Origin of the sequence: Streptomyces sp. NPDC048424 (genome assembly GCF_040651555.1) — a bacterium.
In the GTDB taxonomy this organism is placed as follows: Bacteria; Actinomycetota; Actinomycetes; order Streptomycetales; family Streptomycetaceae; genus Streptomyces.
Genome location: NZ_JBEZKE010000014.1, coordinates 55795 through 111464, shown reverse-complemented (window position 1 = coordinate 111464; position 55670 = coordinate 55795). Strand labels below are relative to the sequence as shown.

Annotated in this window: 50 protein-coding genes and 1 pseudogene (2 of these 51 only partly in view); 13 read left to right on the top strand and 38 right to left on the bottom strand. The window is 73.4% G+C overall.

Features of this window, described 5'->3' with window-relative positions; genetic code table 11:
* Positions 1-322, bottom strand: partial view of a LysR substrate-binding domain-containing protein gene (locus AB0D29_RS21285; protein WP_362856177.1) — the beginning only. The gene continues 590 nt to the left of window position 1, outside the view; only the first 322 of its 912 coding nucleotides appear in the window; it begins with the start codon at positions 320-322; the stop codon falls past the left edge of the window.
* A gap of 128 nt (positions 323-450) precedes the next feature.
* Between AB0D29_RS21285 and AB0D29_RS21280 the strand changes: the two genes are divergently transcribed.
* Positions 451-807, top strand: a complete 357-nt coding sequence (locus tag AB0D29_RS21280) for a carboxymuconolactone decarboxylase family protein (RefSeq protein ID WP_362856175.1) — start codon at positions 451-453, stop codon at positions 805-807.
* On the opposite strand, the gene AB0D29_RS21275 is transcribed toward AB0D29_RS21280, so the two are convergent.
* The gene (locus AB0D29_RS21275) at positions 804-2081 is read right to left on the bottom strand and encodes an amidohydrolase (protein ID WP_362856173.1); all 1278 of its coding nucleotides are present in this window, start codon (positions 2079-2081) and stop codon (positions 804-806) included. The genes AB0D29_RS21280 and AB0D29_RS21275 overlap by 4 nt on opposite strands.
* Positions 2082-2245: 164 nt before the next feature.
* Between AB0D29_RS21275 and AB0D29_RS21270 the strand changes: the two genes are divergently transcribed.
* Positions 2246-2419 carry a thiazolylpeptide-type bacteriocin gene (locus AB0D29_RS21270; protein ID WP_007268044.1) on the top strand — a complete coding sequence of 58 codons (174 nt, stop codon included), beginning with the start codon at positions 2246-2248 and terminating at the stop codon, positions 2417-2419.
* Positions 2420-2495: 76 nt separating this feature from the next.
* Here the strand turns inward: AB0D29_RS21270 and AB0D29_RS21265 are convergent, their stop codons facing one another.
* From AB0D29_RS21265 to AB0D29_RS21215, 11 genes are all read right to left on the bottom strand, one after another.
* Positions 2496-4433, bottom strand: coding sequence for a TOMM precursor leader peptide-binding protein (locus tag AB0D29_RS21265; protein WP_362856171.1), 1938 nt, complete (start codon positions 4431-4433; stop codon positions 2496-2498).
* Positions 4430-5185, bottom strand: coding sequence for an ABC transporter permease (locus AB0D29_RS21260; protein ID WP_362856169.1), 756 nt, complete (start codon positions 5183-5185; stop codon positions 4430-4432). The genes AB0D29_RS21265 and AB0D29_RS21260 overlap by 4 nt, the downstream gene beginning before the upstream one ends.
* Positions 5182-6165 carry an ABC transporter ATP-binding protein gene (locus AB0D29_RS21255; RefSeq protein ID WP_362856167.1) on the bottom strand — a complete coding sequence of 328 codons (984 nt, stop codon included), beginning with the start codon at positions 6163-6165 and terminating at the stop codon, positions 5182-5184. The genes AB0D29_RS21260 and AB0D29_RS21255 overlap by 4 nt, the downstream gene beginning before the upstream one ends.
* Positions 6166-6212: 47 nt before the next feature.
* A complete protein-coding gene (locus AB0D29_RS21250; protein WP_362856165.1) occupies positions 6213-7337 on the bottom strand; it encodes a peptidase M50 in 1125 nt (374 codons plus the stop codon).
* Positions 7334-8440 (bottom strand): lantibiotic dehydratase C-terminal domain-containing protein, encoded by a 1107-nt coding sequence (locus AB0D29_RS21245; RefSeq protein WP_362856350.1) that lies wholly within the window; start codon positions 8438-8440, stop codon positions 7334-7336. The genes AB0D29_RS21250 and AB0D29_RS21245 overlap by 4 nt, the downstream gene beginning before the upstream one ends.
* On the bottom strand, positions 8437-11226 hold the full coding sequence (locus tag AB0D29_RS21240; protein WP_362856163.1) for a lantibiotic dehydratase: 2790 nt from the start codon (positions 11224-11226) through the stop codon (positions 8437-8439). Before AB0D29_RS21240 ends, AB0D29_RS21245 begins: the two co-directional genes overlap by 4 nt.
* Positions 11227-11239: 13 nt before the next feature.
* Positions 11240-12811 carry a SagB family peptide dehydrogenase gene (locus AB0D29_RS21235; protein ID WP_362856161.1) on the bottom strand — a complete coding sequence of 524 codons (1572 nt, stop codon included), beginning with the start codon at positions 12809-12811 and terminating at the stop codon, positions 11240-11242.
* 44 nt (positions 12812-12855) lie between these two features.
* On the bottom strand, positions 12856-14799 hold the full coding sequence (locus AB0D29_RS21230) for a TOMM precursor leader peptide-binding protein (protein ID WP_362856159.1): 1944 nt from the start codon (positions 14797-14799) through the stop codon (positions 12856-12858).
* Complete coding sequence (locus AB0D29_RS21225) at positions 14789-17059, bottom strand: TOMM precursor leader peptide-binding protein (RefSeq protein ID WP_362856157.1); 2271 nt, start codon at positions 17057-17059, stop codon at positions 14789-14791. Before AB0D29_RS21225 ends, AB0D29_RS21230 begins: the two co-directional genes overlap by 11 nt.
* Positions 17060-17138: 79 nt before the next feature.
* Positions 17139-18971 (bottom strand): BTAD domain-containing putative transcriptional regulator, encoded by a 1833-nt coding sequence (locus tag AB0D29_RS21220; RefSeq protein ID WP_362856155.1) that lies wholly within the window; start codon positions 18969-18971, stop codon positions 17139-17141.
* Between the two features lie 380 nt (positions 18972-19351).
* On the bottom strand, positions 19352-21250 hold the full coding sequence (locus AB0D29_RS21215; protein ID WP_362856153.1) for a hypothetical protein: 1899 nt from the start codon (positions 21248-21250) through the stop codon (positions 19352-19354).
* Between the two features lie 171 nt (positions 21251-21421).
* Here AB0D29_RS21215 and AB0D29_RS21210 point away from each other — a divergent pair, with 171 nt between their 5' ends.
* Positions 21422-22129, top strand: coding sequence for an RICIN domain-containing protein (locus AB0D29_RS21210; RefSeq protein ID WP_362856151.1), 708 nt, complete (start codon positions 21422-21424; stop codon positions 22127-22129).
* 69 nt (positions 22130-22198) lie between these two features.
* Here the strand turns inward: AB0D29_RS21210 and AB0D29_RS21205 are convergent, their stop codons facing one another.
* Complete coding sequence (locus AB0D29_RS21205) at positions 22199-22603, bottom strand: hypothetical protein (RefSeq protein ID WP_362856149.1); 405 nt, start codon at positions 22601-22603, stop codon at positions 22199-22201.
* Between the two features lie 168 nt (positions 22604-22771).
* Between AB0D29_RS21205 and sigJ the strand changes: the two genes are divergently transcribed.
* Complete coding sequence (gene sigJ / locus AB0D29_RS21200) at positions 22772-23725, top strand: RNA polymerase sigma factor SigJ (protein ID WP_362856147.1); 954 nt, start codon at positions 22772-22774, stop codon at positions 23723-23725.
* Positions 23726-23736: 11 nt separating this feature from the next.
* Here the strand turns inward: sigJ and AB0D29_RS21195 are convergent, their stop codons facing one another.
* Entirely contained in the window at positions 23737-24150 is a 414-nt protein-coding gene (locus AB0D29_RS21195) for a hypothetical protein (RefSeq protein WP_362856145.1), read from the bottom strand.
* A 151-nt stretch (positions 24151-24301) separates the two neighbouring features.
* On the opposite strand from AB0D29_RS21195, the gene AB0D29_RS21190 reads away from it, so the two are divergent.
* A complete protein-coding gene (locus AB0D29_RS21190; protein ID WP_362856143.1) occupies positions 24302-24526 on the top strand; it encodes a three-helix bundle dimerization domain-containing protein in 225 nt (74 codons plus the stop codon).
* 55 nt (positions 24527-24581) lie between these two features.
* Here the strand turns inward: AB0D29_RS21190 and AB0D29_RS21185 are convergent.
* From AB0D29_RS21185 to AB0D29_RS21175, 3 genes and pseudogenes are all read right to left on the bottom strand, one after another.
* Positions 24582-24806, bottom strand: a pseudogene (locus AB0D29_RS21185) (alpha/beta hydrolase); the annotation flags it as partial.
* Positions 24807-24982: 176 nt separating this feature from the next.
* Positions 24983-25540 carry a hypothetical protein gene (locus tag AB0D29_RS21180; RefSeq protein ID WP_362856141.1) on the bottom strand — a complete coding sequence of 186 codons (558 nt, stop codon included), beginning with the start codon at positions 25538-25540 and terminating at the stop codon, positions 24983-24985.
* A gap of 1 nt (position 25541) precedes the next feature.
* On the bottom strand, positions 25542-26084 hold the full coding sequence (locus tag AB0D29_RS21175) for a hypothetical protein (RefSeq protein WP_362798466.1): 543 nt from the start codon (positions 26082-26084) through the stop codon (positions 25542-25544).
* Between the two features lie 144 nt (positions 26085-26228).
* Between AB0D29_RS21175 and AB0D29_RS21170 the strand changes: the two genes are divergently transcribed.
* Positions 26229-26765, top strand: coding sequence for a flavin reductase family protein (locus AB0D29_RS21170; protein WP_362856139.1), 537 nt, complete (start codon positions 26229-26231; stop codon positions 26763-26765).
* A gap of 34 nt (positions 26766-26799) precedes the next feature.
* Here AB0D29_RS21170 and AB0D29_RS21165 read toward each other — a convergent pair whose 3' ends face one another.
* From AB0D29_RS21165 to AB0D29_RS21150, 4 genes are read right to left on the bottom strand one after another with little or no spacing between them, the layout of a single operon-like run.
* On the bottom strand, positions 26800-27468 hold the full coding sequence (locus AB0D29_RS21165; protein WP_362856137.1) for an HAD family hydrolase: 669 nt from the start codon (positions 27466-27468) through the stop codon (positions 26800-26802).
* On the bottom strand, positions 27465-28529 hold the full coding sequence (locus AB0D29_RS21160) for an iron-containing redox enzyme family protein (protein WP_362856348.1): 1065 nt from the start codon (positions 28527-28529) through the stop codon (positions 27465-27467). Before AB0D29_RS21160 ends, AB0D29_RS21165 begins: the two co-directional genes overlap by 4 nt.
* 8 nt (positions 28530-28537) lie before the next feature.
* On the bottom strand, positions 28538-28804 hold the full coding sequence (locus AB0D29_RS21155) for a CDGSH iron-sulfur domain-containing protein (protein WP_362856135.1): 267 nt from the start codon (positions 28802-28804) through the stop codon (positions 28538-28540).
* The gene (locus tag AB0D29_RS21150) at positions 28788-29474 is read right to left on the bottom strand and encodes a HemK2/MTQ2 family protein methyltransferase (protein ID WP_362856133.1); all 687 of its coding nucleotides are present in this window, start codon (positions 29472-29474) and stop codon (positions 28788-28790) included. Before AB0D29_RS21150 ends, AB0D29_RS21155 begins: the two co-directional genes overlap by 17 nt.
* Before the next feature lie 331 nt (positions 29475-29805).
* Here AB0D29_RS21150 and AB0D29_RS21145 point away from each other — a divergent pair, with 331 nt between their 5' ends.
* The gene (locus AB0D29_RS21145) at positions 29806-30543 is read left to right on the top strand and encodes a VOC family protein (RefSeq protein ID WP_362856346.1); all 738 of its coding nucleotides are present in this window, start codon (positions 29806-29808) and stop codon (positions 30541-30543) included.
* Between the two features lie 165 nt (positions 30544-30708).
* Positions 30709-31233, top strand: coding sequence for a VOC family protein (locus AB0D29_RS21140; protein ID WP_362856131.1), 525 nt, complete (start codon positions 30709-30711; stop codon positions 31231-31233).
* A 21-nt stretch (positions 31234-31254) separates the two neighbouring features.
* Here the strand turns inward: AB0D29_RS21140 and AB0D29_RS21135 are convergent, their stop codons facing one another.
* Together AB0D29_RS21135 and AB0D29_RS21130 are read right to left on the bottom strand one after the other, a co-directional pair.
* Entirely contained in the window at positions 31255-31617 is a 363-nt protein-coding gene (locus AB0D29_RS21135; protein WP_362856129.1) for a transglycosylase family protein, read from the bottom strand.
* Positions 31618-31865: 248 nt separating this feature from the next.
* Entirely contained in the window at positions 31866-33455 is a 1590-nt protein-coding gene (locus AB0D29_RS21130; RefSeq protein WP_362856127.1) for an alpha/beta hydrolase, read from the bottom strand.
* Between the two features lie 370 nt (positions 33456-33825).
* On the opposite strand from AB0D29_RS21130, the gene AB0D29_RS21125 reads away from it, so the two are divergent.
* Together AB0D29_RS21125 and AB0D29_RS21120 are read left to right on the top strand one after the other, a co-directional pair.
* Entirely contained in the window at positions 33826-34740 is a 915-nt protein-coding gene (locus AB0D29_RS21125; RefSeq protein WP_362856125.1) for a methyltransferase domain-containing protein, read from the top strand.
* Positions 34737-35855 carry a hypothetical protein gene (locus AB0D29_RS21120; protein WP_362856123.1) on the top strand — a complete coding sequence of 373 codons (1119 nt, stop codon included), beginning with the start codon at positions 34737-34739 and terminating at the stop codon, positions 35853-35855. Before AB0D29_RS21125 ends, AB0D29_RS21120 begins: the two co-directional genes overlap by 4 nt.
* A gap of 54 nt (positions 35856-35909) precedes the next feature.
* Here the strand turns inward: AB0D29_RS21120 and AB0D29_RS21115 are convergent, their stop codons facing one another.
* Genes AB0D29_RS21115 through AB0D29_RS21095 form a run of 5 tightly spaced genes read right to left on the bottom strand, consistent with a single transcriptional unit; the run spans position 35910 to position 40150 of the window.
* Positions 35910-37307, bottom strand: a complete 1398-nt coding sequence (locus tag AB0D29_RS21115; RefSeq protein WP_362856121.1) for a cytochrome P450 — start codon at positions 37305-37307, stop codon at positions 35910-35912.
* Positions 37304-37924, bottom strand: a complete 621-nt coding sequence (locus AB0D29_RS21110) for an ATP/GTP-binding protein (RefSeq protein ID WP_362856119.1) — start codon at positions 37922-37924, stop codon at positions 37304-37306. The genes AB0D29_RS21115 and AB0D29_RS21110 overlap by 4 nt, the downstream gene beginning before the upstream one ends.
* Positions 37905-38264: a DUF742 domain-containing protein gene (locus AB0D29_RS21105; RefSeq protein ID WP_362856117.1), complete on the bottom strand. Its 360-nt coding sequence runs from the start codon at positions 38262-38264 to the stop codon at positions 37905-37907. Before AB0D29_RS21105 ends, AB0D29_RS21110 begins: the two co-directional genes overlap by 20 nt.
* The gene (locus AB0D29_RS21100; RefSeq protein WP_030713382.1) at positions 38261-38668 is read right to left on the bottom strand and encodes a roadblock/LC7 domain-containing protein; all 408 of its coding nucleotides are present in this window, start codon (positions 38666-38668) and stop codon (positions 38261-38263) included. Before AB0D29_RS21100 ends, AB0D29_RS21105 begins: the two co-directional genes overlap by 4 nt.
* A 6-nt stretch (positions 38669-38674) precedes the next feature.
* On the bottom strand, positions 38675-40150 hold the full coding sequence (locus tag AB0D29_RS21095) for an ATP-binding protein (protein ID WP_362856344.1): 1476 nt from the start codon (positions 40148-40150) through the stop codon (positions 38675-38677).
* 463 nt (positions 40151-40613) lie between these two features.
* On the opposite strand from AB0D29_RS21095, the gene AB0D29_RS21090 reads away from it, so the two are divergent.
* Positions 40614-40955, top strand: coding sequence for a hypothetical protein (locus tag AB0D29_RS21090; RefSeq protein WP_362856115.1), 342 nt, complete (start codon positions 40614-40616; stop codon positions 40953-40955).
* Between the two features lie 38 nt (positions 40956-40993).
* On the opposite strand, the gene AB0D29_RS21085 is transcribed toward AB0D29_RS21090, so the two are convergent.
* Both AB0D29_RS21085 and AB0D29_RS21080 read right to left on the bottom strand, forming a co-directional pair.
* A complete protein-coding gene (locus tag AB0D29_RS21085; RefSeq protein WP_362856342.1) occupies positions 40994-42118 on the bottom strand; it encodes a glycoside hydrolase family 64 protein in 1125 nt (374 codons plus the stop codon).
* A gap of 184 nt (positions 42119-42302) precedes the next feature.
* The gene (locus tag AB0D29_RS21080) at positions 42303-44540 is read right to left on the bottom strand and encodes a sulfatase-like hydrolase/transferase (protein ID WP_362856113.1); all 2238 of its coding nucleotides are present in this window, start codon (positions 44538-44540) and stop codon (positions 42303-42305) included.
* A gap of 57 nt (positions 44541-44597) precedes the next feature.
* Here AB0D29_RS21080 and AB0D29_RS21075 point away from each other — a divergent pair, with 57 nt between their 5' ends.
* A complete protein-coding gene (locus AB0D29_RS21075) occupies positions 44598-44900 on the top strand; it encodes a hypothetical protein (RefSeq protein ID WP_362856111.1) in 303 nt (100 codons plus the stop codon).
* A gap of 31 nt (positions 44901-44931) precedes the next feature.
* Here the strand turns inward: AB0D29_RS21075 and AB0D29_RS21070 are convergent, their stop codons facing one another.
* The 4 genes from AB0D29_RS21070 to AB0D29_RS21055 all read right to left on the bottom strand — a co-directional run bounded on the left by AB0D29_RS21070 (position 44932) and on the right by AB0D29_RS21055 (position 48575).
* The gene (locus tag AB0D29_RS21070; protein WP_362856109.1) at positions 44932-46068 is read right to left on the bottom strand and encodes an aryl-sulfate sulfotransferase; all 1137 of its coding nucleotides are present in this window, start codon (positions 46066-46068) and stop codon (positions 44932-44934) included.
* Positions 46069-46099: 31 nt separating this feature from the next.
* Complete coding sequence (locus AB0D29_RS21065) at positions 46100-47095, bottom strand: NrtA/SsuA/CpmA family ABC transporter substrate-binding protein (protein ID WP_362856107.1); 996 nt, start codon at positions 47093-47095, stop codon at positions 46100-46102.
* Between the two features lie 71 nt (positions 47096-47166).
* A complete protein-coding gene (locus AB0D29_RS21060; protein ID WP_362856105.1) occupies positions 47167-47883 on the bottom strand; it encodes an ABC transporter ATP-binding protein in 717 nt (238 codons plus the stop codon).
* On the bottom strand, positions 47880-48575 hold the full coding sequence (locus tag AB0D29_RS21055) for an ABC transporter permease subunit (RefSeq protein WP_362856103.1): 696 nt from the start codon (positions 48573-48575) through the stop codon (positions 47880-47882). The genes AB0D29_RS21060 and AB0D29_RS21055 overlap by 4 nt, the downstream gene beginning before the upstream one ends.
* 211 nt (positions 48576-48786) lie before the next feature.
* Here AB0D29_RS21055 and AB0D29_RS21050 point away from each other — a divergent pair, with 211 nt between their 5' ends.
* Positions 48787-49356: an XRE family transcriptional regulator gene (locus AB0D29_RS21050; RefSeq protein WP_362856101.1), complete on the top strand. Its 570-nt coding sequence runs from the start codon at positions 48787-48789 to the stop codon at positions 49354-49356.
* Positions 49357-49379: 23 nt separating this feature from the next.
* On the opposite strand, the gene AB0D29_RS21045 is transcribed toward AB0D29_RS21050, so the two are convergent.
* From AB0D29_RS21045 to AB0D29_RS21035, 3 genes are all read right to left on the bottom strand, one after another.
* On the bottom strand, positions 49380-50666 hold the full coding sequence (locus tag AB0D29_RS21045; RefSeq protein WP_362856099.1) for an extracellular solute-binding protein: 1287 nt from the start codon (positions 50664-50666) through the stop codon (positions 49380-49382).
* 279 nt (positions 50667-50945) lie between these two features.
* The gene (locus AB0D29_RS21040; RefSeq protein WP_362856097.1) at positions 50946-51983 is read right to left on the bottom strand and encodes an aldo/keto reductase; all 1038 of its coding nucleotides are present in this window, start codon (positions 51981-51983) and stop codon (positions 50946-50948) included.
* Positions 51980-55670 carry the 3' portion of an ABC transporter ATP-binding protein gene (locus AB0D29_RS21035; protein WP_362856095.1) on the bottom strand. The gene runs 212 nt beyond the window's last position, so 3691 of the gene's 3903 nt are visible here — the last part of the coding sequence; its start codon lies beyond the right edge, outside the window; it ends in the stop codon at positions 51980-51982. Before AB0D29_RS21035 ends, AB0D29_RS21040 begins: the two co-directional genes overlap by 4 nt.

Genomic DNA, 55670 nt, shown 5'->3' with positions numbered 1-55670 from the left:
GCGCCGGCGGTCCGGCCTCCAGGCCGGCGCCCGCGACCACCCCGAGTACGAGGACCCGTGCGGCCTCCGCGGCGCGGACCCGCTCGCGGGCGCGTTCGGCTCGCTCCAGCAGGTCCCGCGCCTCGGCGAGCAGCACCTCGCCGGCCGGGGTGAGCCGCGCCCCGGTGGGGATCCGGTCGAACAGCCGGCACCCGAGGTCGGCCTCCAGCTCCCGGATCCGTCTGCTGAGCGGCGGTTGGGCCAGGTGCAGGCGTGCGGCGGCCCGCCCGAAGTGGCCCTCCTCGGCCACCGCGACGAAACAGCGCAACGCTCGCAGGTCCATGACCGGCCACGATACCGATACCGAACCCGTGCGGCCGGAACAGGTCTTGGACGCGGCCCCGGCCTGCGCGGTGAGGTGGTGGCAGGCGCCGGGCGACGGGCCCGTCGCCCCGAACGTCAGGAGCCACCGTGTACGCACACCCCGACGACCTGCACCGCGCTCGATCGGTGGGCGCCAACGCCCCGGCGGAGTTCGCCGCGTGGCTCGCCTTCCAGCAGGCCGTGGACCGGGAGGACGGTGCGGTGCCGCGCCGCTACCGCGAGCTGATATCGGTGGCCGTCGCGCTCGTCACCCAGTGCTCGTACTGCCTGGACGTGCACACCGCCGCCGCCCGCCGGCACGGGGTCACCGCCGAGGAGCTCGCGGAGGCGGCGTTCGTGACGGCCTCCGTCCGCGCGGGCGGCACGCTCGCCCACGCCCTGCTCGCGGACCGCCTGTACGAGCAGCACGGGCACGGCCCGGGGCAGGGCCACGACCACGGCTAGGGCGAGCCGAGGCGGGCCAGCGCCGCGCTGGTGAGGGCGCGGACGCCGGCCGGCAGGGCGGTGCGGGCGTCGGGGGCGAAGTCCGGTGCGTGGTTGGCCGGCAGGGCGGCCAGTTTCTCGGCCGCCGTCGTGCCGGGGGCTCGGGACCAGGCGGCCGGCCCGACCGTGCCGAGCATCCAGTAGCCGAGCCGGATGCCCCGTTCTCCGTGCACGTCCAGGCCCGCGTCGCCGAACAGGGCGAAGTCCTCGGTCGCGAGCGAGGGCGGCCACATCGCCACCCGCTGCGGCCCGAACTCGGCCGCGTGTGCCTCCCGCAGGGCCGCCGTGGCCTCCGGATCGGGGTGGGTGACCGGGGAGGCGGAGGTCCGGACGATCTCGGGCTCCCGGGGGCAGGCCGCGGCGACGCACTCGGCGCGCACGATCCGTTCCACGGCCGCGGCGGCCCGGGACAGCGAGGCCTCGCCCACCGCCCTGACGGTGAGGGCCAGTTCGGCGCGGTCCGGGATGACGTTGGCCCGGTCTCCGGCCCGGAACGAGCCGACGGTCACCGCCACCTGCTCCGCCGGGGCGGCCTCCCGCGCCACCACCGTCTGGAGCCGGGTCACCACGTGGGCCGCCGCGACCACCGGGTCCACGGCGAGGTGCGGCGCGCCCGCGTGCCCGCCCCGGCCGTGCACGACCACCCGGAAGGTGACGCTGCCGGCCGTCATGGGCCCGTACCCGTGCGCGACCATCCCGGAAGGGAGCGGCGCGGCGTGCTGGGCCAGTACGTCGTCCGGGCGGCCGCACCGCCGGTACAGGCCGTCGGCCAGCATCGCCCGGGCCCCTTCGAGGGTCTCCTCGGCCGGCTGCCCGACCACGACGAGGGTGCCGCGCCAGGTCTGCGGCGCCTCGGCCAGCAGTGCGGCGGTGCCCGCCGCCGCGGCCAGGTGCAGATCGTGCCCGCAGGCGTGCGCCGCCTCGCCGTCGGCCGCGTACGGCAGCCCGCTCGTCTCCCGTACGGGCAGGGCGTCGAGTTCGGCCCGCAGCAGGACGGTGGGACCCTCGCCGTTGCGCAGCACCCCGGCGACGCCGTGTCCGCCGATGCCGCGCGTGGTCGCGCAGCCCGCCGACTCCAGCCGCCCGGCGAAGCGGTCCGCCGTGCGCCGCTCCGCTCCCGACAGCTCGGGGTCCCGGTGCAGTTCCAGGTAGAACGCCGTCAGGTCGCGCAGGTGCGCGTCCAGCCGGGCGAGCGGTGCGGGTGTGGGTACGGGAGCGGGGGCGTGGCCGGTCATGCCGACATGGTCGGTCAGTGCGGCGGGAGGCGGAACGGCAGGGCGCTGACACCTCGTGTCAGCAGAGTGTCAGCGGCACGACGGGTCCGGTGCAGGCGGCACCGGCTCTGATGGGGGCAGGCACGGCACAGCCCGGTGCCGGCCCCCACACCGAAGGAGTCATCATGGAGAAGTCGCCGCTCGCCTCGCTCGCGGACGAGATCCTGGAGCTGGAGTCGGAGACCTTCGAGATCTCCGACTACTCGGACGCCAGCGAGGTCGTGCTCGCCGGTTCCACGAGCTGCAGCTCCACCTCGACCTGTTCGTCGACCACCAGCACCACCTCCTGCTCCGCCTGACCCGTCGGGCCGCGGACACCCGGATGCCCCGGTCCTCGCCTGCGCGGGGGCCGGGGCATCCGCCCGTGTCCGGGAGCTACGGGAAGGGGTGCGGGAGCCTGCGGACTTCGGCCTCGGTGAGGTCGGCCGCCCGCAGCCCCGCGCGCCGCGGCGCGCTCCGCAGCCGCGGCAGGTGGGGGGCCCGCTGCCGGGACCAGCCGAAGTCGATGGGCAGCAGCCCGGGCACCACGGCGCAGACCGTGTGCAGCCCGATCCGGCGCTGTTCCGGCGTGGTCTGGTCGACGACGATCACGTCGTGGCCCGCGCGGACCAACTCGTCGACGACGCACAGCAGATCGTCCCGCAGGTCCCCGGTCCGCGGCCGCCCGTGCTCCGTCCAGGTCCGGTACGCGTCGTCCATCGCGCGCACGGCCGCCGGCTCCCGGTAGGGCCGTACGTGCTCCGCCATCGCGGGCAGCCCGTACAGCTGGGCGTGGTCCTTCAGGTGCCGGACCCGGCTGAAGTCCCCAGCCATTGCCTCCAGTTCGGCCCGGCGCTCCTCGACCTGGCGGGGCAGGTGCGGAATGTAGGTGAGCACCTCCGACAGCGCCGCCTCCACCGCCGTCGCCGGATCGAGCGAGGCGCCGGCGCCGAAGGAGAACAGCCCCGGGCCGCCGTCGCGCCGTACCGCGAGCCCGGTCACCACGGGGACGGCCAGATCGATGCGGTTGTCGAAGGCGTGCACGTCGTACCCCTGGAGCGCCGCGCGGTCGGCCATCGTGCGCACCGCCGTCCCCGGCACCGTCGCCAGGTCGATCTCGGTCAGCGGCAGTCCGGCGTACCAGGCGATCAGGAAGGCGTCCCGTTCGACGAGTTCGAGGAGCGCGCCCAGCAGCGCCTCCTCCGGGCAACTGCCGATGGCGCAGCCGTTGGAGCACTCGAAGACGAAGTTGTCGGCGGCGAGCCCCGCGCTGTAGTGCACCAGCCGGGCGGGGACCAGCACGGGACGGTCGTCGCGCAGCGAGTGCCCGTACACCCACGGGATCGGCCGCTGCGGGTCGAAGGGGGACACGAGCGGGTCGTCGCGGTAGGTCTCGGCGGCGTAGAGCCCGCATTCGGCCGGGTCGAGCGCCCGCTCGCCCAGCTCCGCGTAGGAGGCGGTGAGGAGGGTGTTCCCGGTGCGGCGGTGGGTGCCGGCGTACCGTTCGAGCCCCTCCAGGAAGGCGAGGTCACGGCTGGCGGCGAAGCTGTTGGCCTGCCCGCTCCAGGTGACGTCCGTCAGACCCGCGTACCCGCGCATGAAGACGCTCCCCGCGACGGGCGCGGTCGTCGGCGAGGTGACGTTGAGCCAGGTGCCGCCGCCGAGCACCCCCGTCACCGGATTGGCCAGCGCCGCGTACGGCATCGGGTAGGAGTACGCCGCCCGCAGCCGCTGCGCGCCGGGGCCGGGTTTGGGCCGGGACGCGGGCACGAAGGGCCGCGGTGCGTCGGTGCCCCGCGGGCCGCAGTCCGGGCAGAGCGGGTCGGCGGCCAGCGGGTACGTCCGGATCCGCAGCGTCTCCAGGTCCAGCCGGGACACCTGGGGCAGGGTTCGGTCGGCGGCCGCGCCGGCCGGTGCGCCGACCCGGCCGCCGTGGACGGCCTCGTGCAGGGCGTACACCGCGTCGTGCGCGTACGGGGACAGCCGCGGCCACTCGGGGCCGGCGGGCGTGCCCGGTCCGCTGCCCGTCTCCAGTGCGTCGCGCTCGCTGCGGCTGCGCAGCCGCTGGCGGCGCATGGCCAGGCACTGGCCGCACGCCGGTGCGGTGCCGTCACCGCCCCACGGGCCGACCAGCACCTCCCGCGCGCTGAGGTGCACGCTCGCACCGGGCCGGACCGCCTCGAAGGGGTCGGCGGCGCGCGCCCCCAGGGCGTCGTGGACGCCCAGGGTCACCACGACGGCGCCGAGCGGTTCCAGGGCGCGGGCGAGGTCCCGGCGCGCCGCCTCCAGCGGGGTGCCGTCGGGGGCGAGCGGGCGGAGCGGGGTCTTCGTCATGTCCGGTTGCTCCAACGGAAGGTCTTCAGCCCGATCGCGCCGAAGAGGAGGGCGAAGCCGAGCAGCGCCGCCCATCCCGTCCAGATGGCGGTGAGGGAGCCGGTGCCCGTGAGCGCGCCCGTCGCGGCGTCGTTGAGGTAGCGCAGCGGCAGCACGCGCGAGACCGACTGGAGCCAGGACGGCATCATGTCGAGCGGCAGGAACGAGCCGGACAGGAACGCCATCGGCACCATCAGGCAGTTGGCGATGGCGGCGACGGCCTCCGGGGTGTTCGCGTACGTCCCGACGATCACGCCGATCGCGAGGAACGCCGTGATCCCGAGCACGAGGGCGGGCAGCACCAGAGGCCAGCGGCCGTCCAGGACCAGTCCGAAGCCGGGGAGCATCGCCACCGCGACGAACACCGCCGCCTGCACCACGCCCACGCCCAGGGCCAGTACGTAGCGCGAGGCGAGGACGGTCGTCAGCGGGGTCGGCGTCAGCCGGATCAGCCGCAGCAGGTCGTCGCGCCGCCACTGCATCAGCGTGAACGCGATGCCGAAGACGGCCGCGTTGGCGACGCCCCAGGACATCACGCCGGGGGCGATGTACGAGATGTAGGGGCGGCCGGTCTCCTCGACGTCCTGCCCGCTGAAGATCAGGCCGAAGACGACCAGGAAGAGCAGCGGGAAGGCGAAGGTGAAGAAGAGGGTGGCCTTGTCCCGGACCTGCGCCCGGTAGCCGGCGGCGGTCAGGGCCGTGTATGCGCTCATGCCTGGTGCTCCGTCTGCGTGTGGGGTCCTGCCTGGGGGCCGATGCGGGGGGCGGTGTGCGTCGCGGCGCCGGTGAGTTCGAGGTAGACGTCCTCCAGCGTCGCCGTACGGGTCATCACCCCGTCCAGACCGGTGAGTGCGTCCACGGCCTGGAGGACCTTGCCGGGCGCCGTGGTCTCCAGGACGAGCGAGCCGCCCTGGAGGACGGCCCGGTCCACGCCGGGCAGCGCGGCGGCCTCCTCGACGCCGATCCGGCCCACGGGCAGCAGCAGCCGCGACGGGGCGCCGGCCGCGGCGACCAGCCGGTGCGGCGAGTCCAGGGCGGCGATCCGCCCGCCGACGAGGATCGCGACGCGGTCGCACAACGCCTCGGCCTCGTCGAGGTGGTGGGTCGTGTAGACGATCGTGCGGCCCTCGCTCTTGAGGGCGCGCAGCACCTCCCACAGATCGCGGCGGGCCTGCGGGTCGAGGGCGGCCGTCGGCTCGTCCAGGAAGATCAGCTCCGGGCCGTGGACGAGGGCGGAGGCGATGGCCAGGCGCTGGCGCTGGCCGCCGGAGAGGTTCTCCACCATGACGTCACGCTGCTCGGTGAGCCCGACGGTCGCCAGCGTGCGGTCCGCGGCCGCCGGGTCGCAGCGGTAGAGGCCGGCGACCGTGACGAGGTGCTCGCGCGCGCTCTGCCGTACGAAGAACGCCGAGGCCTGGGTCTGTACGCCCATCCGGGGCAGCAGGGCGGTGTTGCGGGGCCAGGGGCTCCGGCCGAGGACGCGAACCGTGCCGTCGTCGGCCTGCCGCAGTCCCTCCATGATCTCGATGAGGGTGGTCTTGCCCGCCCCGTTGGGGCCGAGCAGCCCGAAGAACTCGCCGCGGCGCACGTCGAGGGACACCCCGTCCACCGCCCGGCGGTCGCCGTAGCGTTTGTGTACGTCCTGGACGGCGATGGCCGGGGAGTCGGGCGGCTGGGTGCTGTCTGTTGTCATGGGTCGTGCGTCCCTCTGTGTGTGGGTGCTTGATGCGGTGCGTGGCTTCAGGTGGTGACGGCGTACCAGACGGCTCCCGTGAGGCCGGCCGTCAGCAGCAGGACGAGCACGGCGGAGCCGATTCCGTATCCGAGGTAGAGCCGGCGGGCCCGCGGCGGGTACGCGGCCGCGGCCGCCCGGTCGCGCATCCGCAGACGCAGGTACCCCGAACTGGCGGGCGCCAGCCGTGTCACGCGCAGCCCGTGGCCGAGCATCGTGTAGCCGTCCAGCGGTGGCAGCGGGATCAGGTTGACGAGCGCCTGCGCGCTGCCGGCGAGCAGGAGCGCGGCGAGCACCCGGCGGGTGGGGTCGCCCTCGGGCAGCGCCGCCCACCAGACGGAGAACGGCAGCAGGAACAGCAGGTTGGCGAAGGCGCCCGCGGCGGCGACCGCCGCCTGGTGCCGACGCCGTTCCAGGAAGCGGTAGTTGTCCACGGTGCAGTACATGATGGCGACGGGCAGCCGCCAGCGGAGCCCGATCTCGCCGACGGTCCCGCCGACGTGCCGGGCCGCGACTCCGTGCGCGAACTCGTGCAGGGCCGTGCTCAGCCACAGGAGGGTGGCCACCGCCGCCAGGGGCACCGGATGGCGCAGCAACCAGCCGAAGGCGTCGGCGAGTTCACCCAGCGATGCGGCGAGCACGGCCTCCATGGCCAGGCAGCCGAGCAGCAGGACGCCCAGCACCACCGGGTGCAGCAGCGGGCGCAGCGCGCGGTGCAGCCGGGCCGTGGTGGCGTCGGCGTCCGCGACCAAGCGCAGCGTGCCGCGGAGCAGGGTGCCCCGCAGCGGTGGGCCGGGCGGCTCGGGTGCGGGCGGCGGGGGGCCGCCTGCGAGCAGCCGGCGGGTGCCGAGCAGGGCCAGCAGCTGTTGCCAGTTGCCCTCGCCGAGCCGCCGCCCGAAGGTTCGGCCGTACTCGACGCCGATCTCCGCCAGGCTGCGGGAGCCGTCCAACCGGGAGACGAGGAAGAACTCCTTGGGCCCGATCTCGAACGAGGCCCCGGTCACCGGGTCCTTGACCAGGTGGACGGTCGCCGGCCCGTCGAGCAGCGGCGCGGAGAGCAGGATCTCCGGCCGCAGGGCGGGCCGGTGGTCCAGCAGCCCGGCCGGGCCCGGGGCGGGTGCGGGGCCGGTCACGGGGCGACCGCCGCGCCCTCGGTCCGGCCGCCGGTCCGGCCCTCACCGTCACCGTCGCTGTCGCTCTCCCGCAGGACCCGGCCCAGCAGGTGCGCCAGGTACGCCTCGTCGCGGATGGTCACGTGCAGCCGGTTGTTGGTCATGTGCATGTACGGGGAGAGCAGCAGCGGCAGGGCCACGGCGGGATCCGTGACCTGCTCGTCGCGGGTTCCGTCCCAGGAGCGGAAGACGAGGTCCCCGGCGATGGCGAGCGCCTCGGCGCGCTCGCGCAGCTCGCGGCAGTGCTCCGCCCACCCGGCGAGGAAGGCCGGCAGCCGGCCGGTGTCCCCGGAGGCGAGCGCCTCGCGCACGGCGGCGAAGCGGCGGCCGAGCCCGGGCGCGGTCTGCTCATAGCTGCGGTCGTACTCCTCGGATCCGATGAACCCGGTGCCGGGAAAGGCCTGGTGCCAGAACTCGTAATACCTGTCGAGATATCCGGTGAGTTCCTCGCGCTCCGGCAGGAAGACTCCCGCCATGACCATCATCAGCTGGGCGGAGGTGCCCAGCAGTACGGTCCGCAGATGGAGGTTCATGCGGTGCAGGGCGTCGATGACCAGATCGCTGGAGCGGGCGAAATGCCATTCGGCGAGTTCGACGCCGGCGGGGCCGCCGTACTTCCCGAATTCGGGCTCGTACGGTTCCCGGGAGAACGAATTGTTCGGCCGCAGGTTCATCCGTCCGTCGGGACCCATGAACGCGGCCCGGTCCCCTTCCGGGAACTCGATGTCGAACAGCGTGTTGTAGAACTCGTTGAGGAATCCGGAGTCGACCTCGTACAGGGCCGGGCGGGCCTTGAGGAACGCGGCGACGGCTTCCTCGGCGCGCCGCCGCACCTCGGGCCCGGCCCCGGGGGTGGCCGGCCGCAGCCGCAGCCGTACGTGCGGCCCCTCCAGCCAGTAGTTGATGAAGAAGTGCCCGGCGAGCAGCCCGTCGGCGGTGAGCCCGGCGATCAGCGGCCGGACGCACTGCACCAGCAGCGGCTGCGGGTTGGCGGCGTAGAAGATGTGCAGGGCCTGCCAGGCGCCGCGGGTCTCGGCACCTGCGCCGGGGGTGGACGGGGTCATCTCGGACATCGCGTGCCGCCTTCCTGGTCTCTGATGGTCAAGGTGTGCGTCTCGACGGCCAGTTCGGCTACGTGGGCGCCGCGCGCCGAGTGCGCGTGCGGGCCGTCGGGGTCGGGGAGCATCTCGCGGAAGACGACCCGGTGCGCGGGTTCGCGCAGCAGCGCCTCGAAGGCCGCGAGGGAGAGGAGGCTCGCGAAGTCGACGTACTGCGGCTTGGCCCCGGCGGCCGAGGGGCCGGCCGAGACGGTGGCGAACACCTGCTCGGGCAGGCCGTGGGCGCGGCGCCAGCGCTGCCAGTCGAGGAAGTGCCCGGCCTCCTGGGCCCCCTGGACCGGCAGGTCGCCCGCCGTGGTGGTCCAGCTGCGCCGGCTGAGCACGACGTCGCCGTGCACCACGCGGGGCCGGGCGGTCACGTTGTCGTGCGTCGCCGGGCCCTCCGGCACGCCGGCCCACACGTCGAGCGGTGACATCGACGACGGGGACAGCAGCAGGAGGGTGCGCGGGATCGCGGGCAGTGCGAGCGGCACCAGATAGCCGAGGTAGACGGGGATCACCTCGCGGCCCAGGCGCCGCGAACGCAGCACCACCCGCCCGGTGTGCGGCACGTGCTCGGCGTACAGGTCGTCGAGGTGGAGCCGGCGCTCCGGCGGGAGCGTGCCGCTCTCCCCGGGGCAGACGATCTCGTGGTCGGTCAGCTGCCCGTGCAGGTTCAGATTGGTGGTGACCGGCCCGCCGGTGACCTCGGCCAGGACCGCGCCCGGCGGGGTGACCCGGCTTGCCGTGGCGCGCAGTTCGGCCGAGAAGCCGCCGTCCGTTCCGTCCGTTCCGTCCGGCCCGTCCGGCCCGTCGTAGACGTGCGTGAACCGGCTGAAGGGGAAGGACAGTCCGCCGTACGAGCGGTTCAGCACGGTCAGCGGGGTCCCGTCGGCGGGATCGCGGGCGAGCTGGAGGTGGTGGCAGCGGGGCGCGAAGTCGGGTGTCACCGAGTCGAGCTCGTCCGCGACCGCCGCCAGGTCCGCCTCGTCGAGGCGGAGCACGGCCGGACCCGTTCCCTCGGCCCCGGCCGTGCCCTCGTACGCCGACCAGGCCTGCCGCATCCGGCCGATGAACGCCCGCCGGGCCGCGTCCAGGGCCCGGATGCCCGGCAGGCCGAGCCAGTTCTCCTCCGGCACGTACTCGCCGCTCTCGTCGAACGGCTTGCGCCGTGCGGTGAAGGACAGGTACTGGTCGAAGAAGTCCTCGTGGAAGTCGTGCACCAGCCCCAGGAGGTCCTCGCAGCGGCCGCCGGCTCCGTACCGCGCGGTGAAGAACCCCTCGAAGGTGATCCGCTGGGCCAGGGTGAGGTCGAAGGCGGGCAGGATCCGTTCGACCGAGCGCAGCGCCGCCCAGTCCCGGGGCGGGCAGGGCAGTTCGCGGCCCGCGCTCACGTCCTCGTACAGCAGGGTCTGCGGCAGGGCCGCGTCCGGTGCGCCGAGTTCCTCCTGGGCCCGGTGCAGCCCGGTGCGCAGCACCCGCAGCAGCCCGGCCCGTTCCGCGTGCCCGGCGGCGGGGTAGGCGGCCAGGGCCTCGGCGGGTGCTTCGAGCAGGGCGGCGAGCCGGTCCGCCCAGGGCCGCTCCAGCGAGGCCAGCGACTGCCGGAAGGACCGCAGCGGGTCCCCGCTGTGGACCTCGGTGTCGAGGCAGGGCACGCGCACCATGCCGAACTGGAGGAGGGCGGAAACGTACGCCTCGCAGTCCGCGGGGTCGGCGGCGTGCTCGGCGGCCAGCCAGTCGGCCAGCTCCCGGTGGCGCAGCTCGGGCCGCTCGGCGAACAGGCCGAGGAGGCGGTCGAGGGTGCCGCTGCGGCGCAGGAAGAACAGCCGGTCCTTGACCGCGTCGAAGGTGACGGCGGCCGCGTCGTCGCCGGCGGTGACCGAGCGCCGCACGTAGCGGATCCGGTCCTCCTCGTGGCCCCAGCCCGAGGCCAGGCGCAGGGGGAGGTCCCGGCGGCGCACGGGATCGGCCAGGATCAGCTCGGCGAGCCGGGCGAGGACGACGACGTTGAGGCGGACGTGGCTGGTCCATTCATCGGCCACCCGCAGGCCGTCGGCACCGTCGGCACCGGCACCGTCGGCTCCGGCACCGTCCGTGAAGCGGCCGGTGGCCACCCCGGTGAAGGTGCTGAAGGGGCTCGTCTTGCAGGCCGTGCGGTACACGTACGACAGCACCGACCGCTCGGCCTTGCGGGCCCGTCCCGTCGGCACGCCGCCCGTGCGCGCGTAGCCGTCCAGCTGCCCTTCGAGCACCGGAGAGGCCAGCAGCAGGCCGAGCCGCAGCCGTTCGTCGGCCACCAGCTCCCGCAGGGCGGTCCGGTTGCGGGCCAGGTCCGCGGTGAGCAGCGGCGGTCCCTCGGCCAGCAGCTTGTCGAACAGCCGGCGCCGGTGGAGCCAGCCGGCCAACTGATCGGCGGCAGCCTCGTCCACGGCCGCGACGGCCTCCACGGCCGCCTCCGTCGACGCGTCCGGCTTGGCCGGCAGCCGGTCGTTGTGGATCTGGCGGCGCAGCCGCAGCAGGGCGCGGCGCCGGGCCGCGCCCGGGCCGTCGGGTGCCGGGTCGGTGGCTCCGACGGCCCCGTGGAGCACGTCGCCGAGCCGCGCGGCGCCCTCGCGCAGTGCCGCCTCGGCGGCGAGGACGTCCTCGGCCCAGCGGCGGGTGTCCGCGGCGCGCAGGGCGTCGACCGCGGACAGCGGCAGCCCCGCGACCCGCAGCATGAAGCGGTCGCCCGCATGCCACTCGGTGGTGTTCATCGTCCCGCTCCCTTCAGGCGATTTCGTGACGGAAGTCGGCCGGCCGCGGGCGCTCGTGGCCCAGCAGCATGATCAGCAGGGGTGCCTCGTCGGTGCCGGTCAGCCCGAGCTCCTCGATGTACGCGATGTTGTCGAAGCCGAGTGCCACTCCGGCGCCCAGTCCGAAGGCCGCGGCAGTGGTGTAGAAGGTCTGTGCGACGGCGCCGATGGTGCCGCCGACGAGCCGGTAGCCGCGGTCGCCCACGGAGTCCAGGACGGCGGTGGTGCGGACCGTCGGGACGAACACCGCACCGGCCTGTTCCAGGTTGTAGTTGGAGAGGAAGTAGGTGCGCTGGAGGAAGGGGCCGGGCGGTCCCGGCTTCACCGGGCGCAGGGTGTGCGCGGCCGGATCGTAGGCGTACGCACCGGGGGCGATGCCCTCGACGTGGTTGACGAACGCGTACAGCGAGGTGAGCGGGGGGCCGTCCGGGCGTTCGGCCTCCGTGCCGTACCGGGTGGCCGCGCAGTCGGCCAGCGCGGCGGCGAGCTCCTCGGCCGCGACCGGCCGGGAGGCCTCGAACCGGCCGAAGCTGCTGCGGCGTTCGCGCAGGGCCCGCCCGGTGGCGGCCGGCGGCGCGGGGGGCGGCGGCAGCGGCAGCGGATCGGCGCCCCGGGGCGGAAGGGCGGCGGCCGCGTCCAGCGCGCCCGGCTCCGGACGGTCGGCGGCCCGGCCGGCGGTGGCCTCGTGGATGCGCAGCAGCGTCTCGAACGCGAGAACCCGGCGGGAGCGTTCGACGTCCCGGTGGCGGACGGCGACGTCGGCCGTGGGGCCGCTTCCCCCGGCCGCCGGCGCGCCCCCGCCCTCCCAGGTGAGCGGTACGACCGCGAAGACGCCCTCCTCCTCGGGCGCCACGCCCAGCAGCCGGGCCAGGCGCTCCTCGTCGAACCACAGCACCGGGTCGATCCGCAGCCCGTACTGCGCCGCCCACAGGCGCCAGGTCTGTACGAGCGCGCCCACGTCCATGCTCACGGCGTGGAAGGAGAAGCTGTTGTACTTGAAGGCGTTCTGCCAGTACTTGACGCTGAGGACGAGGTACTGCGTCGCCTGCGCGGCCGCGCCGGCCCCGGAGCCGAGGGCCTCGCGGACCTGCCCGGTGACGTCGCCCGTCAGCAGGCGTCGCAGGCCCTGCTGGTGGGGCGCGTAGTGGTAGAGCCCCGGTGTCAGCGGCCCGCCGGGCCCGGCCGCCCAGTGGATGCCCACCGGGTAGAGGCCGCCGCCCGATGCCGTGCCCCGCGACCAGTTCGCCTGCGTGTAGTGCGGCAGCGCGGCCAGGTCGGTGTTCGCCTGGACCGCGAGACGGCGCCCGGTCAGCCCGTACGAGTCCCGGAGCATCGCGGACAGCAGCGGCAGGGTGAACCCCGCGGCGGGCCGCCGCGCGACCGCATCCGCGTCCGGTTGCGCTGTCGGCAACGGGAGCGTCTCGGCGTCCGGGTGGAACTTGGCCTTGCGGGGCCGGTCGGCCCAGTCGGGCACGAAGTCGACGGGCTCCATCGGGACCCGGCCGCGGTGCATGATCTCGTGGGCGTAGACATGGGCGTAGCCCATGGGTCCTCCTACGTTCGGGTGGGACGCCGGTGGCGGCGGCCGGGTCAGGGGAAGGGGTGGGGGGCCGGGTTCAGGTCGCCGGGATCCAGCGCGCGCTCGCGCAGCCCGGCGGTGAACAGGGCCGTCCGCATCCGCGGCATGCCGAGGGCCCGCTGCCGGGACCACCCGAAGTCGATGGGGAGCAGCCCGGGGACGAGCACGCTCACGGTGTGCAGACCGAGGGCGCGCTGTTCGGGCATCGTCTGGTCGACGACGACCACGTCGAAGCCCTCAGCCGTCACCGCCGAGACGCACCGCTCCAGGTCGGTGCGCACGTCGTCGGACGCGTCCGAGCCCCACCGGTCGGGCCACCGCAGCTCGGCCACGGTCCGCGGCCGCCCGTCGCCCCGCGGGCGCAGCAGGAAGTCCGCGTACCGGCCCATCTCCGGGATCCCGTACACGAGCGGATGGTCGTGCAAAGCCGTGACCAGGTCGAAGTCGGCAGCCATGGCGCGCAGTCGGGCCTCGTCGCGCTCGGTGCGCCCGGGCAGGTTGACGGCGTCCGTGGCGATCTCGCAGAGCGCCGAGTCCAGGGCGGACTCCGGGTCGAGGCCGGCTCCCGCACCGAAGCACATCCGGCCGGGGCCGCCGTCGAACCGCTCGGCCACCGCCGTCACGACGGGGATCGGGAAGGTGATGCGGGTGTCGAAGAACCGGGCCCGGTAGCCGTACATGGCCAGCCGGTCGACCATCGCGCGGGTCGACGGCCGGGTGCTGCTCGCCGGGTCGATCTCGGGGAGCGGCTGCTGCCCGTACCAGGTGAGCAGGAAGGCGTCGCGCTCGACGACCTCCATCAGCCCGAAGTACACGGCCTCCGCCTGACTGCCCCCGGAGGCGCAGCCGTTGGAGCTCTCCTGTACGAACCGGTTCTCCAGGCCGGGTGCGTGATAGTACGTCAGGATCTCCGGTACGAGGCGGGGCACCCGGTCCCGCAGCGACCAGCCCCACACCCATGCGATCTCCCGGTCCGGGTCGAAGGGGCGTACGCGCGGGTTCTGCCGGTGGAAGGCCCCGTCGTACAGGCCCACTTCCCGCGGGTCGACCGCATCGGCGCCGAACTGCTTCAGCGAGCCGGTGACGCTCGTGGTCCGCGCCCGCGCCCGCATCCCCGCGTAGCGCTCCAGCCCCTCCAGCACGCCCACGTGCGCGCTGCGCGCGAAGGAGTCGGTGTGGCCGCCCCAGAACGTCTCGCGCAGGTACGGGCCCGAGCGCATGGAGAAGCAGCCGATGGTCGCGGACGTGGAGGTGGAGGAGACGTCCTGGACGAGGGTGGGTCCCAGCGCCCCGCACAGGGGGTTCGCGAAGGCGGCCACCTCGATGCCGTACGACTCGACGGGGCGGGTGCGGAAGACCCCTGGCCGGTACTTCGGCGCGGGCGGCAGCTCGGGCACCGCCCCTTCCGCGGTGTCCTCCCCGGGCGTGGCGCACGCCGGGCACTCGGGGTCGGGGACCAGCGGGTACCGGCGTACGGAACCGGTCCGCAGGTCCAGCAGCCGGACCTCGGGGAAGACCCCCGCGGGTGGGGTTCCGGGCCGGGGCCCGGCTGCCGCGGCGATCAGGGCGGCCAGCGCGTCGGCGGCGAAGGCGTGCGCGTACGGCCAGTCGCCGGCGGCCCGCGTGCCGCCGCCGAGCTCCAGGGCGTCGCGGAGCGCGACGGACCGTACGGCCTGCCAGCGGCGTTCCAGGCACCGGGCGCAGCCTCCGGGCGCGCCGACGACCGCCTGGTGCCCGTACAGGTGCACGGGCACGGGCGCGCTGTCGCCGGGGCGCGGGGCGGGCGGGGGCCCGGGCCGGGTGAAGGCGTCCCCGAGGCCGAGGGCCGACAGCGTCACGCGGGGACCCCCGAGCGCCTCCAGGGCGTGGCCCAGCAGTGCGGTGAAGCGGGCCGCCGCGTCCGGACCGAGCGCGGTGGCGACCTCGGGACCGGCCGTCAGCGGGTCAGTGGTCATCGCCCGGCTCCTGGGCGGCGGTGAGCAGCACTCTGGCGGTGTACAGCCCGGCCGAGGCCAGGTCCGCGCCCCCGGTGGGAACGGCGTAAGCGTCACGGCCCGCCGCCCGCAGCCGGTCCAGGACCTCGGCCCAGCCGGCGGCCTCGTTCCCGGTGGCGGCCTCGCTCCCGGCGGCGGGCCGGGCGTCGGCGGGCTTGGCGTCTTCGGCGGGCCGGGCGTCTTCGGACACCGTCAGCGTGCGGGCGTCGAGGTCCCGCAGCAGCGGATCGCCGGTGTCGGCCGGTCCGCCGGACGCGGCGGCGTCCCGTTCGTACTGCACGGCGCCGAGCAGGTCCCGCAGCGCGGCCACCGTCGCCGTCCGGCCGTCCAGGCCGGCGCCCACGGCCCAGCGCTCCCCCGCCCGGGCGAGCAGCACCCGCACCCCGGAGCGGCCGCCCTCGCCGAGGTCCAGGAGCTCGACGTCCAGCCCGAGGCGCTCCGCCGACCGTACGAGGAAGGCGAGTTCGGCATCCGGCGTCTCGTCCGTCAGCGGTACGGGCGCCGCCGCGGCCCCGCGCACCGCCCGCAGCAGGGCGTCGTGGGCCAGGGCGGACAGCAGGCCCGCGGCGGCCGCGTCGGCGGGCGACGGTCCGGCGCCGGCTCCCGCGCGGGTGCGCTCGAAGAGCCGGTCGCCGTTGTGCGGCCCGAAGGGGCGCACCGCCCCCGCGGGCACCAGCGCGGGCTCCTTCGTGACGAGCGACACGGCCCGCTGCCAGGCGGCGGCCGTGCCCGGCAGACCGGAGGCGATGGTCAGCGAGCCTTCGGCGACCGCCCCCTCGCCGCGGGCCACGACCCCGTAAGCGGGGACGACGTGTTCGGCGTAGACCACGGCCGCGGCGTCGAGGGCCCGCATCCGCGCCCCGGCGACGTGGTGGACGTCGAAGGCCGCGACGGTCCGGGGGCCGGTGTGGCCGACGCCCAGTTGCACCACGCCGAGTTTGAGGGGGATCTGGGTGAGCGGCTCGTCCGCGTAGCGCGTGAAGACGCCGGTGTACGGGCGGACGAGCGCGGAGCGCCGGTTCAACTCCTCCACCAGGGCGTCCGCTTCGCGTGCGGTCTCCAGGGTGGGCAGGGCGGGCGTCCCGGAGGTTCCGGCGGCGGAGAGGTCCACGGGAGCCACGGCCTCCCGTGCCGCCTCCGCGTCCGGGGCGCAGAACGGGCACCGGGGGTGGGCCAGGAGCGGCTCCGCCGTGACGTCCAGCGAGGCCATGTCCTGCACGATCACCTGGCCCGCGGTCTCGGCGGGCAGGGCTCCCGACGTGGTGCGGAAGACCTCGTACCCGAGGAGGTTGCCGATCATCGCGGCCAGCGGCCGCCCCGGCTCCGGGACGGCCGGCGCGGGGCTGCCGGGCAGGGCCAGCGCGCTCCACAACTCGGCCGCGGCGGCGGTGTCCCGGCCGGCGGCCGCACCGAGCCGGAGCGCGGCGCAGGCCCAGCAGCCGGGGGTGCCGTGCGCCATGAGGGGGCCGATCACGGCGTCGGATCCGTACGACCAGGCCGGGAGCAGGGTGCGGCCGGCCGGGATCCCGGCGCGCAGCAGCGGCAGCAGCCGGGCGGGGGCGGTCCGGCCGCCGGTGACGACCACGAGGTCGTAGTCGGCCAGTGCGGACCAGGTGGGCTCCTGGCGGACGGCCGGGGGCAGGGCGCGGAGCTCGACCGGACAGCCGTCGGCGACGGCTTCCGCGGCCTCCGCGTCGAGTGCCGGGGTGCCGGGGCCCGGCAGTACGCCGACGGCCGCGCAGCCGTTGCGTATCAGGCTCGTGGCGCACCAGCGGGCCACGTCATCCTCACCGAGGACGGCCACCCGGGTCTCCCGGAAGCGCAGGAACCGCGCCTCGGCGTCGTCGGCGTAGTGGTCGGCGTAGGCGATCTGCGGGGCGTACCGGCGGGCCACGTTCGGGGCGAGCGCCGCCGGCGCGGCGGCCGGCCCGGCGGGGGCGGTGACGGGCCGGGCGAAGTCCCGTTCGTACAGGGTCCGCACGAGGTCGCCGACCATCTTCCGCTGCGCCTCGCCCAGGCCCCGGCACAGGTCTGCGACCGAGTGCTCGCCGGTGAGGTGGGGGACGATCAGCGTCGCGAAGCGGTACGCGGACTTGGCCGTGAGGCGGAAGCCGCCGTCCGCGTTGTGGAACAGCACGCCGTCCGGCGTCTCGGTGAACAGCACGTCCCGGCGGATCCGGGGACGGGTCGCGGCAACGTCTTGATAGCTGGCGTGAGCCATGGGGACACCCCTGAGTGCGGTCTGGGCGGGATCGGGGAGGGGGAGGTGAGGGAGGTGAGGGGAGGTGCGGAAGGGCGGGTCAGTGCGGTGCGGTGCTGACTACGGGAGCGGCTGCGGGGGCGGTTGCGGCTGCCGAGGCGGCTGCGGCGGTCGTCTTGCGCATGCGGACGTGCCAACGCGCGTAGATGCGGAGGAAGTCGTGGAGGCGGTACGGACCGGGCGGCCCGTCCTCCAACAGCCCTTCCTCCACGAGCTGTTCGAGTACGGCTTCGCTCTCCTGGACCGACAGGTCCTCGTCCGCGGCGCGTTCCCCCAGCCGGAGGAACGCCTCCCGCAGCTCCGGGCTCAGCGCGTCGAGCGCCTGCCCCAGCACCTCGGGTACCGAGAGCCGGGCGTCCTCCGCGAGGGCCAGTCGCGCGGGGGGATCCTCCGCGAGCCAGGCCGCGCAGTCCGCGAGCGAGAGGCCGGGCCGGGTCAGCAGCCGTCCCGCGGCGATCCGCAGGGCGAGCGGGAAGTGCCCGCACACGGAGGCCAGTTGACCGGCCGCAGCGGGCTCGGCAGCGATCCGCTCGGCGCCCACGAGCCCGGCGAGCAGCCCGTACGCCTCGGCGGGCCGCAGCACGTCGAGCCGGTGCACGGCGCCGCCGTGCGTGGCGACGACCGCTGCCAGGCCTCGCCTGCTGGTCACGAGGACGGACGCGTCCCCCGTCGCCGGCAGCAGCGGCAGCACCTGCCAGGCGCCGGCCGCGCCGTCCAGGACGATCAACCTCCGGCCGGCGCCGGGGTCGGCGTCGTTGAGCAGGTGGGCCGCGTCCTCGACGGCGACCGCCGTTCCGTCCGGCCGGGCCAGCCGGACGGTGGACACCCCGCCGGGAAAGGCCTCTTGTACCTCATGGGCGGTCTGGTGGGCCAGCGCCGACTTCCCGATGCCCGGCGCCCCCGAGACGACGACCAGGCGCGGCCCGTCCGCGGCGGTGAGCCGTGCGGCCATGGCCCGGCGGTCGCTCTCGCGCCCGGCGAAGGCCGGGACGGGCAGCACCGTCCGGCCCGGCCGGGCGGTGGCGGCCGGGCCGGCGGGCAATGCGGGAGCCTCGGCCGCGATCACCGTCCGCGCCGTCACCGTCCGCGCGGGCTCCGGCGGGGCGGGCGCCAGGTCCTCGGCGCGCAGGATGGCGAGCTCCAGCCGCCGCAGTCCCGGGCCCGGGTCGATGCCCAGCTCATCGCGCAGCCGGTCGCGCACCGTGCGGTACTCGGCGAGCGCCTCGGCCTGCCGTCCGGTGCGGTAGAGCGCCTCGATGAGCTGCTCGGTGAAGCGTTCGCGCACCGGGTGCCGGCGGGCACTCTCGTACAGGTCGACCAGGACCTGATGGCAGTTCCCGGCGGCCAGTTCGAGGTCGCAGACCCGTTCCAGTACGCGCAGCCGCTCCTGTTCGAGCGCGGGCACCGCGTCCTGTTGGAGCATGCGCGAGGCCACGTTGGCGAGCGGCTGGCCGTGCCAGAGCGACAGCGCCTCCCGGAGCCGGTAGAGCTCTTCCCCCGGGCCGGCCGCCGATCCGGCCCGGGACGTGAGCGTACGGAACAGCACGAGATCGAGGGTCTCGGTGTCGTTGTGCATCCGGTAACCGCCCGGAACGGCCTCGATGGTGGTCGCGGATATGCCGTACTTGGCGAATAGCCGGCGCAGCCGGAGGACGCACGTCTGAAGTGCGGCGCGGGCCGTGGCGGGCGGTTCTTCGTCCCATACGGCGCGCAGCAGGTAGGAAGTCGACACCACGGTGCCGGGATGCAGCAGAAGTGCGGCGAGAAGACTGGTCGGCTTGGACGGTTTGAGAACGACGGTTTCGGGGCCGTGCGCAATGCTCAAAGGCCCCAAAAGCTGGAACCGGATGATTGATCCCCCGTGTCGGGACACGCATTCCCCCTATAGGGAGCGCGGCGGGGGCGGTGGTCTGCCGGTTCTGCGGGGCCCGTCACACGCCGGAAATAGTCCGGACCAAGCCCGCAGTTGCCGTCCGCCCCCGTTGGGCGGTGAATAACTGGAACACTACATAACGGATCTTGCGGAAGTCGAGCCGCGGGATGTCCCATTCAGTTCCCGTCGGCCTTTTCTCCCTTCTCCGTAACCTGGACGCTTCGAGGAGTTACCGACGGTTCGCCAAATCCGTTCATCCGTAAACGAATTACGGTGGCGGCGCCATCCAAGCACGATGTCGTGATCCAATTAAGGTGCATATTCCGCCACTGATATGGCCGATCCTCGCCCCCGTCCCAGGGACCGGCATACGCGTCTCGTCATCCGGTACGGACCGGCAGCCGGGCCGCCACGAGAGCGAGCCCGCGCCGCAGTCGGCGGAAATAGGTGGCCCGGCTGAGGTGGAGCCGCCGGGCCACCTGATGGTGCGTACGGGACCGGCCGAGGTAGTACTCGCGGAGGATCGCCCCCGCCTCCGCATCGGCCGGTGCGTCCGCGGCCGCCAGCTCCGCCACCGCCTCCCGCAGCCAGGTCCGCAGCCCGGCGGGCGACCCGATCCCGGGACGGGCGAGCAGCGGACTGCGCGCCAGCTCGGCGGGGTCGCCGAGCCGGGCCAGCGCCCGCGCCACCAGCACCGGTACGTCGGGCACGGGCACGGGTACGCCCGGTCCCCCGGGCCCGGCCGACCCCCCGGCCGGCGGCCCCGCCCCGTCCGGCGCCAGTGCGCCCATCCACCCCGGCAGCCCGGCCGCGCCGAAGTCGTGGCTGTAGACCTCGGGCCGGCGCCCGCACCGGTAGACGTCGTCGCGGATGCCGCCGTGCGGCCGGAAGCTCAGGGCGTGCAGCAACGCCTGGTAGTCCGGGCTGGCGGTGGACACCACCAGGTGCCCGGCCCGTACGGCCTGCCCGAGGATGTCCCGCAGGACCTGCGCGTGCACCACCGGATCCGCACCGTACGCGGCGCCGAGGAACAGTCCGCCGGAGCCGGGGCCGCCGAGCAGGTCCGTCGCGTGCTGCTGGAGCAGGGGCTCGATCCCGGCCTCCGTGTCCACGCCGACCGGGAGCAGCGCGGCGAGCCCTACCGGCCGGCCCTCCCGGTCCCGGGCCAGCCGGAAGGCGGTGGGGCCGTCGTCGAGCCAGCGCTCCACGATCCGTTCGGAGCGCCGCACGTCGAAGCCGCCCCGCACCGCCCACCGGCGCATCAGCCGGCCGATGTCGTCGGCCTCGCCGGGCCGGGCGGGCCCGATCCGCGAGAACTCCTCGGCCGGCGGGAAGAGGGTGGTCCGCACCAGCGGATCCCCCGTCAGGAACAGTCCCTCCTCGACCAGTCCGGCCCGCTCCCGCGGCCCCGGCGTCCGCTCGGCGAGCAGCGCCCGCCGGTAGCCCGCGGCCCGGCTGCGCACCTCCTCGTGAGCCTGGGGGCGGCGCCACCGGTACGCCGTCTCGAACAGGCTGCGGTACGGCTCCCGGACCGTCAGCCCGAGCCGCTCGCGGCGTACGAGGCTCAGCCCCGCCAGGGCTTCGAACAGCCCCGGGCCGCCCGCCAGCAGCCGCTCGTCCCCGGTCCGTACGGTCGCGAGGAGGCGCAGTGCGTGGCGCCAGCGCTGCCCGGGCCGTTCCCGCCCGAGCCGCTCCAGCACCTCGCCGGCCATCCGGTCGGCGGCCGCGCCGGGCACGTCCGGTGCGATCCCCGCGTGCAGGGCACGGCAGGCGAGGTCGGCGAGCAGGGGCACCCCGCCGGCCAGCCGGACCACGAGGGCCACGGCCTCCGGGTCGGTGATGCCCGCCTCGCGTGCCTGTGCCTCGACGGCCGCCGCGGACCGGGGGCCGAGCGCGACGGTCACCGGGACCCGCCCGCCCCAGTCGGCGGTCGCCCGCAGGGGCAGCCTGCTGACCAGCAGTACGGGCCTGAGCCGGCCGGGCGAGGCGGGCCCGGGTACGTCCCCGGCCGGGTCCAGCGCCGCCGCGACCGCCTCGGCCCGGCCGGGCCCGTCCACGCTGTCGACGAGCAGCAGACCGCCCGGCTGCGCGGCGAGCCTTCGCACCACTGCGAGGCCGCCGTCCGTTCCGAGGCCGTCCGCGGCGAGGTCCACGGTCGCCGCGACCGCCAGCCGCCGGGCCAGCCGGCTCTTCCCGCTGCCCAGCCCGCCGGTCAGGTTGACCAGGGCATGCGCGTCCAGGGCGGCCTGAAGCCGGGCGAGATCATCGGTGGTCTCCACGGTCCCGGAACGATACCCACGGTGATCACTTCGCGTCACGGCCGTAACAGGACGATCGGCGGCCGGAGTTGATACCCGGGTGAGACTTCGCGCCGGCGTCCCGTGGCTAGGGTCGTGACCACCGCGGGCCCGGCGGTTCCCCTGCTCCGTCCCCTTGTGAAAGGACCCCTCGTGAAGTTGGCTCGATGGCTGTCGACCGCGGCCGCGACCTTCCTGGCCGCCGCGACGCTCGTCGCCGGACCTGCGGCCGCCTCGGCGACGGCAGACCCCGCCGCCCCCAAGTACTTCCTGGGCGCCGGCTACGGCCCGCTCAACATCGCCACCGACGCCGCCTGGAACAGCGCGTACGCCCAGGCCACGCAGGAGGGCTACCCGGCGGCCAACTGCGCCCGCTCAGCCGGCCCCGTGGCCGCCCCGGTCGGCAACGGCGGCTACTACCAGGTGACCCTGGAGATCTACTGCGTCCCGCCGCCGCCCCCGGGCTCCGGGCAGATCGTCGGCGTGCACTCCGGCAAGTGCATGGACGTGAAGGGCGCCAAGACCGCCGACGGCACCCCGATCCAGCTCTACGACTGCAACGGCACCTCGGCGCAGCTCTGGAAGCTGGAGGCCGACGGCACGGTCCGCGCGCTCGGCAAGTGTCTCGACGTGCAGTACGCGAAGACCGAGAACGGCTCCCTCCTCGGTCTCAACGGCTGCCACCAGGGCACCAACCAGAAGTGGGAGCAGCTGCCCGGCGGCCTGCTGCGCAGCGTCCACTCCGGCAAGTGCCTCGACGCCCTGGGCTGGGGCACCGGCAACGGCACCCGCCTCGGCATCTGGGACTGCACCCCGAGCCACACCAACCAGCAGTGGCGCGGCTCCGCCCTGGGCACCTGACCCGCCCGGCCCCGCACCCCGGTGCCCTGCCCGTTCCCCGCGGGCAGGGCACCGGCGCGTCCGCGGCGGCTACACCCGTCTGGCGGAACGTTCCGGCAGGCGGACGGACAGCACCCGGCCCAGGTCCAGCACGCTCAGGCCGAACATCACGACGCCCAGGGGGACATGGACCGACGGAACGTGTGCGATGCCCAGCACCACCTGCACCGAGGCGAGGACGAGGAAGCCGGACGCGTACAGGATCGGGCGGGGCGAACCGCCGCCCGGGCGCCACGCCAGGACCGCGGCGAGTACGTACAGCATCGACGCGCCGTACATCACGCGCGCTCCGACGCCGTGCAGTACCTCGCCGTAGGAGGAGGACAGCAGCAGTCCGGCCGTGGCCGCCTGGAAGAAGATGGCCAACGTCTGCAGGGCGATCGCGACCTGCTGGAACGTGACCCTGCCCGGTGCTGCCGTGATCTGTGTGGCCATGGCGCGGTCCCCTCATCTGCCTCGCGGCGGTGGATCGGTAGTGTCTCGTCCGTCCGACGACACGGGCCCCCGAAATGTGAGGCGGAGGGTCGACCTCACACTCCGGTGCGGTGTTTCGTCGAGGTGTCGAGAGCCGAAACCGACCAGAACGCACAGGAGCGCACCACCATGAGCACCCCATCCGAGGCAGAGCACGAGCGGTCCGAGCCGGAGCTGAGCGTGGTCGTCGGCGAGCGGCGTCAGCTGATCAACCTCGCCTACCGGCTGCTCGGTTCGCTGGCCGAGGCCGAGGACGCCGTGCAGGAGACGTACACCCGCTGGTACGCGATGTCGCGGCAGCAGCGGGAGGCCATCGCGTCACCCGGCGCCTGGATGACCACGGTGGCCGGGCGCATCTGCCTGGACGTGCTCGGCTCGGCGCGGGCCCGGCGCGAGCGCTACGTCGGCGCGTGGATACCCGAGCCGCTCCCCGACCGTACGGAGTGGTTCAGCGGGCGGGCGGGCGACGGCAGCGGCGAGCCGGCCGACCCCGCCGACCGGATCACCCTGGACGAGTCGGTGAACATGGCCTTCCTCGTCGTACTGGAGTCGATGACACCGGCCGAACGCGTGGCGTTCATCCTCCACGACGTCTTCCGCTACCCCTTCCCCGAAGTGGCCGGGATCGTCGGCCGGACACCCGCGGCCTGCCGCCAACTGGCCACCTCCGCCCGCCGACGGATGCGCGCCGCGCAGGCCCCGGCGGCCGCGACGGCCGGACAGGCCGGCCTGGTACGGGACTTCAAGGAGGCGTGGGAGGCCAAGGACATCAAGGCACTCGTCGGCCTGCTCGACCCCGACGCCACGATGACCGCCGACGGCGGCGGCCTGGTCGGCACCGTCCTGCGCCCTGTCGAGGGCAGCGGGCGGATCGCCGAGTACCTGATCCACATCTCCGACAAGGCCCCCGGACTGACCCTCCTGGAACGGACGGTCAACGGCCGGCCCGGCCTGGTCGCCCAGCACTCCGGCGTCACCGTGACCGTGGCGGCGTTCAGCCTCACCGACGACCGCATCACCCACATCTGGGCCGTCCGCAACCCGGAGAAACTCCGCCCGTGGACCGAGATCACCCAGAACTGACCGTCGTCCCGTCAGGGCATCTCGTCGGGGTCGCAGCTGGCCCGGCGCAGCCCGATCGTGCGGAGGGCCCGCATCAGGGCTTCGGCGTCGCCCTCGCGCACGACGTGGACGGCCCCCTCGACCGCCAGGCCGGACACCGCCCGGGGCATGCGGACCGCGGCCGTGCGCAGCACGACTCCGCTCGGCGGGTCCAGGGCACGCACCCCCCGGAAGACGCGGAGGACGCCCGGGTCCGCGTCGAGGCTGTCGAGCCCGGCCGGCAGGGACAGGACCGTGATGTCGGGCAGGAGGACACGGGCGTGCGCGAGCGCGACGGCGGGATCATGGGCGTGCGACACGACCCGGAAGTGCGGGTTGCGCTGGATCCCCGAGCGCAGCAGCTCCAGCTGCTCGCCGTCGGGCACCCCGACCACCAACACCGTCATCACCTGTTCCATCCTGCGCCCCGGCACGCCGGGGGGCGACCCGGGGCGCACGCCGTCGGCCAGGCAGAGCGGCGGAAGATCGACTTCCCGGCTGCGGGCCGCTCCACGAAACTGAGGACAGGCGGTCCCCGAGGGAAGGCTGAGGTGCGAGATGGCGGATTCGGAGGATGCCCTTGCCATCCGCCATGTCGCCGAGCGGCTGCTGGAGGCGCACCCCCAACTGGACGCCGGCCTCGTGCACGCCTCCGTCCAGACGGCGTACGACGAGCTCAGGTACGCACGGGTCCGCACCTACCTGCCGGTCCTGATGGAACGCCGAGCCAGGGACCTGCTCCCCTCCGACGACCAACCGGGCACCTCGAGCCCGCCCGAGTGAGGATCAGGCGGGCTGCCCGCCTCTGCCCGTCGGCCGGCCCTGGTGGGCGGTCGGCGGGCGGGATCATGTGGTCGTCGGTGGCGATGAGGTACCAGGAGCGCTTGGTGCGCCAGGCGGGTTGGGAGACGGTGCCGCCGAGGGCGTCGACGCGCCAGGGGACCTGGGAGTCGGCCATGAACGCGGCCTGGGCGTGGGGCAGGTCGGCGGCGAAGGATGCGGCGAACTTGTCACGGTCCAGGAAGAGGAAGCCCTGATTCGGCGGCAGGATCGGTGGGACGGGCCACGAACCCTCCGCGGACGAGCACGACATTCCCGCGCGGTGCGTCGTCGGTCATCTTTCCTCCAGTGTCCCCACGCGCCAGAGTGCGCGGCCCTTGCCGCGCACCCTACGAATGCGGCGGATTGCGCCGCTTCCGTCATATGGCGTAGTCGCCCTGTCGGCCCGAGCGGCCCTCCTCAGGTGTTCAGGAGCCGGTTGAAGAACGACCGGTAGTGCTGCAGTGCCAGCCGCAGTTCCTCCGTCGCGACCTGCTCGCCCTGGCCCCACTGCCCCTCCAGCCCCTGCTTGTGGGCGGAGAAGGTACGGGCGAGCGTCTGCATCACCTCGGCGACGAGGGCGTCCGCCGACCTGACCGCCTCCTGCGGGTCGTCGACGAACCGGCCCTGGATCTCGTTCCATGCCTTGCGGTAGTCCGCGGTGTCCTCGGCGCCGAGCAGCGGCTCGTCGGTGCCCCCGCCCGTCCCCGCGTCAGTCCCCGCCTCCGTTCCCACGCCCCCGGTGGGGTCCGTCAGCCGCTCGTCGCCGTTCTCCCGGGTTCCGGGTTCGGCGGCCGCGTCCATGGTGGCCTCCCCCGGGTACACGGGCGGCGTCCGCCCGTCAGCCGTGCCGGCATCGCTGCCCGCATCCCTGCCCGGATCCCGGTCGGCGTCCGCAGCCGACACCGGATGGGCGATGTCCTCCGTCGTGATGCCGGCCTCGCCGGCCCGTTCCTCGTTGCTGCCGTGGTTGCGCATCTCACCGGCTCCTCTGGTCGGTCAGGAGGTCGTCGAACAGGGCGCGGTAGTGCACCATCGCCCCGCGGAGTTCCTCGGTCGTCGTCCGCTGGTCGGTGCTGCGCACCTTGACGTCGTGGGCGGCCCGGTAGTGCTCCAGGGTGCGGCCGTGTTCGACCGAGAGGTCACGCAGTTGGCCGCGGTAGTCGTCCGTCGGGTACCCCCGCTCGCGCATCAGTCGCGACACCAGTTCGTCGGCCTCCTCCACGGAGCCTTCCGGCCGGTCCACGAAGTGCTCCTGGACGGTGCTCCATTCGGCCGCGTACAGGTCCCGCCGTTCGACGGGCAGTTCCTTGATCTCCAGCTGGTCGTGGCGTTCCTCGCGGGCGCGCAGTTCGCGCTCGGCGGCCATGCGGCCACCCTCCGCCTCGACCGTGCGGTCGTATTCGGGTCCGAACCTGTTCTGCAGATGCCGTCGTCGCGCCATCATCCACAGGGCGACAGTGAGCGCGATCACGACGATCGCTGCGACCACGATGACGGCGATGAGTGTGCTGGTTGACATGTTCGGCCTCCATTCCGGGGCCTCGTCGGATTCATTCACGCGGCTGCCCCTGTCACTGCGGGGCAAACCCTCGCGGTGCGGCGCAGAGCCGTGCGGTTCGAAGGCGACGGGCCGGGTAGCCGCTCAGCGGTGAGAGGAGTGCCCATGCCCGAGACCGGGCTCGATGCCTTCACCGGCGTACTGGACGGCCCGATGTACGTGGTCACGGTCGCGGCCGGCGGCGAGCGGGCGGGATGCCTGGTGGGATTCGCCTCCCAGTGCTCGATCCGCCCGCCGCGCTTCGTCGTGTGGCTGTCCACGGCCAATCGCACCTACCGCGTGGCGCGCGGAGCCACGTACCTGACCGTGCACGTGCTGCGCCGGGACCAGCACGCGCTGGCGGAGCTGTTCGGCGGCGAGTCCGGCGACCAGGTGGACAAGCTCGCGCAGGTCTCCTGGTGGCCCAGCGGGCACGGCAGTCCGGTGCTGGCGGACGTGCGCACGTGGTTCGTCGGCAGGATCGAGGGGCAGATCGAGGGCGGCGACCACGTGGGATTCCTGCTGGCGCCGGTCGAGGAAGGCCCCCCGGAGGACGGGGGCGGGGACGGGAACGGGGACGGCGACGAGGACGGGGGCGGTGCCGACGCCCGGCTGCTGCGCTACAGCGACGCCGACGACATCCCGCCGGGCCATCCCGCATGACGGCCGCGCGGGCTCACGGCTCGGGACCCACCGCTCACCGCGGGTCCTTGCCGAACGGGCTGTCGTCGAGGTGCGCGAGCAGGTCGGCGGGGTGCCGGTAGACGGCGCGGGCCCCGGCCTCCTCCAGGTCCCGCCGCGGGATGCCGCCGCAGAGCAGTCCCACGCACGCGACGTCGGCCCGGGATCCCGCCCTCATGTCCCAGACGGTGTCGCCGACGAAGACGGCGTCGCGCGCGGCGGCATCGGCGAGGCCGAGGGCGTGGTGCACCTGATCGGGTGCGGGCTTGCCCTCGCTCACGTCCTCCGAGGTCGCCGTCGCGGTGATGGCGTCGTCCGCCCCGATGGCCCGTCTGAGCGCGTCGAGCTCGGCGTCCTTCGCCGAGGTCACGAGCACGACCCGCCAGCCCCGTCGGTCCAGAGCGCGCAGCAGCTCGGCCGCCGCGTCCAACGGGGGCAGCCTGTCGAAGTACGTGCCGTAGAGGGTGGCGTGCGCGGCGCTCAGCGCGTCGTCCCCGCCCGTGTCCCGGTCTTCGCCCAGCAGATGTGCGAGGAGGTCTTCGCCGGGCAGTCCGATCGCGCGGTGGATGTCGTGCATCGCGACGTCGTGGCCCGCCTGCCGGAAGGCCTCCCACCAGCTCACGACGTGCAGGTGGTTGGTGTCGGCGAGGGTGCCGTCGACGTCGAACAGAGCGGCGCGGTTCATGTCCGCCTCCCGCGGGGCCCGGCAGCCGGACCCGCATGTGCCGGCAGGGGCGAACGCATCGCGCTGCGCCCCTGCTCCCAGGCCTCCCGGATGTGGGTCGCGAGGCGGTCCTCCAGCAGGACGGTCGCGGCGCAGCCGAACGCGACGTCCGCCTCGAGGCCGGGCTCGTCGGCCAGGAGGCCTGCGATGACCTCGTGGCGTACGACCTGTTCGTGGACCGCGTCGGCCTCCACGTGTTCGGCGTAGAAGTGCTCGGCGGCGGGTCCCGCTCCGCAGCGCCGCATGGCCTTGGCCAGCCGTCTGGACCCGGGTGACGAGGTGATCTCGACGCACGCGAAGTGGCCGACGAGAGCGCCGCGCGTCGCCCGGTGGAGGCCGAGGAGGGACATGAGGTTCACGGTCGCCAGCAGGGGGGCGGGTGCGCGGTCCAGGTAGTGGCCGTACGCGGGATCCAGCCCGAGGTCGGTCATCAGGTCCGCGAAGAGCTCCGCGTGGATGCGCTCGGCGCGGCCGGCGCCGAACTCGTCGTACTCGATGGCGACCATGGCGGCCTTGGCCCGTCCGGTGAGCCGGGGGATGACCCAGGCGTGCGGGTCGGCCTCCTTGAGGTGGTAGAGGGAGCGCAGGGCCGCGTACTCGCGCAACTGCCAGAGCTCGCCGTCCGTTTCGAGCTGGTGGCTGAGGCTGCCGGAGAGGTCGACGGGCTCGACGAGAAGCGGGGCGAAGGCCTCTTCGACCGATCGGGGAGCGTCGGAGAGCTCGGTGCGCAGGGCGTGGAGGAAGCGGGTTTCGAGGGCTCCGCGCAGGCGCAGCAGGTCCGGATCCCATTCGCGCTCGTCGTCCACGCCGTCGAAGCCGCGGTAGTGCAGTTCGTAGAGGAGGTAGAGCGCGAGCTGGAGGTCCTCACCCCACGGGTCGGCCTTCAGTACGGATCCCGTGGCGTACGCGGGCGGGCCGCCGGACCGCAGGGCCCCGGCCACGGCCGCGGACAGCGGGCCCCGCCCCTCGGCCAGGCGGGGGCCGGCGGCGGTGGCCGTCGTGCCGGGGCCGGGAGGGGTCATCAGGGTCATCACGGGGTCCTGTCCTCGGGCGGCGGCCGGTCGGCCCGCTCGCGACGGCGGTGGCTGGTGTCGCACCAGGGGTACGTACGGCTGCGGCGGCAGGTGCAGACCGCGACCATGAAGCGGTCGGAGCGGGCGACCGTCCCGTCGTCCAGGACGATCTCGACCGGCCCCTCGAAGAGGACCGGGCCGTCGGGATCCACGGACAGCCGGCGGGGGGCCACGGACACCCGGCGGGGCTCGCGGCCGGGGACGGTCTCAGAGGTTCCGGGCACGGATGACCACCAGCTCTTCCCACTCCTCGGCCTCGTCGGCCAGTCCCTGACCTTGCAGCCAGGCCCGTCGTGAACGCAGGACCGGCCCCCACGGCACGGAAGCCGTCGCCGTGACCCCCGCCGCCAGCCCCGCCCCGGCCAGCCGGTCCACGGTCGCCTCGGCTCCGCACAGGCCCGAGTGCACCAGGAGCAGCACACCGCCCGGTCGCAGCAGATCAGGGGCGCTCGCGCAGATCCGGTCGATGACGCCGCGGCCGTCCGGGCCGGCGTCCCAGGCCCGCTCCGGCCCGTGCGAGGGGAGCCGGGCCGCCGGGGCGGGGACGTACGGCGGGTTCGCGACGACCAGGTCGAAGCGGCGGCCGGCGGTCCGTGCGGCGAAGTCCCCGTGCAGGACGCGCAGGGGCAGCCGCCGGCGCAACGCGTTGAGCCGCGCCGTCAGGACGGCGGGCCAGGAGACGTCGACCGCGGTGACCCGGGCTCCCCTGCCCGCGGCTTGCAGGGCCAGCGCCCCGGTGCCGGTGCCGATCTCCAGGGCGTCGGTGCTCGGGCCGAGCTCCTCGTGGGTGAGCGCCTGCGCGAGGAGGCGGGTGTCCGCCTGCGGCCGGTAGACGCCCGGCAGCGCGAACAGGCCGACCGGCAGGGGGCCCCGGGTCAGAGTCGTACTGGACACCGCGTGCCTCCGGGGGTCGATCGCGGGCCCGGCAGTGGCGGGCCGCGCAACGGATGGGACTGTGCGGCTGCCCCGTCAGACGTCCCCCATCCGGAATCACGTCGATCTTCGGAGGATCACACGGAAACAGAACCGGGAGCCGGAACCGACCGTCTCCCGTCGGTGACCGTGCGGCGCGCCCACCAGCCAGGTTCGGACCGCGGCTCACGGCCCGGCGCCGTGGCCGGGTCTACCGTGGAGGGGTCCCGTCCCACCTGAGCGGCAGATGAGGCTGACAGCTGTGTCGACGTCGAGCCACGAGATCTTCGGTGCCCCGTGCTGGGTCAGCCTGCTGGCCCGGGATCTCGGTTCCGCCCAGCGGTTCTACGGTGCCGTGCTCGGCTGGGAATTCCGTCCCACGCACCTGGGACACGGCATGATGGTCGCTTTCCGTGACGGGGCTCCCGTCGCGGGTGTCGGCGCGCTCGGCGGGAGCGCCGACGTGCCGGCGGTGTGGACGCCGTACTTCGCCGTCGACGACGCCGACGTGACCGCCGCGCGGATCCGTGAACGCGGCGCCACCATGGCGGTCGGCCCCCTGGCCTTCGGCACCGGGCGCGCCGCCCTCGCGGCGGACCCCGCCGGGGCCGTCTTCGGCTTCTGGCAGGGCGAGGTCGTCCCCGACTGGTCCGTCGGCCGGGGAAGCGCCCCGGCCTGGCTGGAACTGCGGACCCGCGACGCGTTCGCCGCGGCCATCTTCTACGGGGAGGTCCTGGACTGGGGCAGCGAGCGGCCGTCCTGCTGCACGGTCTCCTACGAGCACGCCCACGTGGTCCTGCGTCACGGCCGCGACACCGTCGCCCGCATCAGCGGCGGCGCGCTCGAAGCGGCGCCCGACCCCGAGGTGCGCCCCCGGTGGCACGTCCACTTCCGCGTGCCGGACCTCGAAGCCGCGGTCGACGCCGCCACCGGCCAGGGCGGCCGGGCCGCCTCCCCCGTACAGACGTCGACCACGAGCCGTTGGATCGTCCTCGCCGATCCCGACGGGGCGCTCTTCACCGTGGTGGCGCCCCAGGACACGCCGGCCTGACCGGCCCGGCCGGCCGCAGTCGTGGAACGGCGCCGCGCCTCTAGGACGGAACCTGACCTAGTCCGGTCCTACTGTCGTCACATCGGCCGCACGACCGCACGAGAGCACGTCGACACGTCGACACGTCGGCGCGCGACAGCAGGAACCGGCAGAGAGGACATTCCGATGAAGCACACCGCTCCCGAGGGCTACACGAGCGTCGCGCCGTGGGTCGTCACCGACGACACAGGCGCGCTGCTCGACTTCGTCACCGCCGCCTTCGACGGCGAGGAGATCGCCCGCGTGCCGCTCGAGGACGGCACGGTCGGCCACGGCGAGATCCGCGTCGGCGACACGGTCGTACTGGCCTTCGACCGCAGGCCCGACTGGCCGGTGATGCCCTCCCTGCTGCGCGTCTACGTTCCCGATGCCGACGCCGCCATGGCTGCCGCGGTGGCCCACGGGGCAACGGTGGTCACCCAGGCCGTCGACAGTGCGTGGGGCGACCGCGGCGGGCGGGTGCGCGACCCGTTCGGCAACATCTGGTGGGTCACGAGCCGGGTCGAGGACGTCGCACCGGACCGGGCCTGGCAGCGGATGTCCGAGCCGAAGTACGCCGAGTCGATGCGCATCGCCCAGGAGACCCTTGACGCCGAACTCGGCGGGCGGGAGTCCGGGGTGGCCAGCGCTCCCCGACACCCGTCTCCCTGATCCGCCCCGTTGCGCGGGCCTTCAGTGGCGGCGTGCGCAGGTCCAGGCCCCCATGCCCTGGATCCTGGCGAGTCTCCTCGCCGTCGCGATCTGCTCCGCCTTCGTGGCGAGGTCGGCGCGCGGTGCGTACTTGCGGCCTCCTGCCGCCTTCCAGCTCGACTGGGTGAACTGCAGCCCTCCGTAATGGCCGTTGCCGGTGTTGGCCCGCCAGTTCCCGCCGGATTCACATCGGGCGATGGCGTCCCAGTCGGCTTTCGGTTTGGAGTGGACCGCGGCGGCGTGAGCCCCGGACACGTCCAACAAGGCCACGGTCAACAAGACCGCCGATGCGAGCAGTTGGCCGAGCATGCGCCGGCTGCGCCGGTCCTTCCGGTGACACGACATCAGTCCTCCTTCGCTGTTGGGGCGGGCCTGCCGCGAACAGCGGGCGGGCCCGCGTACGACCGCCTTCGGGTCGTGGCCACAGCAGAGCACGGGCCGGCGCGCTTCCCGCGGCACTTGCGGTCGCCGGAGGGAAGACGCCACCCGAACGGACGCTCTACGCCCCCTCGCGAAGGGGCCCGGGCGGCCGGACGGCCCGCGCCGCCCGGCCGCGCGCGACCGACGTGGAACCACCTGTCGCCCGGCCGCCGCTACGGCAACGGAGCCCGCGAAGGCGCGGCGAGGGTCTCGTCGCGCTCGATGTCACGGGGCGGGTTCTGGCAGGTCACGTCCTTCGACGGCAACCGGCCGGTGATCAGGTAGTCGTTGACCGGCGCATTGGCGCAGGCGTCGGGGCGGGAGAGGTAGACGCCGTGTCCCTCGCCGCCCTCGACGAGCACCATCCGCGAGCCCTTCAGCGCGTCGTGCAGTCCCTGCCCGCTGGCGAGGGGGGTTCGGGAGTCCCATTCGTTCTGCACGGTCAGAACGCCGGCCGGTTTCGTCATGGGTGTGGCCGCCTCCACCGGCCGGTCCCAGAACGCGCACGGCTTGATGTTGGAGGCGAAGTCCCCGTAGAGCGGGTAACGGACCTTGTCCCTGGCCGCGTCCCGCTCGTACTGCTCGGTGTAGCGGGGCCAGCTGCCCGTGTCCCCGCACGTCACGGCCCAGATGACGGCCGTGCTGTTGTCGCCGGCCGACTGGGGGCCCGCGTCGGCGCTCGGACCCGCCGCATCCGGGTCCGCACCGGCGGACAGCGCCCTCGCGTCCCGCACCGGGGCGCCCTCGGCCGGGGTCGTGCCCTCGGCCGCCGCCTTCAGGCCCCGGACGACGGACGAGGCTTCCCTCGGGGCGAAGAACATGACCGGATCGCCCCGGAGGGCGTCCCCGGTGACCTCCTCCCCGTGGAACAGGAACGGTTCGCGGTCGGCGCGGGCGACCAGCCCCCAGAACGTGGCCGACACCGCCTCGGGAGTGTCACCGAGTCCGTACTCGGCCGACCGCTCCGCCGCCCACACGGTCCACCGATCGAAGGCAGGCTTGGCCCCGGTGGCCCACACCTGCATCATCCCCCGCCAGATCCGCTTCGGGTCGACGCCGCTGTCCAGCACGAACCTGTCGGTCCGCCCCGGGAACATCTGCGTGTACACGGCGCCGAGGTAGGTCCCGTACGAGTAGCCCACGTACGAGATCTTCCGCTCGCCCAGCACCGCGCGAATGGTGTCCATGTCGCGGGCCGTGTTGCGCGTGGTGATGTGCGGCAGGACGTCGCCCGCCTTCTCCCGGCACTTGTCGGCGACGGTGCGCGCCCACGCGACCTCCTCGGGGAAGGTCTCGGGGTGGTAGGGCCGTTCGTCCTTCCGTTCGGCGTCCGTCAGCCCGCACGTGATCGGGCTGCTGTCGCCGACCCCGCGCGGGTCGAAGCCGATGAGGTCGTACCGGTCCCGGACCTCCCGCGGCATCAACTCGTTCATCTTCAGCGGGCGGTAGATCCCCGAGACCCCGGGGCCACCCGGGTTCAGGAGCAGGACGCCGTGCCGGGCGGTCGGGTTCTCGCTCCTCAGCCGCGATATCGCGAGGTCGAGCATCCGGCCGTCGGGCTTGCGGTAGTCCAGCGGTACTTTGAGCGTGGCGCACTCGTAGGCCGCCGGCCGGTCGGAGCGGCAACGGTGCCACTCCGGTTTCTGGTTGAGGTACTCCGGTTCCGGAGCCGCGGAGGCCGGAGCAGCGGCCAGCAGGGGCAGGGTGGCCGCCAGGAGCCCGGTGGCGGCGAGCAGCGGTGCGAGGCGTCGTTTCAGGCGCACGAAGACCCTTCCGTCGAGGAAATCGCTTACGGATCAACCCTGTTGCACACGAGAGGGTGACGAATCATCCCGATGGGTCATGGTTGTCCGACTCGCGGATGAGGCGAAATCCGGACATCTGGCCGACGCACCCCTTCGAGACGCTCGCTGCGGCGTCCGGAGCACGCCGAGTAGCCGGGAAGAAGGGATGGGCACCCGCCCCTCCGGTCAACCCACCCGGTTGCGGCTTCGTGTTGCTCCAGTGGGCTGACGTGGGGCTCTTGAAGTGCCACGATGATCCGTGCTTCAACAGTGTGCCGTTCGGGACGCGGTGAGAGCGGTGACAGCGCGTCCCGGTGGCAGCCCTACCCCACGAAAGGGCGGACACCCCATGCGCGTCACACCCCTCGTATCGTCCTTAGGCAGCGAGCAGGGCTCAGCCGCGGACGACATACGGCTCTACTACAGCCACAAGACACAGGAGATCCTGCAGAAGTACGGCCCGGGCCCCCGCGTCCACTTCCACGTGGGGCTGTACCCGGACGGCCCGCCGGACACCACCGTCTCGCAGAAAATGCTCAAACAGCGCATGCTCGACGCCCAGGAGCGGATCGTCGAGCACGCGGCCCGGTCCTGGGGCGCGTACGAGGCACCTCCCCGGCGGCTGCTGGACATCGGGTGCGGCCTGGGCGGGACGTCGCTGTACTGGGCGCAGGAGCACGGGGCATCGGTCACCAGCCTCACCCTCGCCGAGGAACACGTCCCGATCGTCCGGCACTTCGCCCGGCACGCCGGGGTCGACGGCCGGGTCCGTCCCGTGGTGGCGGACGTGCACGACCTGGACGAGACGCGTGCGTACGACGCCGTCTACGCCAACGAGAGCAGCGGTTACACCGACCGGACCCGGCTCTTCGACGTCGTCGCCAAGGCTCTGGAGCCCGGTGGATGGTTCGGGATCCAGGAACACTTCGCGGGCCGCTCCGAGTGGCGCGAGTTCATCGACGACTACTACAGAACCCGGCTGGGGCTGCGCGGTGAATACCTGGCCGCGGCCGGGGCGGCCGGCTTTGAACTCGTGCACGAGGAGGACGTGACGGACTCGGTGGCGGAGTTCTGGGTGCAGTCCATGGCGTGGAACACCGCCGAACTCGACCGCCTCAGAGCGGACGCCCACGTCCGGCCCGGCGCGTGGACCCGCGAACGGCTCGAACAGTCGACGCTCGCACACAGCAGGTTCTTCCGGCTCTGGCGTGACCACGCGGTGCAGACCCGGCTGCTGTGCTTCCGGTTGCGGGGTGGCCGATGACGACGTCACCCTCACCGGCGCCGCGCCCCTCGCTCCTCGGTACGCGCCTGCCGTCGTTCTACTGCCCCCTGGAACGCGACCTCCTCCATCCCGAGGCGAAGCAGGTGGAGGCCCGGGCGGTCGAGTGGCTGGACGCCTTCGGCCTGTACCCCGATCCGGTCGAGCGCGCGTGGGGTCTCGCCACCCACAGCGCCGACTTCTCCTGCCGCATCATCCCCGGCGGGAACGTGGAGGCCCTCCTGCTGTTCACCGAGTGGAACTACTGGGCCAACGCCGTCGACGACTGGCAGGATTCGGGTTCCGACGAGGTGGGGACGGGCGCCGTCGTCGAACACGGGGCACGGCTGCTGCGGACCATCGAGGATCCGGGGGCGTCGGTGCTGCCCGAGGGTCCCATGACCCGCGCACTCCTGGACCTGGTGGGCCGCACCCACGCCATGCTCACCCCCTACGAGTTGCGCCGGTTCGTCGAGGGGACGCGCGACTGGCTGCTCGGGGCGGCCTGGCGCGCCGCGCAGGCCGAGACGGGCACCATGCCGGGGCTGAACGACTTCGTCGCCATGGGGCCGTTGGCGAACGGTACGCGTTTCTCGCTGACCTGGTCCGACGTCGCACGCGGGGACCGCCTGCCGGCGGACGTGCTCTGCTCCCCCGCCCTGACGGCGTTGACGGATGCGGCGGGGTTCGTCGTCAGCGCGGACAACGACCTGTTCTCCTACGACAAGGACGACCACCTGGATCCGCGCGAGGTGAACCTCGTCAACGTCCTCGCCCACCAGGAGAACTGCTCCCCCGCCGAGGCGGTGCCGCTCGCGGTGGCCCTGCGCGACCGGGTGATGGTCCTCTTCACGCGGCTGCGGGCGCAGTGGGAGGACGGCGCGGACGGTACGGACGGGGAACTGCGCCGCCATCTCGCCGCGTTGGGGCACTACGTGGCCGGCTCCATCGCGTGGCAGAGCCGCGCCCCCCGGTACGCGAGCCCCCGCAATCGGCACGAACTGCCGCTGGCGGAGGCCCGGTTCGCGCTGCGGTACGCCGATGCCCCCAGCGTCGACGGAACCGAGCCGCCGGATCTGCCGGCCCTCGCCTCCTGGTGGCGGCAGGTACGCGGCTGAGCACGGCCGGGGCCCCGGCCGGTTCGGCCGGGGCCCTGGCGCGGACGGCCGCCCTCAGCGGCGGCCGAGCAGCCGGCGCCACCAGCTGACGCCACGGCGACGGCGACCGCCGACCACGGGCGCCGCCGTCGGCTGCGGCGGGATGAGCGCGTGCACGGGGTGCCCGGCCGGCTGCTCCTCCTCCGGCTGCGGGACCGGCAGGGAGCGCGGGGCGAACCGTACCGGCAGCGACAGCAGGTGGCGCGACATGAGGGTGCCCCGCCATTGGAGCTCGCTCGCGTCGACGGCCAGCTGGAGGTCGGGCAGCCGGTCCAGCAGGACCTCGATGCCGGTGTCCGCGATGGCCCGCCCGATGTCCTGGCCCGGGCACTCGTGCGGTCCGCTGCTGAAGGCCAGGTGGGAGCGGTTGCCGTGGACGGAGACGTTGGGATCCGGCCGGATCTGCGGGTCGGCGTTCCCGGCGGCCAGGCCGAGCAGGATCATGTCGCCGGCCTTCACCTGCTGGCCGCCGAGCAGGGTGTCACCGGTGGCCCAGCGCCCGATGATCGTGTTGATCGGCGGGTCGTCCCACAGGACCTGTTCCAGGGCGTCGGGCAGGGTCATGTGGCCTCCGGAGAGGCTGGCCCGGAAGCGGGGGTCGGTCAGTACGGTCCGCAGCGTGTTGGCGATCAGGTTGGCGGTGGTCTCGTAGGCCGCGATCAGCACGACGCGCAGGTGCATCAGCACCTCGGTGTCGCTCAGGTTCGCGGGGTGCTCGATCAGCCAGGAGGCCAGGTCGCGGGCGGGCCGGGCCTTGCGCTCCACGACCAGGTGTTCCAGCGTGGCGGTGACGTAGCGGTCGCTCTGGAGGGCCGTCTCGGTGCCCTGGAGCATGTCGCGCGCCGCGTTGACCAGCAGGGGTCCGTGTTCGTCGGGTGCCCCGATGAGCTGCGTCATGACCAGCATGGGGAGCTGGTCGGAGAAGGCCGACACCAGGTCGGCGTACCCCTCGCCCGCGATCTGGTCGACGAGCTGGTTGGCGAAACGGGTCACGTAGCGGCGGATGCCGCGCTTGTCGAAGCGCTCCAGGGACTCCACCACGGCGGAGCGCAGCCGCTCGTGCACGGGCCCGTCGGTGAAGTTGCAGACCGGCACCCAGGAGACCATCGGGCCGAGCGGTGTGTCGGCCGGTACCCGGCCCTCTCTCATGTCGCGCCAGCCCCGGGGGTCGCGGGCGAAGCGCGAGGACGTGCGCGCCACGTCCAGGTTCTCCCGGTGGCCGAGGACCAGCCAGGCCGGGAGGTCCCCGCTCACCAGTACGGGGGCCACCGCGCCGTGTTCGGCCCGCAGCTTCTCGTACAGTGCGAGGGGGTCGGCCTGGGCCTCCGCTCCGTGGAGCCGGTACAGGCCGCCCGCCGTCGCCGCCTCGGCGTGGGCGGGGCACTCGGGCGGTGGGGTGGGGGTGGTGCTCACATTGCCTCCTGGGTGGCTGCCTGGGAGTGCAGGTAGCGCATGAGGGTCAGCAGGACATCGCGGGACGAGTCCCGCCGTCTGGCATCGCAGACGAGGATCGGGACGGTGGGGGGCAGATCGAGGGCCTGGCGCAGTTCCTCCACCGGATGATCGGGCGCGCCGGGGAAGGAGTTGACGGCCACGACGAAGGGGACGCCCCGTTCCTCCAGCCGTCCGATGACGTCGAAGCTGATCTCCAGCCGTCGGGTGTCGAGGAGTACGACCGCTCCGAGCGCGCCCTCGAAGAGTCCGCGCCACAGGAACCAGAACCGCTCCTGACCGGGGGTTCCGAACAGGTACAGGACGAGTTCGTCGTTGATGCTGATGCGGCCGAAGTCCATGGCCACGGTGGTGGTGATCTTGCGGGCCACGCCCCAGGTGTCGTCGACACCGACGCCGGCCCGGGTCATGGTCTCCTCGGTCGTCAGCGGCTTGATCTCGCTGACCGCACCGACCATCGTCGTCTTGCCCACGCCGAAGCCGCCTACGATGACGACTTTCACGGCGGCCGCGGCCGTCTGCGGGAGTATGTCCGCCTCGCGGGGCCCGGCGGGCGGGTCAGAGCTTCTGAAGTCCATCGATCACTGCCTCGATCAAAGCAAGGTCGGGTAGCTGCGCGGCGGGAACGGGCGGGCGGACGTACACGCGCTGAGCGGCCATCAGGTCTCCGACCAGCACGGTGACGACGCTCACGGGCAGGCCGGCGTACGCGGCGATCTCGGCCACCGACAGTGGTGACTGGCACATCCGGAGGATGGACGCCTGCTCGGGCTGCATCTCGGGCCGGCCGTGCCCTTTGGCCACGACTAAGGTCACGAGGTCCAGGTGGACGGCGGTGGAGGGTCCACTGCGTCCGCCGGTGATGACGTAGAGCCGTTCGGGGCTGCCGTCCTCCCAGCTGATGGGCGGCTCATTCACGCGGGCTGCCCGTCATGTCGGGGCGGGCTGCTCAGGTGGTCCCCCATTCGGGTGACCAGGTTGCGCATCTGCGCGCCCATCAGGCCCGCGTCCACGCCCTCGTCGGCGAGGACCGCGAGGTAGGAGCCGTCCCCGGCGGCCATCAGGTAGAAGAACCCGCCGTCCATCTCGATCACGACCAGGCGCATCCTGCCCTCGGAGCGGGGCAGTTCCGCGGCCACCGCTCCGGCGAGGCTCTGCAGGCCCGCACAGGCGGCCGCCAGGCGGTCGGCCGTGTCGGTCTCGGCCCCGTACTGCGCCACGCAGAGCCCGTCCGCGGACAGGACGATCACGTGCCGCGTCTGCGGCACTCCGGCGGCGAGGTCCTTGAGCATCCAGTCCATGCTGCTGATTCGCTGAGTCATCACTGCTTACGCCCCCTTGGTCGCTGAACCCGACGCGCCCTCGGCGCCCGGCGCGTCGTGACCGGGCGCGCCGGACAGTCCGCTGTGGAAGGCCTCCAGCCACATTCCGGGGCCCTGGTCGTCCGCCGGCTGCGGCTCCGCGGCCGGACGGACGTCGAAGGTGGTGGCACGGTCCTTCCGGCGTCGTTGCGGCAGGCCCGTCGCGGTGCGTCCGGTGTCCGGCTGCCCGCCGCCGGCGGGCGCCGGCCTGGGGACCGGAGCCGGTGCCTGGCGGGGCGCGGAGACTCCGGCCGGCGAGCGGTCGAAGGGGTGCTCGCGCGGTGTGGCGGCCACGGCCCTGGGACCCGAGGAGGAGCCGATGCCGTGGGCGAGACCCGTCGCCGAGGACGCCGTGGTGATCAGGTGCTGCGGCACGATGACCACGGCGCGTACGCCGCCGTACGCGGACGAGCGCAGGGAGACCTGGAACCCGTACGCCTGTGCCAGCCGGCCGACCACCGCGAGGCCCAGCCTCGGCGTCTCGCCCAGGTCGTTGAGGTCGATCCCGGACTGGGCCTGCGCGAGCATCTTCTCGGCGCGGGCGCGGGCCTCCTCGCTCATGCTGAGGCCGCCGTCCTCGATCTCCACGGCGATGCCCGACTGCACCTCGACGGCCGTGAGGTGGACCCGGGTGTGCGGCGGCGAGTACCGGGTGGCGTTGTCCAGCAGCTCCGCCAGGGTGTGGATCAGGGGCTCCACGATCGGGCCGACGACGGCGACCTCGGAGACGGAGTGGAGCTCCACCCGCTGGTAGTCGATGATCCTCGACATGGCGCCGCGCATCACGCTGTACAGCGTGACGGCCCGGCTCCACTGGCGGCCGGGGCGCGCACCGCCGAGGACCGAGATGGAGTCGGCGAGCCGGCCGATGAGGGCGGTGCCGTGGTCCAGTCGCAGGAGGTCGCCGAACACGTCGGGGTTGGTGCCGTGCCGGTCCTCCATCTCGCGCATCTCGTGGGCCTGCTGGTGGACGATCGCCTGCACGCGGCGGGCGACGTTCACGAAGGCACGCTGCGCCGAGTCGCGCAGGCTCTCCTCGTTGTCGACGGCGTCGATGACGTGGGACAGCACGGCCTGCAGGGCGGCGCGGAAGCGCGGGGTGAGGGCCTCGTCGTTGCCCCAGCGGTCGCCCTGGCCGCCGCGCCCGCCCAGGGCGGTCAGCACCTCCTCGGCCAGCTCGCCCCTGCGCAGTCTCTCGATGGCCTCGGGCAGCACCACCTGGGACAGGCGGGCCGCCTCGGTCTCCTGCCGGGACAGGGTGTGGTGGAGGGCAGCGACCTGGGCGCGCTCGGCGGCGAGCGCGCGGCCACGCCGTAACGCCTCGACGAACACCGCTGCCGTGCACACGGCGGCCACGGCGATCAGTGCGGTGCCGACCGGTGCCGCGGAGGAGGCGAGTGCGCCGACCAGGCAGGCAGCGGCCACGAAGGCGGTCGTGGGCATCATCCGGCTTGCTCTCCCCTCCACGTGGGCGCTCTCGGGGGGAATGTCTCTTTGCTCCATCGGCGTCCTCGAACTATCGAAAAAGGGGGACCTTCTGACCGGTGGGCGGGAGCATAACTACGCCCAACTTCCCGCACGTGTGGTTTCGTTGGAGTTCATCGGACCGGAGGAATCGATATGCGCCAAGGTCAGCGCCGGATTCCGGCGCCGACGGGGCCCCCTCCGCGGCGCATGGCGGCGTAGCGGGAGGTCGACGGCGTGCCGGCCCCGTTCGCGGCGGGTGAAGCGGTGCTCACCCTCCGATCGGTTCCGGCCGCACCGCGTGTCGCGCGGTGGCGTCCCGGACGGAAATGCGCTAGGCGCTGTCCCGGGGCGCGCGGCGCGGGATCGGCTGCGCCACACTGGTGGCCAGGCACCCCACACCGCTGGTGCCGTCCGGATCCCGGTGGGCGGGAGGCGCAGCATGGTCATCAGTCACCGCATCGCCGAGGGCACCCTGCACGTGCGGATCCTGCACGAGCTGGACGTCACCAACCGGTCCGCGGCCGCCCTGCAGATCGAATCCCTCGTGCACGAGCACCGCCCCTCCCGGGTCACGGTCGAGCTGCCGACGGACACCCCCTCCCCCATGACCTTCAGCGCACTCGCCCGCGCGCAGCGCATGTGCCAGAGCCTCGGCATCCCCCTCACGGCGACCGGGCCCGGCGAGCACGCGACCCCGCTGCTCCTCGGCCCCGGCCCCGCCGCGGGCGCGGGCGCGGACCGGCCCCGGTCACTGGAACACGGCGCGCGCCACGACCACTGACCGGGGCCGGGGCCGGAGCCGGGGCCGGAGCCGGGGATCTAGTTGAACGGGTCCAGCGTCATGAAGGCCTCCTGCGGGTTGCCGTCGTGCACCAGCGACTCGTGGGCGCCCACGTCGTCGAAGGCGAAGCCGTACGCCTTGCCGTCGGCCATCTGTGCGTGGATGACGCGGGAGTAGTGGTTGGTGACGGCGTCACGGTAGAAGCCGGCGCCGTTCGCGTCGGGCTGGTTGGGGTTGGTCAGGAGCGTCGAGCGGTTGAAGCCCGCGCACAGGGTGCGGGAGATCGGGCCGCGGACGAGGTCGTTGGGTGCGTCCAGGAGCTTGTAGCAGCCGAAGATGCTGTCGGAGTCCGGCTTCTGGAAGCTGGTGACCACCGCTCCGGAGGCGTTGGTGAAGTTCATGACGTTGCCCGACACCCGGCCGTGGTACTTGGTGTTCGGCTGGTTCGCGAAGGGCGTCACGGTGAGTGTGGAGGAGCTGTACTTGCTCCAGACCCGGTTGACGTAGTCGTTCATGGCGGTGGCCGGGATCCCGCCCGCCTCGATGCCGTGCCCGGGAGAGAGCGCGCGCAGCGGTGTGCCGTCGGGACGGTTCTGGATCAGTCCGCCCCAGCCGGCCGAACGCAGCTGGTCGAATACGGCGTTGTAGCCCCCGGGCCGCAGCCGCCCGGTGTTGCGGACCGTACCGTCGGCCGCCTTCACGCCCACCGCGTACGGAGCCGAGAACATGTCGACCTGGGTGCTGTTGATCCACAGGCCGGCGTCGTTCAGCGTGTACTCGGACCAGTTGAACAGGATGTTGCGGTTGGGGTCGGAGGGGTTCTGGACGGCGGGCTGCACCAGGCCGCCGGTGCTGAGCTTGAAGACGATCTTCTGACCGATGGAGAAGTAGACGCGTCCGGAGAACTTGGGCATCCGGATCGTCTTGGTCTGCCCGTTGGCCGGGCCCGCGATCGACGCGTCGGGCGCGGGGGTGGGGGGATTGCCTCCCGCCGGCCACGGGTGGAAGGTTCCGTTGGCGTCGGCCCAGCCCTGCCGGCCCGTCGCGAGCTCGGTGCCCAGGTTGTAGACGTAGACCGGCTCGCCGCGACCCGAGGTGTTCTTGATCGTGAGCGGGATGGTCGCCGGTACGGCCTGGGCGGACGGCGACGGGCCGAGAACCATCACGCCGGCGGCGACGGCCAGCGCCGCGACGGCGGACGTGATCACTTTCGATAGGCGGAACACATTCTTCCTCCTGACGACTATTGACGATTGAGAGCGCTCTCAGAATCGAGCTGTGTTCAACTTCTGTCAATGAAGTCGACGCAGCCCGGACTGACGCGGCCGGAGGAAGAGGTGCTCCGGCTCAGACCACGGTGACCCGGGCGAGGGCCCAGGAGGTGTGGTCGAAGGCCGTGTTGGCGTTGGCGTCCTCGACGACCAGGTGCAGCAGCTTCACCCCGCGCACATCGAGGTCCACGTGCACGGGACCGCCCGCACCGGTCAGTTTGCCGCTGGTGAACAGCACCTTCCCGTCGCCCCGCACCGAGGCCTTCGTCGCGCCGGTGGCGGCCTGGTTCTTCGAGAAGTCGTCGATGCCGACGAGCGCGGTGAAACGGTCCGCCGCTCCGCCCAGGTGGTAGACGATCTCGGAGGGTGCGTGGACGCCGAGCCCCTTCGCGTACGTCACTCCGCCGAACGAGATCGGCGTGCCGTCCCCGGCCGCGTTGCGCCCGTTGGAGCGGTCACGTTCCACCGGGCCCCAGCCGTTGGCGGCCGACACCCACGCGAGATCGCTCAGATAGGCGTCGGCGACCGGCGCCGGCGGCACCGTGGACACCCGTTCCGTGGCGGACCAGCGCAGGGGCCCGGTCGCCGACTCCGCGGTGCCGTCGACCGTCAGTGGCCACTGCGTGCCGGCGGCGGCCGTCGCCGGCGGGGTGACCTTCCAGGTCGTGGTCAGCATGGCACCGGCGGCCAGCGGGTCCCGACCGGTCGCGGTGGTCGCGCGGACCTGCCAGCCGGCCGGGGCGCGGAGCGCGAGGAGGGCGCGGGTCCAGGGCTTGGCCGAGCCGTTGCCCAGGGTCGCGGTGACCGTGAACGCCTCGCCGGGCACGGCCGGCCCCTGGATCTGCGCGCGGAGCCCGTGGGGCTTGCGGACGTACGTGTCCACCCACGAGGAGCGCATGAGGGCGACCAGAGCGGCCGCCACGGACGGGTTGGCGGCGGCGACGTCGTGCTGCTCACCGAGGTCGGAGGCGAGATCGTACAGCTCGACCTGCCACTGCGCGTCGGGCAGCGCGCGGTCCCTGCCGGGCGCGAACCGCACGGCCTTCCAGTCGTCCTTGCGCACGGCCTCGGCGAGCCGGGTGGCGCGGCCGCCGTCCTCGGTGTTGGCACGGCTGGTGACGCCGAGTTCGTCCCGGTACCAGTACAGGTGGTTGTGGCGGGCGGCGGCCGGGCTCCCGGCGAGCAGCGGCGCGGCCGACAGTCCGTCGATGTCCGTGGGTGCGGGTGCGCCGCCGAGTTCCGCGAGGGTGGGGAGCACGTCGGTGAGCGGGGTGGGACGGTCGCTGGTGCCGCCGGCGCCGATCCGGCCCGGGGACCAGGCGATCAGCGGGACGCGGATTCCGCCCTCGTAGAGGTTGCGCTTGTAGCCGCGCAGCGGGCCGTTCGCGTCGAACAGGTCGGGGTTGACCCCGCCTTCCTCGTGCGGACCGTTGTCGCTGGTGACGAGGACGACGGTGTTCTCGGCGATGCCGAGGGAGCGCAGCCGGTCGGTGACCTTCCCGACGAGCGTGTCGAAGTAGGTGATCTGGGCGGCGTGTCCCTTGTTCTGCTGGGTCCAGGTACGGGAGGCGTACGCGCCGACGTCGGGGATGTCGCTCGGAGCGTGCGGCACGGTCGGCGTGAGGAAGAGCAGGAAGGGCTCGGCGGCGTGGTCGCCGATGAAGTCCAGTGCGCGCTGCTCCAGGAGCTGGGGTGCGTAGGCGCCCTTCGCGCCGTTCGCGTTGGCGGCGATCGTCTCCTTCGCGCCGTTGTGCCACAGGTACTGCGGGTAGTACTCGTGCGCGTGCCCGTGGTCGATGTATCCGTAGAACTCCTCGAAACCGCGGGAGTTGGGGTGGCTGGGCTGGTCGCCCTCCTCCGGCCCGAAGCCCCACTTCCCGATCACCGCGGTCCGGTAGCCGCGGGCGCGCAGCACTTCGGCGAAGGTGGTGTCACCGGCCTTCAGCGCGCCGGGGGCGCCGTTCGGATTGGCGCGGACGGCGGAGTGGCCGGTGTGCAGGCCGGTCAGCAGCGAGCAGCGGGAGGGCGCGCAGACGGCGGCCGTCGAGTAGGCGTCGGTGAACCTCAGGCCCTCGGCGGCGAGCTGGTCGATCTTCGGTGTGGTGATCAGCTTCTGGCCGTACGCGCCGAGGTCGCCGTAGCCGAGGTCGTCGGCCAGGATCACGACGAGGTTCGGAGCCGCCGCGGTGGCGGTCGTCGCGGCCTGCGCGCCCTCGGCCGCCTGGTCCGCCGCCTGCGCCTCCGGTGCGGTGGGGAGCGCGGCGAGGCCGAGGGCGGCCGCGGACCCGGCGAGGAAGTGGCGGCGGGTGGACATCAGGGGTGCTCCTCGGCTTCCGGGACGGGATCCGATCATGCGAAGAGCACCGGCCCGATGGCCATGCACACGGCATTAAAAGCGTGTGACGGCACCGTGGCGCGGTTCGGCGAACACGGCATCGACGCGGCCATGGCGACGGTCGCGTACGGCGGAACAGCCGAGGCCGCCCTCGTGACGGCGTTGACGGAGCGCCAGTGCGACGTGGTGGTCGTGGGCGGCGGAATCCGAAGGACGGAGCAACTGCTGCCGCTCTTCGAGCAGATCGTCAATCTCATCCGCCGCCACGCGCCCCGGGCGGCCATCGCGTTCAACGCCGGTGTCGGGGACATTCTCGAGGCGGCGCGGCGCCGGCTCTGATCCCCCGTCCGGCGCGCGGCCGGCCGCGTGTTCATCCGTCCTGCGCGGGACGCCTTCCGGTCAGCCAGGGGAACCGGTCCGCGGAGTAGCGGTAGGCGCGGAAGACGGAGTTCTGGGCGCCGGCCGAGGACTCCAGGCCCACGCCGTCGCCGAAGGACCGGAACTGCGGGACGACGAACTCCCAGACCACGTCACCGTCGGGCGTCACCTCGAAGAGCCGTCCGAAGGAGCCCTCGGCGATGAAGGTGTTCCCGTTCGGCAGCCGCTGCGCGCTGGACATGTACGGGCTGTAGAAGTTCTGCGGCGGGTTGTCCTGGTAGGACCACACCTCCTTGCCGGTGCTCGGGTCCAGCTCCAGGACTCGCGAGTACGGCACGGAAGTGGTGTCGCGGTAGGTGCCGTTGTCGAAGACGAGGATGTTGCCGCCCGCCAGCTCGTGCGGGTGGTGCTGCTGCGCCAGCACGTCCGGGCCGATGTGCCACAGCACGGACCCGTCGGCGCGGTCGACGGCCACGGCGGAGGACGCGCTGCGGAAGCCGACCACGATCGAGCCGTCGGCGCGTTCGTTGACGGTGTTGGCCATGGGCCAGTGCTCGCGGGCGAAGTGCGGGTTGAGCGGGAACTCCTCCGGGTCGAGGTGCTCGATGGCGGCCCAGCGCCACACCTCTTCCCCGTCCCAGGTCAGCTCGTACACCACGTCCCCGTAGATCACCCCGCCCGGCGCTTCGGAGCCGGGGATGCCGCCCCGGATGCGGGCCGCGTCTGCCGGGTCCAGCGGTTCGACGACCGTGATGATGAGGTTGCCGTTGCGCAGGATCGAGGCGTCGTGGTGGTGGAAGGGGTGCCTGACCTCGCGGATCACCGTGGAGTCGGGGGCCAGTTCCTGGAAGATGCCCCCGTGGTAGACGTCCCAGATGGGGAAGAGGGTCGGGCCGTCGGTGTCCTTGGCCGCGTAGAAGAGGTTCCCGTTCGGGAGGAGCTGCGCCTGGCGGCCGGGCGGGTGCGGGGAGTTCCAGGTGTGGACGGTCCGGCCCCCGATGTCGACGAGGTGGATCTCGCCGGCGCTGGTGATCGGGGTGTAGAGGGTGAGGCCGCCGTGGCTGCGCTCGGGGTCGTGGGCGATCAGGCCGACGCCGCGGCGGCGCAGGGTGTTCTGGTCGACGGTCATGAGGATCGGGATCTCCTTGGGTGGGTGCGGTTCAGCGGACGGTGACGGCGGCGGGGTCGGCCGCCGTCAGGGGGCCGGGGTTCAGGTACCGCAGCAGGGCCGTGCGGTCGGCGGCGCCCGGCAGGTTCTGGGCGGCCTTGGCCCAGGCGGCCTCCTCCTCCAACTGCGCCAGCAGCTCGGGGGTGAGGGTCGCGCCGTAGGTGTAGCGGGGCTGGTAGGTGTCGACGTAGCCCGCCTGGAGCGCGCCCTTGGACTGGGCCACGAGGGCCTGCCGTGCGCCGGCCGGGTCCTCGCCGATCGTGCGCTCGGCGCGCCGCAGGGTACGGAGGACGGCGGTGGTGGTCTCCTCGCTCGCCTTGGGGCCCGCGATCAACAGGGTCCGTGCGGTGTAGCCGGTGAACGGGAGCTCGGCGTACCGCTCTCCGAGGGTGGTGCGCGCGGCGTCGTAGAAGCTGGGGAAGGTGACGCCGGCGTCGATGTCACCTCGGGCCAGTGCCGGAGTGACCTGGTTCGGGGCGAGGTTCACCACGGTCACGTCGGCGGCCGTCAGCTGTGCGGAGGCGAGCATGCGCGAGAGCGCGTACTCGACGTTCGTGCCCTGCGGGACTCCGACCTTGCGGCCCTTCAGCGCGGCGAAGCCGGTGATCTGCCGGTCGGTCCGGGTGAGCAGGCGCCAGTCGGAGAAGCGGGAGAGGTCGGCGACGATCCGCAGGTCGCGCCCGCCGAGCGCGGCCGTGACCGCGGGCAGGTCCCCCACGACGCCGAGCTGTGCCTGGCCGCCGAGCACGGCGTTCAGGGCGTCGCGCCCGGTGGGCTGGGTGGTCACGGCGGCGTCGAGGCCCTCGGCGGACCAGAGCCCGCGCTCCTGGGCCACGTAGACGGGCGCACCGCCGAGGTGGTCGCTGCCGGCCAGGGAGACGGCCGGGCGGTCGCCGCCGGTGGGGGCGGAGCCGCCGGCGCAGCCCGAGGTGAGCACGCAGAGCAGCGCCGCCATCAGTACGAGGGCCGCCGCGCGGGGTCTGGGCATGGGGAAGTCCTTCCGGGAGGGGGGATGGGGTGGAACCGGGGGGAATGAGAGACGGGGGAGCTTTGGCGGCTTCAGTCGGAGCCGAGGTGACGTGCGATCAGTGCGCGCAGGTCCGGGTCGGGAGGTCCGTCGGGCACCCGGTGGTCGGCCAGCACCCGCCCGGGGGATCCGCCGAGGACGACGACCCGCTGGGCGAGGGCCAGCGCCTCGTCGATGTCGTGCGTGACGAACAGCACGGTGGTGCCCCTGCGCTGCCACAGCTCCCGCAGCAGGCTCTGCATGCGGCTCCGGGTCAGGGCGTCGAGGGCCCCGAACGGCTCGTCCATCAGCAGGACTTCGGGCTCGGCGGCCAGGGCGCGGGCCAGCGCCACGCGTTGCTGCATGCCGCCGGAGAGCTGCCCCGGGTACTTGTCGGTGCCGTCCGCCAGGCCGACCTCGGCGAGCGCTTCCAGGGCGCGCCGACGGCGTTCCGCTCGCGGCAGCCCGAGCCGCTTGAGCGCGAACTCGACGTTGCCGCGGGCGGTGCGCCAGGGGAAGAGCGCGTAGTGCTGGAAGACCACGCCCCGGTCCGGTCCCGGTCCGCGCACCGGCCGCGCACCGGCCGTCACCTTTCCGGTGGCGGGTGGTACGAACCCGGCGACGGCGCCCAGCACCGTCGACTTGCCGCATCCGCTCGGCCCGAGCAGGGCGGTGAAGGACCCCGCGGGGAGTTCCAGTTCCGTCCGCTCCAGCACGGGGGCGGCGCCGTAGCCGAGGGTCAGCCCCTCCATCCGTACAGCCAGGCTCATGACGTGCTCCAGTGCACGAGCCGGCGGCCGATCGAGGCCAGGACGAGGTCGACGGCCACGCCGAGCAGTCCGAGCACGAGCAGTCCGGCGAACATCCGGTCCACGCGCAGGAACTGGCCGTCCACCTGGAGCCGGTACGCCAGTCCGCTGTCCGCTCCGCCGAGCTCCGCGGCCACCAGGGCGAGCAGCGCCACCGAGGCCCCGTAGCGCAGCGCCGCGAGCAGGGCGGGCGCGGCGGCGGGCAGCAGCACCTCGATGAACCGGCGGTGCAGCGGCGCTCCCAGTGACCGGGCCGCCCGCAGGTGGGAGACCGGGACGCGGGAGACCCCGTCGTGTACGTAGAGCCATACGGCGAGCAGTACGGCGTACGCGATCAGCAGGCGCTTGGCGGTCTCCCCGATGCCGAACCAGGCGGTGGCGAGCGGTACCAGGGCGATGGCCGGGATCGGGCGCAGGAAGGAGACGACCGGGGTGACGGCGGCGGAGAGCCTCGGCAGGTAGCCGGTGGCGAAGCCCAGTGCGCTGCCGACGAGGGCCCCAGCGCGAAACCCTGCCCGGCACGGACCAGGCTGGCGCCGAGGTCGGCGGCCAGGATGCCGCTGCGGGCGCTGTCCGCGAGCGCGGCCAGGGTCTCGGCGGGCGTGGGCAGGAGTCCCGGAGCCACCGCGCCGGACCAGGCGAGCAGGTACCACAGCGCGAGCACGGCGCCTGCCGCGCCCAGGGCCGGGCCCAGTCGGCCGAGGGCCCGGCCGGGTGGTGAGGGGATGGCTTGCACGGGGCGGCTCCTCCGTCGTTGATAAGTGAGGTCAATAATTGACCACGCTTATGACGGGAGTGTTGCGGCAGTGCGAAACCTCTCCGGGACCCCCGGGCCTTGATCGGCGATGCGGTACGTTCAGCTGCGTGCCTCGACCCGAACCCACGCCCGAGGCGATCGAGGTCGGACGGGTGATCCGGAGCTGTCGCAAGCAGCGCGGCGTCTCCATGGCCGCCCTCGCCGCCCGCTCAGACCTCTCGCAGCCCTTCCTCAGCCAGCTCGAACGCGGGCTGGCCACGCCCAGCCTCAGCTCGATCTACCGGATCGCCGAGGCGCTCGACGTCACGCCGGGCACCTTCCTCAGGCCGCCCGGCCGCCCGGGAGCGGTCAGCCACGAGAGCGATCCGCAGGTGATCCGGGTGAACGAGACCGCGGGGCAGGTCGCGCAGGTGCTCATCCCCGGCGGCAGCAGCGCGCTGATGGAGGCGTACGAGCACCACTTCGAGCCCGGCCAGGGCGAGCGCGGCTGGTTCGAACACCCCGGTGAGGACTTCCTCTACGTCCTGGAGGGCGAGGTCGTCCTGGAGGTCGAGGGCGAGGCGCCGCTGACCCTGCGGGCCGGCCAGAGCGCCCACCACCGGGGCGAGGTCCCGCACCGCTGCCGCCTGGCGGGCCCTTCCCCCGCCCGCACCCTCCTGGTCATCGCGAACGCGTAGGGGCGTATCAGCCAGGCGGGCCCTCAGCTCTTCTTGCCGGCGTCCGCCGCCTTGTCCGCGATCTCCTCCAGGACGGCCTTCGGGTCACCGCCCGGTTCCACGGCGCGTCCGATGTTGCGCTTGATCGTGTCGCTGACCGTGACCCACGACGGGTCGTTCACCGGGTAGAGCCGTGCGGTGCGCAGCGCGCTCAGGAAGTCCTCGTCGGTCCGGCTGAGGCCGCCGCCGGCGGGGGTGCGCGCGGCCGAGGCGGTGGCCGGCAGCAGGTGGTAACGGCCGACGAAGTCCGACAGGTTCTTGTCCTGGTAGACGAATTCCAGGAACTTGCCGATCTCGGCGCCCTTGCCGTTCTGCTTGAAGGCCACCATCCAGTCGGCCACGCCCACGGTCGGCGGGATGTCCCCGGAGCCGAGCGAGTCCGAGACCGGCATGGCGACGGTGCCGACGGTCATGCCCTTCGCGGCCGCGTCGTGGGCGAGTGACGGGTAGCCGTTGAGCATCCCGACCTCACCCCGCAGGAAGGCGGCGAAGGCGTCGGCGCGGTTCAGCCGGGAGGGCGCGGTGGGCCCGACCAGACCGGGGTCGACCATGTTGTCCTTGACCCACTGCCAGGTCGCTATGTTCTTCTCGGAGTCCAGGCTGTAGCTGCCGCTGCTGTCCGCGTAGCCACCGCCGTTGCTGAGCTCCCAGATCAACGCCTCGGCATGCGCCTCCTCCGGGCCCAGGGGCATGGCGTACGGGAACTTCACGCCCTTGTCCTTGAGTGCCTTGGCGGCGGCCTTGAGTTCGGACCAGGTCGTGGGCGCCTTCTTGACGCCGGCCTTGGCGAAGAGCGCCTCGTTGTAGTAGAGGAGACGGCTGCTCGCCACGAAGGGCAGTCCGTAGAGGTGGCTGTTGACGGTCCCGGCCTCGGCGAGCGGCTGCAGGAAGTTCGCCTCGGCGCCGACCGAGAGGAGCTCTTCCGCGGAGTAGAGCTTGCCCTGGGCCGCGAAGTCCGAGTAGGAACCCATGAGCGCCACGTCGGGCGCCTTGCCCTCCTTGACCATCCGGGAGACCTCCCGGTCGATGTCGGCCCACGGCAGCAGCCGGACCTCGACCTTGACACCGGGGTTGGCGGCGGTGAAGTTGCCGGTCACCTTGTCCCAGTAGGCCTTGGAACTGGTGGCGGGGGTATCGCCGTACTCGGCGGCCACCAGGCGGAGCGTGCCGCCGTCCCCCGCACCGTCTCCCGCACTGCCGCATCCGGACAGTGGTACCAGCAGGCCGAGCACAACCGCGGTGGCGGCCGTGCCGAAGGTCTTTCGTCGCACGGGTCTTTTCCCCTGATGTCGCTCGGATGTTGCCGCTCGTCACACCCCGTTCAACGGCGGGTGCCCTGCGGCCCGGTGGCCGGAATCATCTCCTGAGGTTGGAGTGATTGATTCCACTCCCGGGGCATGTGTGGTCGATGATCCAGCCGTGGCGTTTCCGGCTTGTGGATTCCGACATGCGGCAGGCCGTCTTGACGCGCGTAGAAGCTCCACGTGCGGCTGACCGCCGTCCCCGCCGGGCGCTGAAGGCGGGCACGGCGGGGACGGCGGCCGAGGTGGTCAGGCGCGGGGGCGGCGCCGCAGCAGCGGGTCCGACAGCGCGGGTGGCACGTATCCGGCATCCCGGGAGGACAGGTTGGTGCCCGGCGGCACGATCTTGTCGATGCGGTCGAGCACGTCCGTGCTCAGCCGTACCCGATCGGCGCCCAGCTGGCTCTCCAGTTGCTCGAAGGTACGCGGTCCGATGATGGCCGAGGTGACGGCGGGGTGCTCCAGGACGAACGCCAGGGCGAGCTGGACCAGGGTCAGTCCCGCTTCCTCGGCGAGCTGGGCCAGCGCCTCGGCGGCGTCCAGTTTGGCCGCGTTCTCGGGGTCGGCGATGTCGAAGCGGGCGGCCTGCCGGTCGATGCGGCTGGACGTCGGCTGTTCGGCACCCTTGCGGTAGCGGCCGGACAGCCAGCCGCCGGCGAGGGGACTCCAGGTGAGCACGCCGAGTCCGTACCGCTGGGCCACCGGCAGGACCTCGCGCTCGATGCCGCGCGCGAGCAGCGAGTACGGGGGCTGCTCGGCCACCACCCGTTCGCGGCCGCGGCGCTCGGCGAGCCACTGGCCCTCGACGATGGCGGAGGGCTCGAAGGTGGACGTGCCGATGTAGCGGATCTTGCCCTGGTGGACGAGGTCGCTGAGCGCGCCCAGCGTTTCGTCGAAGTCGGTCTCCGGTTCGGGCCGGTGGACCTGGTAGAGGTCGATCCAGTCGGTACCGAGCCGGCGCAGGCTGTTCTCCACCTCGCGGATGATCCAACGGCGGCTGTTCCCCTGCTCGTTGGGGTCGCCGCCGAGGCTGCCGTGGAACTTGGTGGCCAGCACCACCCGGTCCCGTCGGCCTCCGGCGAGCGCCTTGCCGACGATGGTCTCCGACTCGCCCGCCGAGTACACGTCGGCCGTGTCGACGAAGTTGATGCCCGAGTCGAGGGCCCGGTGGATGATGCGGACGCCGTCGGCGTGGTCGGTGTTGCCGCGGGCCCCGAACATCATGGTGCCCAGACAGAGCGGGCTCACCTTGACGCCGGTGCGTCCGAGCAGGCGGTGGTCGGTCATCGTGCACTCCCGTTGACGAGTTGATCGGTGAGGGTGTCGGCCGGGGCCTGACCCGGCGGACGGAGGTAGGCGGCGCCGTGCCGGTAGGCGTCCCACAGGCGCCGGTACGGTCCGTGGGCGGCGAGCAGTTCCGTGTGGGTGCCCGTCTCGACGACGGTCCCGGCGTCGAGGACCACCACGCGGTCCGCGCGGGCGGCCGTGGTGAGGCGGTGGGCCACCACGACGGTGGTGCGCCGCCGGGTGAGGGCCTCGACGGCCGCGGTGACCCTTCGTTCGGTGGCGAGGTCGAGCGATGCGGTCGCCTCGTCGAGCAGCAGGATGTCGGGGTCGACCAGTTCGGCCCTGGCGAGGGCGAGCAGTTGGCGCTGGCCCGAGGAGAGGCCCCGGCCGCGCTCCCCGATGCGGGTGAGGTAGCCGTGCGCGAGCGTGGCCACCATCTCGTGGGCCCCGACGGCCCGGGCGGCCGCCTCCACCTGCGCGTCGGTCGCGTCCGGCCGGCCGTAGGCGATGGCGTCGCGGACGCTGCCGCCGAACAGGTGCGGCTCCTGCGGGACGATGCCCAGCCGGCGGCGGTAGCCCGTCAGGTCGAGTTCGCGCAGGTCGTGGCCGTCGACGCGGACGGCTCCGGAGGCCGGGTCGTAGAAGCGGGCGAGGAGCTTGACCACGGTCGACTTGCCCGCGCCGGTGGTGCCGACGAGGGCGACGGTCTCGCCCGGGGCGATGCGCAGCCGGATGCCGTGCAGCACGTCCCGGTCCGATCCGCCCGCGTAGTGGAAGGACACGTCGTCGAACTCGATCTCCCCGCGCAGCGCCTCGACGGGCCGTGGCGCGGACGCCGGCGGCGTGCCGACGGGCGTGCGCATCAGGGTGCGCAGACGGCTCATGCCGACGACCGCCTGCTGGTATCCGTCGAAGACCGGGGACAGCTGCTGGATGGGGGCGAAGAACAGCTCGACGCAGAGCAGGAACGCGATCAGGGTGCCCGCGGTCAGCCCGCCGGAGACCACCTGGCCGGCGCCGACGGCGAGGACGGCGGCCGTGGCCAGCGTGCCGAGGAACTCGACGAAGGGGAAGAAGGTGCCCATGTAGCGCTGCGCCCGCAGCCGGGACTCGCCGAACGCCCGGGCGAGGGCCGCGAAGTCGTCCGCGTTGCGCTGTTCCCGGCGGAAGGCCTGGGTGATGCGCAGGGCTCCGACGTTCTCCTGGAGGCAGGCGTTGACCGTGCTGATCTGTTCGCGGGCCTCCAGATAGGCGGGGACCGAGTAGTGCCGGAAGAGTGCGGTCGCCACGAGGAGCGGCGGCAGCGCGGCCAGCAGGACCAGGGCCAGCTGCGCGTCGATGACCAGCAAGGACACCAGGACTCCGAGGACCGTCAGCAGGCTGACGACCGCCGTGATGAGACCGGTCTGGAGGAAGTTCGACACGGCGTCCACGTCGGTGGTCATCCGGGTCATGATCCGGCCCGCGAGTTCCCGTTCGTAGTAGTCGAGGCCGAGCCGCTGCAGTTGGGCGTACGTCTTGACCCTCAGGGTGTACAGGAGGCGCTCGCCGGTGCGTCCGGTGGTGCGGACCTGGGCGATGCCGAGCAGCCAGTTGGCGGCGACGACCGCGGCCGCCGCGGTGGCGGCCGCCAGCAGGACCCCGCGCGCGTGGCCGGTGACGCCCCTGTCGACGCCGTGCCGGACGAGTACGGGTACGGCGATCTGGGCGAGCGCGTCCACGGCCACCAGCAGGAGCCCGCCGAGCAGCGGGATCCGGAAGGGGCGCAGCAGGGAGCCGAGGCGGAAGGCCGGGTCCCCCGCCACGGCCTGTGCGAGCGGGACGCCGGGCTCGGCGGCGGGCATCGGGATCCTCGCGAGGGCGGCCAGCAGCTCGGGGGCGGGCGGGGCCGATCCGAGCACCCCGCTGCCGGGTCCGCCGCGGCCGGGGCCGGAGGCGGCGGCCTGGGCGAGTGCGTTCGCGGCGCGGACCGCGGTGCCCTCGTGGTGGGCGGCTGCTTCCCCGTCGGGGCCTCGCCACAGTTCCTCGGTGACGCCGCCGACCGGGACGCCGGAGGGGCGGGCGGCCCCGGTGGTCGCGTCGGGGGCGTCGGCGTGGTCGGGTCCCTCGGGGTGGCCCAGGGTGGACAGCAGGGACCGGAAGAGGGGCGAGCGGGCGCGCAGTTCGTCCGGTGTGCCGATGTCGGCGATCCGGCCGCCGTCCATCAGCGCGACGCGGTCCGCGAGTTCCAGGGTCGACTCGCGGTGGGCCACGATGAGCGTGGTGCGGCGGCCCGCCCCCTTGAGGCCGGTGTGGATCTCCGATTCGACCCGGGCGTCCAGGGCGGAGGTGGCGTCGTCCAGGACGAGCACGGCGGGGTCGACGAGCAGGGCGCGGGCGAGGGCCACCCGCTGGCGCTGGCCGCCGGAGAGGGTGAGGCCCTGTTCGCCGACGACCGTGTCGTATCCGTCGGGGAGCCGGTCGATGAACTCGTCGGCCCGGGCGAGCCGGGCCGCCTCGCGGACCTGGGCATCGGTCGCCTCCGGGATCCCGTACGCGATGTTGGCGCGGATCGAGTCCGAGAGGAGCAGGCTCTCCTCGAAGACGAAGCCGATCCGGGACCGCAGGGAGGCCAGGGCGAGGGTGCGTACGTCGTGGCCGCCGACGGACACGCTGCCCGACCGGGTGTCGTAGAAGCGGGGCAGGAGCGCGGCGACCGTGGACTTTCCGCAGCCGGCCGGGCCGACGAGGGCGAGCGTCTCCCCCGGCCGTACCTCCAGGGTGAAGCCGGACAGCAACGGAGCGGCCTCGCCGTAGCCGAAGGTCACCTCGCGCCAGGCGAGGGCCGGTGCGCCGGGTCCGAGGTCGCGTGCGCCGGGCGCGTCGGCGATCACGGGTGCCTCGTCGATGACCTCCAGGACGCGTTCGGCGCCCGCCCGGGCCTGCTGCCAGACGGTGAGGAGGGTGGCGACCTGCCGCACCGGGGTGACGAGGGCGCCGAGGTAGGCGGTGAAGGCGAGGAAGGTGCCCAGCGAGAGGCGGCCGTCGATGGCGAGCCAGCCGCCGAGGGCGAGGACGGCCACCTGTCCGAGGGCCGGTACGGCTTGCAGCGCCGGGTTGTAGCGGCTGGTGAAGTCGACCACGCGCAGGCGGGAGGCGAAGAGCGCGCGGACGCGTTCGTCGAGGCCGCGCAGTTCACGGCGCTCCTGGCCGAAGCCCTTGACGACGCGCACCCCGGTGACGGTGGCCTCCACGGCGGAGGCCACCTCGGCGGCCTCCTGCTGGGCGTGCCAGTTGGCGGGGAAGAGGGTACGGCGGCTGTGCAGGGCGATCAGCCACAGGGCGGGCCCGACGATCAGGGCGACGACGGTGAGGAGCGGTGAGAGCCACGCCATGAAGACGAGGGAGACGCCGAACATCAGCACGTTGCCGGTGAGGTTGGGCAGGAACTGGAGCAGGGTCTGGATGAGGGTGATGTCCGAGATGGACCTGCTCACCACCTCTCCGGTGCGCAGGCTGTCCTGCTGGGGTCCGCCGAAGCGCAGCAGGGCGGCGAAGGCGTCGTTGCGCAGGTCGTACTGGACTCCGAGGGAGAGCCGTCCCGAGCGGTAGCGGCGGACGAAGGACGCGCCGAAGCGGACCGCCCCGAGGCAGGCCAGGAGCGCGATCCAGGGTGCGAGGGCGGCGCCGTCGGCGGCGGCGACGTCG

Coding starts and splice junctions, on each gene's coding strand:
- AB0D29_RS21070 (WP_362856109.1), bottom strand. CDS start 46,068: ATGACCGTCGACCAGAACACCCTGCGCCGCCGCGGCGTCGGCCTGATC.
- AB0D29_RS21075 (WP_362856111.1), top strand. CDS start 44,598: ATGGCCATGCACACGGCATTAAAAGCGTGTGACGGCACCGTGGCGCGG.
- AB0D29_RS21040 (WP_362856097.1), bottom strand. CDS start 51,983: ATGACCGACCACCGCCTGCTCGGACGCACCGGCGTCAAGGTGAGCCCG.
- AB0D29_RS21240 (WP_362856163.1), bottom strand. CDS start 11,226: ATGAACACCACCGAGTGGCATGCGGGCGACCGCTTCATGCTGCGGGTC.
- AB0D29_RS21235 (WP_362856161.1), bottom strand. CDS start 12,811: ATGGGCTACGCCCATGTCTACGCCCACGAGATCATGCACCGCGGCCGG.
- sigJ (WP_362856147.1), top strand. CDS start 22,772: ATGAGCACCCCATCCGAGGCAGAGCACGAGCGGTCCGAGCCGGAGCTG.
- AB0D29_RS21080 (WP_362856113.1), bottom strand. CDS start 44,540: ATGTCCACCCGCCGCCACTTCCTCGCCGGGTCCGCGGCCGCCCTCGGC.
- AB0D29_RS21190 (WP_362856143.1), top strand. CDS start 24,302: ATGGCGGATTCGGAGGATGCCCTTGCCATCCGCCATGTCGCCGAGCGG.
- AB0D29_RS21180 (WP_362856141.1), bottom strand. CDS start 25,540: ATGCGCAACCACGGCAGCAACGAGGAACGGGCCGGCGAGGCCGGCATC.
- AB0D29_RS21090 (WP_362856115.1), top strand. CDS start 40,614: ATGGTCATCAGTCACCGCATCGCCGAGGGCACCCTGCACGTGCGGATC.
- AB0D29_RS21135 (WP_362856129.1), bottom strand. CDS start 31,617: ATGTCGTGTCACCGGAAGGACCGGCGCAGCCGGCGCATGCTCGGCCAA.
- AB0D29_RS21120 (WP_362856123.1), top strand. CDS start 34,737: ATGACGACGTCACCCTCACCGGCGCCGCGCCCCTCGCTCCTCGGTACG.
- AB0D29_RS21125 (WP_362856125.1), top strand. CDS start 33,826: ATGCGCGTCACACCCCTCGTATCGTCCTTAGGCAGCGAGCAGGGCTCA.
- AB0D29_RS21225 (WP_362856157.1), bottom strand. CDS start 17,059: ATGGCTCACGCCAGCTATCAAGACGTTGCCGCGACCCGTCCCCGGATC.
- AB0D29_RS21170 (WP_362856139.1), top strand. CDS start 26,229: ATGCCCGAGACCGGGCTCGATGCCTTCACCGGCGTACTGGACGGCCCG.
- AB0D29_RS21195 (WP_362856145.1), bottom strand. CDS start 24,150: ATGACGGTGTTGGTGGTCGGGGTGCCCGACGGCGAGCAGCTGGAGCTG.
- AB0D29_RS21085 (WP_362856342.1), bottom strand. CDS start 42,118: ATGGTTCTCGGCCCGTCGCCGTCCGCCCAGGCCGTACCGGCGACCATC.
- AB0D29_RS21110 (WP_362856119.1), bottom strand. CDS start 37,924: ATGGACTTCAGAAGCTCTGACCCGCCCGCCGGGCCCCGCGAGGCGGAC.
- AB0D29_RS21275 (WP_362856173.1), bottom strand. CDS start 2,081: ATGACCGGCCACGCCCCCGCTCCCGTACCCACACCCGCACCGCTCGCC.
- AB0D29_RS21245 (WP_362856350.1), bottom strand. CDS start 8,440: ATGACCCCGTCCACCCCCGGCGCAGGTGCCGAGACCCGCGGCGCCTGG.
- AB0D29_RS21265 (WP_362856171.1), bottom strand. CDS start 4,433: ATGACGAAGACCCCGCTCCGCCCGCTCGCCCCCGACGGCACCCCGCTG.
- AB0D29_RS21175 (WP_362798466.1), bottom strand. CDS start 26,084: ATGTCAACCAGCACACTCATCGCCGTCATCGTGGTCGCAGCGATCGTC.
- AB0D29_RS21165 (WP_362856137.1), bottom strand. CDS start 27,468: ATGAACCGCGCCGCTCTGTTCGACGTCGACGGCACCCTCGCCGACACC.
- AB0D29_RS21100 (WP_030713382.1), bottom strand. CDS start 38,668: ATGACTCAGCGAATCAGCAGCATGGACTGGATGCTCAAGGACCTCGCC.
- AB0D29_RS21205 (WP_362856149.1), bottom strand. CDS start 22,603: ATGGCCACACAGATCACGGCAGCACCGGGCAGGGTCACGTTCCAGCAG.
- AB0D29_RS21230 (WP_362856159.1), bottom strand. CDS start 14,799: ATGACCACTGACCCGCTGACGGCCGGTCCCGAGGTCGCCACCGCGCTC.
- AB0D29_RS21160 (WP_362856348.1), bottom strand. CDS start 28,529: ATGACCCCTCCCGGCCCCGGCACGACGGCCACCGCCGCCGGCCCCCGC.
- AB0D29_RS21260 (WP_362856169.1), bottom strand. CDS start 5,185: ATGAGCGCATACACGGCCCTGACCGCCGCCGGCTACCGGGCGCAGGTC.
- AB0D29_RS21270 (WP_007268044.1), top strand. CDS start 2,246: ATGGAGAAGTCGCCGCTCGCCTCGCTCGCGGACGAGATCCTGGAGCTG.
- AB0D29_RS21095 (WP_362856344.1), bottom strand. CDS start 40,150: ATGCCCACGACCGCCTTCGTGGCCGCTGCCTGCCTGGTCGGCGCACTC.
- AB0D29_RS21065 (WP_362856107.1), bottom strand. CDS start 47,095: ATGCCCAGACCCCGCGCGGCGGCCCTCGTACTGATGGCGGCGCTGCTC.
- AB0D29_RS21060 (WP_362856105.1), bottom strand. CDS start 47,883: ATGAGCCTGGCTGTACGGATGGAGGGGCTGACCCTCGGCTACGGCGCC.
- AB0D29_RS21255 (WP_362856167.1), bottom strand. CDS start 6,165: ATGACAACAGACAGCACCCAGCCGCCCGACTCCCCGGCCATCGCCGTC.
- AB0D29_RS21140 (WP_362856131.1), top strand. CDS start 30,709: ATGAAGCACACCGCTCCCGAGGGCTACACGAGCGTCGCGCCGTGGGTC.